This is a genomic window from Pseudomonas kitaguniensis, from assembly GCF_049199985.1.
GTDB lineage: Bacteria > Pseudomonadota > Gammaproteobacteria > Pseudomonadales > Pseudomonadaceae > Aquipseudomonas > Aquipseudomonas kitaguniensis.
In genome coordinates, this window is record NZ_JBLZPT010000003.1 from 78,826 (window position 1) to 135,106 (window position 56,281).

The 56,281-nt window shown below is 57.2% G+C and carries 52 protein-coding genes, 4 tRNA genes and 1 riboswitch (1 of these 57 cut by a window edge); of the genes, 41 read left to right on the forward strand and 15 right to left on the reverse strand.

What is annotated here, in order from left to right; all coding sequences use genetic code 11:
• Positions 1-117: 117 nt before the first annotated feature.
• Positions 118-627, reverse strand: coding sequence for a 6,7-dimethyl-8-ribityllumazine synthase (locus ACOZK9_RS05770; protein WP_058415840.1), 510 nt, complete (start codon positions 625-627; stop codon positions 118-120).
• Positions 628-740: 113 nt separating this feature from the next.
• Positions 741-910: riboswitch (FMN riboswitch) on the reverse strand.
• Positions 911-1,098: 188 nt separating this feature from the next.
• On the opposite strand from ACOZK9_RS05770, the gene ltaE reads away from it, so the two are divergent.
• The 8 genes from ltaE (at position 1,099) to mgtE (ending at position 8,849) form a co-directional block, all read left to right on the forward strand.
• Positions 1,099-2,103: a low-specificity L-threonine aldolase gene (ltaE, locus tag ACOZK9_RS05775; protein WP_421555440.1), complete on the forward strand. Its 1,005-nt coding sequence runs from the start codon at positions 1,099-1,101 to the stop codon at positions 2,101-2,103.
• 146 nt (positions 2,104-2,249) lie between these two features.
• Positions 2,250-4,868 carry an alanine--tRNA ligase gene (alaS, locus tag ACOZK9_RS05780; RefSeq protein WP_058415838.1) on the forward strand — a complete coding sequence of 873 codons (2,619 nt, stop codon included), beginning with the start codon at positions 2,250-2,252 and terminating at the stop codon, positions 4,866-4,868.
• 97 nt (positions 4,869-4,965) lie between these two features.
• Entirely contained in the window at positions 4,966-6,207 is a 1,242-nt protein-coding gene (locus tag ACOZK9_RS05785; protein ID WP_058415837.1) for an aspartate kinase, read from the forward strand.
• Between the two features lie 174 nt (positions 6,208-6,381).
• Positions 6,382-6,570: a carbon storage regulator CsrA gene (csrA, locus tag ACOZK9_RS05790; RefSeq protein WP_003175645.1), complete on the forward strand. Its 189-nt coding sequence runs from the start codon at positions 6,382-6,384 to the stop codon at positions 6,568-6,570.
• 62 nt (positions 6,571-6,632) lie between these two features.
• Positions 6,633-6,723: transfer RNA gene (locus ACOZK9_RS05795), tRNA-Ser, on the forward strand.
• Positions 6,724-6,831: 108 nt separating this feature from the next.
• Positions 6,832-6,908: transfer RNA gene (locus ACOZK9_RS05800), tRNA-Arg, on the forward strand.
• Positions 6,909-6,980: 72 nt separating this feature from the next.
• A tRNA-Arg gene (locus ACOZK9_RS05805) sits at positions 6,981-7,057 on the forward strand.
• A gap of 349 nt (positions 7,058-7,406) precedes the next feature.
• A complete protein-coding gene (gene mgtE / locus ACOZK9_RS05810; RefSeq protein ID WP_058414117.1) occupies positions 7,407-8,849 on the forward strand; it encodes a magnesium transporter in 1,443 nt (480 codons plus the stop codon).
• A 179-nt stretch (positions 8,850-9,028) separates the two neighbouring features.
• On the opposite strand, the gene ACOZK9_RS05815 is transcribed toward mgtE, so the two are convergent.
• From ACOZK9_RS05815 to ACOZK9_RS05825, 3 genes are all read right to left on the reverse strand, one after another.
• The gene (locus ACOZK9_RS05815; protein WP_003193592.1) at positions 9,029-9,355 is read right to left on the reverse strand and encodes an Arc family DNA-binding protein; all 327 of its coding nucleotides are present in this window, start codon (positions 9,353-9,355) and stop codon (positions 9,029-9,031) included.
• A 392-nt stretch (positions 9,356-9,747) separates the two neighbouring features.
• On the reverse strand, positions 9,748-9,927 hold the full coding sequence (locus tag ACOZK9_RS05820) for a PA3371 family protein (protein WP_122251879.1): 180 nt from the start codon (positions 9,925-9,927) through the stop codon (positions 9,748-9,750).
• A gap of 9 nt (positions 9,928-9,936) precedes the next feature.
• Positions 9,937-10,161, reverse strand: a complete 225-nt coding sequence (locus ACOZK9_RS05825; protein ID WP_058414115.1) for a hypothetical protein — start codon at positions 10,159-10,161, stop codon at positions 9,937-9,939.
• A 323-nt stretch (positions 10,162-10,484) separates the two neighbouring features.
• Between ACOZK9_RS05825 and ACOZK9_RS05830 the strand changes: the two genes are divergently transcribed.
• The 10 genes from ACOZK9_RS05830 (at position 10,485) to ACOZK9_RS05875 (ending at position 19,816) form a co-directional block, all read left to right on the forward strand.
• Positions 10,485-10,561: transfer RNA gene (locus tag ACOZK9_RS05830), tRNA-Arg, on the forward strand.
• A gap of 387 nt (positions 10,562-10,948) precedes the next feature.
• Positions 10,949-12,154, forward strand: coding sequence for a phenylacetate--CoA ligase (locus ACOZK9_RS05835; RefSeq protein ID WP_161936711.1), 1,206 nt, complete (start codon positions 10,949-10,951; stop codon positions 12,152-12,154).
• 11 nt (positions 12,155-12,165) lie between these two features.
• Positions 12,166-12,879, forward strand: coding sequence for a hypothetical protein (locus tag ACOZK9_RS05840; protein WP_183141152.1), 714 nt, complete (start codon positions 12,166-12,168; stop codon positions 12,877-12,879).
• Between the two features lie 13 nt (positions 12,880-12,892).
• Positions 12,893-13,690, forward strand: a complete 798-nt coding sequence (locus ACOZK9_RS05845) for a DUF3050 domain-containing protein (RefSeq protein ID WP_152750757.1) — start codon at positions 12,893-12,895, stop codon at positions 13,688-13,690.
• A gap of 27 nt (positions 13,691-13,717) precedes the next feature.
• Positions 13,718-14,497: a HalD/BesD family halogenase gene (locus ACOZK9_RS05850; protein ID WP_058414111.1), complete on the forward strand. Its 780-nt coding sequence runs from the start codon at positions 13,718-13,720 to the stop codon at positions 14,495-14,497.
• Entirely contained in the window at positions 14,481-15,248 is a 768-nt protein-coding gene (locus ACOZK9_RS05855; RefSeq protein ID WP_058414110.1) for an SDR family NAD(P)-dependent oxidoreductase, read from the forward strand. The genes ACOZK9_RS05850 and ACOZK9_RS05855 overlap by 17 nt, the downstream gene beginning before the upstream one ends.
• 9 nt (positions 15,249-15,257) lie before the next feature.
• Positions 15,258-16,448 (forward strand): MFS transporter, encoded by a 1,191-nt coding sequence (locus ACOZK9_RS05860; RefSeq protein ID WP_152750752.1) that lies wholly within the window; start codon positions 15,258-15,260, stop codon positions 16,446-16,448.
• Positions 16,414-17,625 carry an ATP-grasp domain-containing protein gene (locus tag ACOZK9_RS05865; RefSeq protein ID WP_082649069.1) on the forward strand — a complete coding sequence of 404 codons (1,212 nt, stop codon included), beginning with the start codon at positions 16,414-16,416 and terminating at the stop codon, positions 17,623-17,625. The genes ACOZK9_RS05860 and ACOZK9_RS05865 overlap by 35 nt, the downstream gene beginning before the upstream one ends.
• The gene (locus ACOZK9_RS05870; RefSeq protein ID WP_152750750.1) at positions 17,618-18,082 is read left to right on the forward strand and encodes an OsmC family protein; all 465 of its coding nucleotides are present in this window, start codon (positions 17,618-17,620) and stop codon (positions 18,080-18,082) included. Before ACOZK9_RS05865 ends, ACOZK9_RS05870 begins: the two co-directional genes overlap by 8 nt.
• A gap of 18 nt (positions 18,083-18,100) precedes the next feature.
• Positions 18,101-19,816: a DUF885 domain-containing protein gene (locus ACOZK9_RS05875; protein ID WP_152750748.1), complete on the forward strand. Its 1,716-nt coding sequence runs from the start codon at positions 18,101-18,103 to the stop codon at positions 19,814-19,816.
• A 54-nt stretch (positions 19,817-19,870) separates the two neighbouring features.
• Here the strand turns inward: ACOZK9_RS05875 and ACOZK9_RS05880 are convergent, their stop codons facing one another.
• Both ACOZK9_RS05880 and ACOZK9_RS05885 read right to left on the reverse strand, forming a co-directional pair.
• Complete coding sequence (locus ACOZK9_RS05880; protein ID WP_241678226.1) at positions 19,871-20,494, reverse strand: acyl-homoserine-lactone synthase; 624 nt, start codon at positions 20,492-20,494, stop codon at positions 19,871-19,873.
• A gap of 93 nt (positions 20,495-20,587) precedes the next feature.
• Positions 20,588-21,325: a helix-turn-helix transcriptional regulator gene (locus ACOZK9_RS05885; protein ID WP_058414105.1), complete on the reverse strand. Its 738-nt coding sequence runs from the start codon at positions 21,323-21,325 to the stop codon at positions 20,588-20,590.
• A 950-nt stretch (positions 21,326-22,275) separates the two neighbouring features.
• Between ACOZK9_RS05885 and ACOZK9_RS05890 the strand changes: the two genes are divergently transcribed.
• On the forward strand, positions 22,276-23,658 hold the full coding sequence (locus tag ACOZK9_RS05890; RefSeq protein ID WP_058414104.1) for an MFS transporter: 1,383 nt from the start codon (positions 22,276-22,278) through the stop codon (positions 23,656-23,658).
• A 60-nt stretch (positions 23,659-23,718) separates the two neighbouring features.
• Here the strand turns inward: ACOZK9_RS05890 and ACOZK9_RS05895 are convergent, their stop codons facing one another.
• The 4 genes from ACOZK9_RS05895 to flgA form a co-directional block, all read right to left on the reverse strand.
• Positions 23,719-24,462, reverse strand: a complete 744-nt coding sequence (locus ACOZK9_RS05895) for a flagellar regulator YcgR PilZN domain-containing protein (RefSeq protein WP_172979898.1) — start codon at positions 24,460-24,462, stop codon at positions 23,719-23,721.
• 96 nt (positions 24,463-24,558) lie between these two features.
• Positions 24,559-25,029 (reverse strand): flagella synthesis protein FlgN, encoded by a 471-nt coding sequence (locus ACOZK9_RS05900; RefSeq protein ID WP_152746631.1) that lies wholly within the window; start codon positions 25,027-25,029, stop codon positions 24,559-24,561.
• Between the two features lie 48 nt (positions 25,030-25,077).
• Complete coding sequence (gene flgM / locus ACOZK9_RS05905; RefSeq protein ID WP_058414101.1) at positions 25,078-25,404, reverse strand: flagellar biosynthesis anti-sigma factor FlgM; 327 nt, start codon at positions 25,402-25,404, stop codon at positions 25,078-25,080.
• A 140-nt stretch (positions 25,405-25,544) separates the two neighbouring features.
• A complete protein-coding gene (gene flgA, locus ACOZK9_RS05910) occupies positions 25,545-26,309 on the reverse strand; it encodes a flagellar basal body P-ring formation chaperone FlgA (RefSeq protein WP_058414100.1) in 765 nt (254 codons plus the stop codon).
• Positions 26,310-26,410: 101 nt separating this feature from the next.
• Between flgA and ACOZK9_RS05915 the strand changes: the two genes are divergently transcribed.
• Together ACOZK9_RS05915 and cheR are read left to right on the forward strand one after the other, a co-directional pair.
• Entirely contained in the window at positions 26,411-27,343 is a 933-nt protein-coding gene (locus tag ACOZK9_RS05915; protein WP_058414099.1) for a chemotaxis protein CheV, read from the forward strand.
• A gap of 43 nt (positions 27,344-27,386) precedes the next feature.
• Complete coding sequence (gene cheR / locus ACOZK9_RS05920; RefSeq protein WP_058414098.1) at positions 27,387-28,214, forward strand: protein-glutamate O-methyltransferase CheR; 828 nt, start codon at positions 27,387-27,389, stop codon at positions 28,212-28,214.
• A 72-nt stretch (positions 28,215-28,286) separates the two neighbouring features.
• Here the strand turns inward: cheR and ACOZK9_RS05925 are convergent, their stop codons facing one another.
• Positions 28,287-29,063, reverse strand: coding sequence for a carbohydrate binding domain-containing protein (locus tag ACOZK9_RS05925; RefSeq protein ID WP_421555441.1), 777 nt, complete (start codon positions 29,061-29,063; stop codon positions 28,287-28,289).
• 334 nt (positions 29,064-29,397) lie between these two features.
• On the opposite strand from ACOZK9_RS05925, the gene flgB reads away from it, so the two are divergent.
• From flgB to ACOZK9_RS05950, 5 genes are all read left to right on the forward strand, one after another.
• On the forward strand, positions 29,398-29,805 hold the full coding sequence (gene flgB, locus ACOZK9_RS05930; protein ID WP_010208346.1) for a flagellar basal body rod protein FlgB: 408 nt from the start codon (positions 29,398-29,400) through the stop codon (positions 29,803-29,805).
• A 3-nt stretch (positions 29,806-29,808) separates the two neighbouring features.
• Positions 29,809-30,252, forward strand: coding sequence for a flagellar basal body rod protein FlgC (flgC, locus tag ACOZK9_RS05935; RefSeq protein ID WP_058414097.1), 444 nt, complete (start codon positions 29,809-29,811; stop codon positions 30,250-30,252).
• A gap of 16 nt (positions 30,253-30,268) precedes the next feature.
• A complete protein-coding gene (gene flgD, locus ACOZK9_RS05940; RefSeq protein ID WP_058414096.1) occupies positions 30,269-30,991 on the forward strand; it encodes a flagellar hook assembly protein FlgD in 723 nt (240 codons plus the stop codon).
• Positions 30,992-31,022: 31 nt separating this feature from the next.
• Positions 31,023-32,333, forward strand: coding sequence for a flagellar hook protein FlgE (gene flgE, locus ACOZK9_RS05945; RefSeq protein WP_058414095.1), 1,311 nt, complete (start codon positions 31,023-31,025; stop codon positions 32,331-32,333).
• A gap of 193 nt (positions 32,334-32,526) precedes the next feature.
• Positions 32,527-33,615: a hypothetical protein gene (locus ACOZK9_RS05950; protein ID WP_421555442.1), complete on the forward strand. Its 1,089-nt coding sequence runs from the start codon at positions 32,527-32,529 to the stop codon at positions 33,613-33,615.
• A gap of 108 nt (positions 33,616-33,723) precedes the next feature.
• Here the strand turns inward: ACOZK9_RS05950 and ACOZK9_RS05955 are convergent, their stop codons facing one another.
• Positions 33,724-36,615, reverse strand: a complete 2,892-nt coding sequence (locus tag ACOZK9_RS05955) for a ribonucleoside-diphosphate reductase subunit alpha (RefSeq protein WP_122251036.1) — start codon at positions 36,613-36,615, stop codon at positions 33,724-33,726.
• Positions 36,616-37,211: 596 nt separating this feature from the next.
• Here ACOZK9_RS05955 and ACOZK9_RS05960 point away from each other — a divergent pair.
• The gene (locus ACOZK9_RS05960) at positions 37,212-37,937 is read left to right on the forward strand and encodes a response regulator (RefSeq protein WP_421555443.1); all 726 of its coding nucleotides are present in this window, start codon (positions 37,212-37,214) and stop codon (positions 37,935-37,937) included.
• Positions 37,934-39,544: an ATP-binding protein gene (locus ACOZK9_RS05965; RefSeq protein ID WP_421555444.1), complete on the forward strand. Its 1,611-nt coding sequence runs from the start codon at positions 37,934-37,936 to the stop codon at positions 39,542-39,544. Before ACOZK9_RS05960 ends, ACOZK9_RS05965 begins: the two co-directional genes overlap by 4 nt.
• 177 nt (positions 39,545-39,721) lie before the next feature.
• Here the strand turns inward: ACOZK9_RS05965 and ACOZK9_RS05970 are convergent, their stop codons facing one another.
• Complete coding sequence (locus ACOZK9_RS05970; protein ID WP_152749546.1) at positions 39,722-40,438, reverse strand: 4'-phosphopantetheinyl transferase family protein; 717 nt, start codon at positions 40,436-40,438, stop codon at positions 39,722-39,724.
• Positions 40,439-40,574: 136 nt separating this feature from the next.
• Between ACOZK9_RS05970 and ACOZK9_RS05975 the strand changes: the two genes are divergently transcribed.
• The 6 genes from ACOZK9_RS05975 (at position 40,575) to ACOZK9_RS06000 (ending at position 46,437) form a co-directional block, all read left to right on the forward strand.
• Positions 40,575-40,883, forward strand: coding sequence for a hypothetical protein (locus ACOZK9_RS05975; protein WP_122251034.1), 309 nt, complete (start codon positions 40,575-40,577; stop codon positions 40,881-40,883).
• An 18-nt stretch (positions 40,884-40,901) separates the two neighbouring features.
• Positions 40,902-41,579, forward strand: a complete 678-nt coding sequence (locus tag ACOZK9_RS05980; protein ID WP_003214228.1) for a response regulator transcription factor — start codon at positions 40,902-40,904, stop codon at positions 41,577-41,579.
• Positions 41,576-42,922, forward strand: coding sequence for an ATP-binding protein (locus tag ACOZK9_RS05985; RefSeq protein WP_058414090.1), 1,347 nt, complete (start codon positions 41,576-41,578; stop codon positions 42,920-42,922). Before ACOZK9_RS05980 ends, ACOZK9_RS05985 begins: the two co-directional genes overlap by 4 nt.
• Before the next feature lie 406 nt (positions 42,923-43,328).
• Positions 43,329-44,660: a dicarboxylate/amino acid:cation symporter gene (locus ACOZK9_RS05990; RefSeq protein ID WP_058414089.1), complete on the forward strand. Its 1,332-nt coding sequence runs from the start codon at positions 43,329-43,331 to the stop codon at positions 44,658-44,660.
• Between the two features lie 209 nt (positions 44,661-44,869).
• The gene (locus tag ACOZK9_RS05995) at positions 44,870-45,856 is read left to right on the forward strand and encodes an XdhC family protein (protein ID WP_058414088.1); all 987 of its coding nucleotides are present in this window, start codon (positions 44,870-44,872) and stop codon (positions 45,854-45,856) included.
• Entirely contained in the window at positions 45,853-46,437 is a 585-nt protein-coding gene (locus ACOZK9_RS06000; protein ID WP_122251033.1) for a nucleotidyltransferase family protein, read from the forward strand. The genes ACOZK9_RS05995 and ACOZK9_RS06000 overlap by 4 nt, the downstream gene beginning before the upstream one ends.
• 64 nt (positions 46,438-46,501) lie before the next feature.
• Here the strand turns inward: ACOZK9_RS06000 and rne are convergent, their stop codons facing one another.
• Positions 46,502-49,732 (reverse strand): ribonuclease E, encoded by a 3,231-nt coding sequence (gene rne, locus ACOZK9_RS06005; RefSeq protein ID WP_421555445.1) that lies wholly within the window; start codon positions 49,730-49,732, stop codon positions 46,502-46,504.
• Between the two features lie 759 nt (positions 49,733-50,491).
• Between rne and rluC the strand changes: the two genes are divergently transcribed.
• The 3 genes from rluC to ACOZK9_RS06020 are packed head-to-tail and all read left to right on the forward strand — an operon-like array spanning position 50,492 to position 53,105.
• Positions 50,492-51,451 carry a 23S rRNA pseudouridine(955/2504/2580) synthase RluC gene (gene rluC, locus ACOZK9_RS06010; RefSeq protein WP_058414085.1) on the forward strand — a complete coding sequence of 320 codons (960 nt, stop codon included), beginning with the start codon at positions 50,492-50,494 and terminating at the stop codon, positions 51,449-51,451.
• A complete protein-coding gene (locus ACOZK9_RS06015) occupies positions 51,438-52,100 on the forward strand; it encodes an HAD-IA family hydrolase (protein ID WP_421555446.1) in 663 nt (220 codons plus the stop codon). Before rluC ends, ACOZK9_RS06015 begins: the two co-directional genes overlap by 14 nt.
• Before the next feature lie 21 nt (positions 52,101-52,121).
• Complete coding sequence (locus ACOZK9_RS06020) at positions 52,122-53,105, forward strand: S49 family peptidase (RefSeq protein ID WP_058414083.1); 984 nt, start codon at positions 52,122-52,124, stop codon at positions 53,103-53,105.
• Positions 53,106-53,436: 331 nt separating this feature from the next.
• Here the strand turns inward: ACOZK9_RS06020 and ACOZK9_RS06025 are convergent, their stop codons facing one another.
• A complete protein-coding gene (locus ACOZK9_RS06025; protein ID WP_421555447.1) occupies positions 53,437-54,015 on the reverse strand; it encodes a Maf family protein in 579 nt (192 codons plus the stop codon).
• 105 nt (positions 54,016-54,120) lie between these two features.
• Between ACOZK9_RS06025 and ACOZK9_RS06030 the strand changes: the two genes are divergently transcribed.
• The 4 genes from ACOZK9_RS06030 to fabD all read left to right on the forward strand — a co-directional run.
• Positions 54,121-54,651, forward strand: a complete 531-nt coding sequence (locus ACOZK9_RS06030) for a YceD family protein (RefSeq protein ID WP_015885435.1) — start codon at positions 54,121-54,123, stop codon at positions 54,649-54,651.
• Between the two features lie 13 nt (positions 54,652-54,664).
• On the forward strand, positions 54,665-54,847 hold the full coding sequence (gene rpmF / locus ACOZK9_RS06035; RefSeq protein WP_008152339.1) for a 50S ribosomal protein L32: 183 nt from the start codon (positions 54,665-54,667) through the stop codon (positions 54,845-54,847).
• A 4-nt stretch (positions 54,848-54,851) separates the two neighbouring features.
• Positions 54,852-55,862 carry a phosphate acyltransferase PlsX gene (gene plsX, locus ACOZK9_RS06040; RefSeq protein WP_099236189.1) on the forward strand — a complete coding sequence of 337 codons (1,011 nt, stop codon included), beginning with the start codon at positions 54,852-54,854 and terminating at the stop codon, positions 55,860-55,862.
• 126 nt (positions 55,863-55,988) lie between these two features.
• Positions 55,989-56,281: the start of an ACP S-malonyltransferase gene (fabD, locus tag ACOZK9_RS06045; protein WP_058412351.1), read on the forward strand. It continues 646 nt past the right edge of the window; only the first 293 of its 939 coding nucleotides appear in the window; it begins with the start codon at positions 55,989-55,991; its stop codon lies off the right edge, out of view.

Consider the following 56,281-nt stretch of genomic DNA (forward strand, 5'->3'; position numbering starts at 1 on the left):
GGCGGCCGGGGCGGCTGGTTATTTTTTTTTTCCCCCCCTCCCCCCCCCCCCCACCCCCCCCCCCCCCCCCCCCCCCCCCCCCCCCCCCCCCCTCCCACATTGGTTTTGTGCTGTTGCTTAGACCGCTACGGCACGCGGCTCGCTGCGGCGGATTGCGCGAATCTTGTGCAGGGTGTCGGCGCAGGTACGCGCGGCTTCCTGGCCCTTGTGCACGAAGTGCTCGTAGAAAAACGTGTGGTGCTCGGTGCCGGCGTGGAAGTGATGCGGGGTCAGTGACACCGAGAACACCGGCACTTCGGTTTCCAGCTGTACCTGCATCAGGCCGCTGACCACCGATTGGGCGACGAATTCGTGACGGTAGATGCCACCGTCCACCACCAGCGCTGCAGCAACGATGCCGGCGTAACGGCCGGTCTTGGCCAGCAGCTTGGCGTGCAGGGGCATTTCAAAGGCGCCGCCGACTTCAAAGAAATCGATGTCCGATTCCTGGTAGCCCTGAGCGATCATTTCGGCGAGGAAGCCTTTGCGCGATTGGTCGACAATATCCTTGTGCCAGCAGGCCTGGATAAACGCGACACGCTCGCCGTGATGGTTTTTGCTTTTGCTGTCGATTGCGGTAGGTTGCATGTTCTGACTCCTGTTTAAGAAAAAAACAGGGCGTTATGAATCGAATGGGATTTAAGGGTATGCACAGCCTGGTCATGCAAACATGACGTCAGCGTGCGGCCCTTAGGTGCCAATCCCGTTCTCTCTTCATCCGGACTATGACCGTCGGCCCCGGGATCACACCGGGTCTGCTGACCTTGTCGCCGAACCGCATGAGCGGTTCGAGGCGCCAAGCGCTCGCGGGCTATGCACATTGCGTGCAATTACCGCCGGTGGGGAATTACACCCCGCCCTGAGAACGTTGCCACCAGAACCCTGGCGGCGGAGAGTTTTTAACATGGTTTTTCAAAAACTGCACGACCGTCGTTTCGATAAGCTATATCGGTTTGTTTGGTTGGTATTCGATTAATCATCAAGAGTCTTTATATTCTATGGCGATGCCCGCAGTCATTATTCACGCAGGGCTAACCTAATCTGCTAGAGGCGACTTTCATGACTGTGATTGACCTGCGCAGCGACACCGTGACCCAACCCACCCCCGGTATGCTCGATGCCATGGCCAACGCGGTCAGCGGCGATGACGTGTATGGCGAAGACCCCAGCGTCAACCATTTAGAGGCTGAACTGGCCAAGCGCCTGGGGTTTCAGGCCGCGTTGTTCGTGCCCACGGGCACCATGAGCAACTTGTTGGCGTTGATGGCGCATTGTGAGCGCGGCGAGGAATACATCGTCGGGCAGCAGGCCCACACCTATAAATACGAAGGCGGTGGTGCGGCGGTGCTGGGTTCGATCCAGCCACAGCCGCTGGAGGTGCAGCCGGACGGCAGCCTCGACCTGAACCACGTGCTGGCGGCGATCAAGCCCGACGACTTTCACTTTGCCCGCACGCGCCTGTTGGCGCTCGAAAACACTATGCAGGGCAAAGTGTTGCCGCTGGACTACCTGGCAAAAGCCCGCGCGTTTACGCGTGAGCATGGCCTGGCGCTGCACTTGGACGGCGCGCGAATCTACAACGCGGCGGTCAAGCTTGGGGTGGATGCGCGTGAAATTGCCCAGCACTTCGACTCGGTCTCGGTGTGCCTGTCCAAGGGCCTCGGCGCGCCGGTGGGCTCGGTATTGTGCGGCGCCACGGCGCTGACCGCCAAGGCGCGGCGCCTGCGCAAGATGCTCGGTGGCGGGATGCGTCAGGCTGGCAGCCTGGCGGCGGCGGGGCTGTATGCGCTGGATCACCAGGTGCAGCGCCTGGCTGATGACCATGCCAACGCGCACTGGCTGGGCGAAGAACTGCGCAAGGCCGGTTACACGATTGAGCCGGTACAGACCAATATGGTGTATGTGCAGGTGGGTGATCAGGCGCAGGCCTTGAAGGTATTTGCCGCCGAGCGCGGGATCAAATTGACCGCCGCGCCGCGTCTGCGCATGGTCACGCATCTGGATGTGAGCCGGGCGCAGATTGAACGCGTGCTGCAGACATTCATCGAATTTTCGCGGCAATGACCCTGCAGGCTGTCTAATTGAGCGTTTCTATCACATAAACACGCTGTACCACCGGCAAAGGGCCGATATAATGCGGCCCTTTGCCGTCGCTCCGTCTGATGATGTTGCGCACTGGCCTTTGGCCGCAGACTCCGTGGAAGAACCTAATGAAAAGCGCAGAAATCCGTGAAGCCTTCCTTCGCTTCTTCGAAGAGCAAGGTCACACCCGTGTCGCCTCCAGCTCCTTGATCCCAGGCAATGACCCAACCCTGCTGTTCACTAACGCGGGCATGAACCAGTTCAAAGACTGCTTTTTGGGTCAAGAAAAACGCGCGTACACCCGCGCCACCAGCAGTCAGAAGTGCGTGCGCGCCGGCGGCAAGAACAGTGACCTGGAAAACGTCGGTTACACCGCTCGCCACCACACCTTCTTCGAAATGCTGGGCAACTTCAGCTTCGGTGATTATTTCAAAAAAGATGCGATCACGTTTGCCTGGACCTTCCTGACCGGCGTGTTGAAGCTGCCTAAAGACAAGCTGTGGGTCACCGTCTACGCAACCGACGATGAAGCGTATGACATCTGGACCAAAGAAGTCGGTGTGCCGGTTGAGCGCATGATCCGCATCGGCGACAACAAGGGCGCGCCGTACGCGTCCGATAACTTCTGGACCATGGGCGACACAGGCCCGTGCGGCCCGTGCACCGAGATTTTCTACGATCACGGCGCCGACATCTGGGGTGGCCCGCCGGGCTCGCCGGAAGAAGACGGCGACCGTTACATCGAGATCTGGAACAACGTGTTCATGCAGTTCAACCGCACCGCCGATGGCGTGTTGCATCCGCTGCCGGCGCCGTCGGTCGACACCGGCATGGGCCTGGAGCGGATCAGTGCGGTGATGCAGCACGTGCACTCCAACTACGAAATCGACCTGTTCACCAACCTGTTGAGCGCTTCGGCTGCGGCGATTGGCTGCGCCAACGAAAGCCAGTCTTCGCTCAAGGTGGTGTCGGACCACATTCGTTCCTGCGGTTTCCTGATCGCCGATGGCGTGCTGCCGTCGAACGAAGGCCGTGGTTACGTGTTGCGCCGTATCATCCGTCGCGCCTGCCGTCACGGTAACAAGCTGGGCGCCAGCGGCAGTTTCTTCTACAAAATCGTCGCCGCGCTGGTGGCCGAGATGGGCGACGCCTTCCCGGAACTCAAGCAGCAGCAAGACAACATCGAGCGCGTGCTCAAGGCCGAAGAAGAGCAGTTTTCCAAGACCCTGGAACATGGCCTGAAAATTCTGGAACAGGACCTGGCTGATCTCAAAGGCACTGTGGTGCCAGGCGACGTGGTGTTCAAACTCTACGACACCTACGGTTTCCCGATGGACCTGACTGCCGACATCGCCCGTGAGCGCGAGCTGACCATCGATGAGGCCGGTTTTGAGCGCGAGATGCAGGCCCAGCGCGTGCGTGCCCGCTCTGCCAGCTCTTTTGGCCTGGACTACAACACGCTGGTCAAGGTTGACGTGCCGACCGAGTTCATCGGCTACAAGGCCACGGTTGGCTCGGCCAAAATTGTTGCCATTTACAAAGACGGCAAGTCGGTCGACGTGTTGAACGAAGGCGAAGAGGCGGTCGTAGTTCTGGACCAGACGCCGTTCTACGCCGAGTCCGGTGGTCAAATTGGCGACTGTGGTTTCCTCAGCTCGACGTCCGGCCGTTTTGAAGTGCGCGACACCACCAAGACCGGCGGTGCATTCCTGCATCACGGCGTATTGGTGCTGGGTAACTTGACCGTCGGTGCGCCGGTGGACACTCAGGTAGATGCCGACGTACGGCATGCAACTGCCTTGAACCACTCGGCCACTCACTTGCTGCACGCCGCATTGCGCCAGGTGTTGGGCGAGCATGTTCAGCAGAAAGGTTCGCTGGTCGACAGTCAGCGCCTGCGCTTTGACTTCAGCCACTTCGAGGCGATCAAGCCTGAGCAGTTGAAGGCACTGGAAGACATCGTCAACGCCGAGATTCGCAAGAACTCCCCGGTAGAGATGGAAGAAACCGACATCGAAAGCGCGCGTAAAAGAGGCGCCATGGCGCTGTTTGGCGAGAAGTACGGCGACCAGGTGCGCGTACTGAGCATGGGCGGCAGCTTTTCGGTAGAGCTGTGTGGCGGTATTCACGCCAACCGTACCGGCGACATCGGCCTGCTCAAAATCATCAGCGAAGGCGGTGTGGCCTCTGGTGTGCGACGTATCGAGGCGATCACTGGCGCTGCGGCGCTGGCCTACCTGAATGCTGGCGAAGAACAACTCAAGGAAGTGGCGGGCCTGGTCAAGGGCAGCCGCGACAACCTGATCGACAAACTGTCTGCCGTGCTGGAGCGCAACCGCGCGCTGGAGAAGCAACTGGAGCAGTTGCAGGCCAAGGCAGCCAGTGCAGCGGGCGACGATTTGTCGGCTTCCGCGCTGGACGTCAAGGGTGTAAAAGTGCTGGTTGCGCGCCTGGACGGGCAAGACGGCAAGGCGCTGTTGGCCTTGGTCGATCAGTTGAAGAACAAGCTCGGCCGCGCAGTGATCCTGCTCGGCGGTGTCCATGAGGAAAAGGTCGTGCTGGTTGCCGGTGTAACCAAGGACCTGACTGGCCAACTCAAGGCTGGTGATTTGATGAAGCAAGCTGCCGCGGCAGTGGGCGGGAAGGGCGGTGGTCGTCCTGACATGGCGCAAGGCGGTGGTGTAGACGCCGGTGCCCTGGACGCTGCCCTGGCCCTGACCGTGCCGTTTGTCGAGGCCGGCATTTAAGGCGCTGTTAATACGCCCATGGTCTAGTCATGGGCGTTTTCGGTTGCTGCAAGATTTGTTTATCAGGCGCCCCTTTACGGGCTAAGGCGGCTTAGAAATGGCTTTGATCGTACAGAAATTTGGAGGCACCTCGGTCGGCTCTGTCGAAAGAATCGAGCAGGTCGCCGACAAGGTTAAGAAGTTCCACGATGCCGGCGACGACCTGGTGGTGGTGCTGTCGGCCATGAGCGGCGAGACCAATCGCCTGATCGATCTGGCCAAGGCCATCAGCGGTGATCAACAGCCGCTGGCGCGTGAGCTGGATGTGATCGTGTCCACCGGCGAGCAGGTGACTATCGCGCTGTTGGCCATGGCGCTGAACAAGCGGGGTGTACCGGCAGTTTCCTACACGGGCAGCCAAGTGCGCATCCTCACAGACAGCGCACATACCAAGGCGCGCATCCTGCAAATCGATGATCAGAAGATTCGTACAGATCTGAAAGCAGGGCGCGTGGTAGTTGTAGCGGGCTTTCAGGGTGTAGACGAGCTGGGCAACATCACCACCCTCGGGCGTGGCGGTTCGGACACCACCGGCGTAGCACTGGCAGCGGCGCTCAAGGCCGATGAATGCCAGATCTATACTGATGTGGACGGTGTGTACACCACCGACCCGCGTGTGGTGTCCGTGGCCCAGCGCCTGGACAAGATCACCTTTGAAGAGATGCTGGAAATGGCCAGCCTCGGTTCCAAGGTGTTGCAGATTCGCGCGGTGGAATTCGCCGGCAAATACAACGTGCCGCTGCGCGTATTGCACAGCTTCAAAGAGGGTCCGGGCACCCTCATTACTATTGATGAAGAGGAATCCATGGAACAGCCGATCATTTCCGGCATCGCTTTCAACCGCGATGAAGCCAAGCTGACGATCCGTGGCGTGCCAGATACTCCTGGCGTGGCCTTCAAGATCCTCGGCCCTATCAGCGGCGCGAACATTGAAGTCGACATGATCGTGCAGAACGTTTCACACGACAACACCACCGATTTCACCTTCACCGTGCACCGTAACGAGTACGATGCCGCGGAGCGAATCCTGCAGAACACGGCGAGCGGAATTGGCGCCCGTGAAGTGATCGGCGACATCAAGATTGCCAAGGTGTCGATCGTGGGTGTGGGCATGCGTTCGCATGCCGGCGTTGCCAGCCGCATGTTCGAGGCCCTGGCGAAAGAAAGCATCAACATCCAGATGATCTCAACCTCCGAAATCAAGGTTTCGGTGGTGATCGAAGAGAAGTACCTGGAGCTGGCTGTACGCGCGCTGCATACCGCTTTTGAGCTGGATGCACCGGCCCGACAGGGCGAGTGATGCGATGCCAGAGAGGCGCGGTTTACCGCGCCTTTGATTTTTTGTAGAGCGCATGGCGTTTTGCCTGCGCTCGACAATACTTAGGCCGTCAGGGCTATGGCCTTTGGGTTGTAGGTCGAACGCCTTTTTTTTGCAGACTGTTGTTCCTGAAATGAAATGCGTGAGGAGAAAGGTATGCTGATTCTGACTCGTCGTTGCGCAGAAAGCCTGATTATCGGTGATGGCGAAATCACCGTGACCGTGCTCGGCGTCAAAGGCAATCAAGTACGTATCGGGGTTAACGCTCCGAAAGAGGTAGCGGTACACCGCGAAGAAATTTACCTGCGGATCAAGAAAGAGAAGGACGAAGAACCAAGCCTTTAATTTTTATCGTTTTTTATGTTTGCAAACGGGGATGAACGTGGTTAATATACGCCCCGTGTTGCGGAGAGCTGGCCGAGTGGCCGAAGGCGCTCCCCTGCTAAGGGAGTACACCTCAAAAGGGTGTCGGGGGTTCGAATCCCCCGTTCTCCGCCATTATTTGCTTAGTACGTTGCAATCTGGTTTTTTCGGTAAGTTGTTGAAATTGCTCGAAAAAATAGCTTTACATAGAGATTGAACGGCCTATAATGCGCGGCAACAAATGCACTCGTAGCTCAGCTGGATAGAGTACTCGGCTACGAACCGAGCGGTCACAGGTTCGAATCCTGTCGAGTGCACCATTTAAGAGTCATGTGCAGCAATGCAGGTGGTTCGGCTTCAGCCAGTTGTGATCTGGTCTAAAAACACAATCTGCACTCGTAGCTCAGCTGGATAGAGTACTCGGCTACGAACCGAGCGGTCACAGGTTCGAATCCTGTCGAGTGCACCATACAAACAAAAAGCCCGCCTAGTGCGGGCTTTTTGCCGTCTGGGGTTTGTGTAGGGTTTATCCTCAGATTCAGTTTTTCGCCCCGACCATGTGTTTTCCCGTGGTGTCGTGGCGTCGCAGTTAGTAGATGCAGTCAGTGCTTAGCTTTGTCTCGCAAGCGCTTGTTCTTTCCAGTTTTTTAACGTTAAAAATGGCCGGGCGGTGTATCATTGCGCCCGTCAGCCCCGCCGGGGCTTGTGGAATACCTCCATGGACTTACCCAGTAGTAACTCAGTACCCCGTTTTACCAATCATGAATTGACTGATTGATCCTTCCGGCGTGCCCCGCTGCTGGGAGTGGAGTTCGCCTATGACCGAAGTAGAAGTAAAGAAAACACAAGACAGCCTGCAGGATCGTTTGGCTCAAGTCATCGAGCTGCTGCAGCGTCAGCGTGTGGTGGAAGACCTCACGCACCGCCAGGAAGGTCCGAACCTCGACCGTGTCGAAAACCTGGTTCACCGGCAAAACCTCGTCGAGTTGCAGCGCAAACTCGATGACCTGCACTCCGCCGACGTCGCCTACATTCTTGAAGCCTTGCCGCTCGATGATCGACTGACCCTGTGGCAATTGGTCAAGGCTGATCGCGACGGCGATATTCTCCTTGAAGTGTCTGACTCGGTGCGGGAAACCCTGATCGCCGACATGGACGATCATGAACTCTTGGCGGCCGCCAAGGAGATGGACGCCGACGAGCTGGCTGACCTCGCTCCTGAATTGCCGCGTGATGTTGTGCATGAGCTGATGGAGGCCCTCGACACCCAGCAGCGTGAGCGTGTTCGCTCCGCGCTGTCCTATGACGAGGACCAGGTCGGTGCGTTGATGGACTTCGAGATGGTCACCATCCGTGAAGACGTCAGCCTCGAAGTGGTATTGCGTTACCTGCGCCGCCTCAAAGAACTGCCAGGGCATACCGACAAACTGTTCGTCGTCGACAATGACGGCATTCTCAAAGGTGTGCTGCCGATCAAGCGCCTGCTGGTCAATGACCCGGAAAAGCGCGTCGTAGACTTGATGGCCAGTGACACGGTGAGTTTTCACCCGGATGAAGATGCGTACGACGCAGCGCAGGCATTCGAGCGTTACGACTTGATTTCGGCCCCGGTGGTCGACAAGAACGGCAAGTTGATTGGTCGTTTGACCATCGATGAAATCGTCGACCTGATTCGTGAGGAGAGTGAGACCGAAGTCCTCAACATGGCCGGTCTGCGCGAAGAGGAAGATATTTTTGCTTCGGTGTGGCGCTCACTGCGTAACCGTTGGGCGTGGTTGGCGGTCAACCTGATTACCGCGTTTATTGCCTCTCGCGTGATCGGGTTGTTCGAAGGCTCGATCGAGAAGCTGGTGGCGCTGGCGGCCTTGATGCCCATTGTGGCGGGTATCGGTGGCAACTCCGGCAACCAAACCATTACCATGATTGTGCGCGCGATGGCGCTCGACCAAGTCAGTACCGGCAATACCTCGCGCCTGATGCGCAAGGAACTGGCGGTTGGCTTGATCAATGGCTTGGTGTGGGGTGGCGTGATCGGTGTGGTGGCCTACTTGCTGTATGGCAGTTGGTCGCTGGGTGTGGTGATGACGGCTGCCATGACCCTCAACCTGCTGCTGGCTGCGCTGATGGGCGTGTTGATACCGATGACGCTGGCGCGCCTCGGTCGCGACCCTGCCATGGGGGCCAGCGTGATGATTACGGCCATGACCGACAGCGGTGGTTTCTTCATCTTCCTCGGCCTGGCGACCATCTTCCTGTTGTGATCCCTTGTGGGAACGGGCTTGCCCGCGAATGCGCTCTGTCAATCAGCAATAAATTGACTGATCCACCGCACTCGCGAGCAAGTCGCAACGCTGCTCCCGCACAGCCCTGTTCCGGGCGACCCTCAAACCTCAGGCAAAAAAAAGCCAGCACATGGCTGGCTCTGGCTTGCAGTTTTGGATCAGTTGGCTTCTGCGGCCGCCTCAACGTCGTGCGCGATAAGCGAGACGAGGGCATTTTGCTGGCGGTGGGAGAGCTGACGAAAACGCTGCAGCAGTTCGCGTTCGTGCAGTGACAGCTCCGGGCTGTCCAGGCGCATGCTCAACTCTTCGCCCAACGCACCTTCCTGAATAAGGCTCTGTTCCAGGCGCGCGATGATTTCAGAGTTCATGCTGCGGTGATGATTGCGAGCCACCTCGGCAATGCGTTCCCGCATTCCGTCTGGCAGACGTACGACGAATTTGTCAGCCGTACGGCTGGAATAAATTGCCTGTTTCAATGGGCGCATATATTTAACCGGTTAGTTCAGGGGAGCGGTTTTTGGAATTGGCCGCAAGGATGAGTGTTAAGACAAGACTCACGACCAAAGTTCAACCCGAATTGCAAAGAGGCCGCATCATGCCTCAGATTTGACAGTTCCTTGGCGTCAATTCTGTGACAAATATTGAACTGCCTAAAGGCTTTATGCCAGCACTGATTTGCAATTTTGCGGACTGGTTAGAAGTTTTGGCTACGAATGATTCCAAACCGGAACGCTTGAGCAAACCTCGTCCGCAAAGGGGGTAGGCGCGCAAAGTGCTCAAAGGTGTGGCCTTTTGCCCTATTGTTTAAGGATAGTGGCGATCTGCCAATTTGCTAGTGAAAGGCGACATAAGGTAGGGGGTCAAGCGAGTCGACCGATCAGCGCAGTACCGGGTCGAACTTGATGCGCCGGCCCACGATCAGCGTGATAACCAGCAAGCCGGCAAACACGCCGGTGGCAATAAAGGCAGGCGTTTGCGCGTGTTGCGAGGCAATGCTTAAACCCGTCACACCGCTTGTAACGGTCAAAAACAGGAACAGCCAGGCGGACTTGCTCATATGGCTTCCTCAGAACACCCAGTGTTCGGATACAGGCGCGGTCTGAGTGTCCTGAGTCACACGAATCGGCGATTGCATAGCAGGTGTCATCACCGCCAGTTGCGGGCGCTGCTGCAGGTGATGCGGCACGGCCTGAGTGATTTGAGCGGCATCATCATTGCTGGAGTGAAAATGGAACATAACCAGTGCAGCCAAAGCCACAGCGTTGAGGGTTAACAGAAGGGCGCTGTTCATGTTCTTGATCTCCGCAGTGGCTGGGTCGAATGGTTTTGTAGGATAAGTATTGCAGGTGTCGTGCCAATATTTTAATTCAATAAAAACAATGGGTTAGATATGTTTTTAGGTGCTTGTGCGTTGCAATTTGCAAGACTGGCATTTTGAGGGCGTGCAATTTGCACGACGCCGGCAAGTGCCCGTATTTACGGGGCGAAACGGCGGTGCCTCATTCAAGGAACGGCCTACACTCAAAAAGCCCACGGACGACATGACAAAACCGACCTCGGCCGTTAACATGCACGCCGTCCGCCGCTGCGCGTTTGGCCCGGCAGCTGTCATTTGTCCCAGTAGCTCAATTGGATAGAGCATCCCCCTCCTAAGGGGAAGGCTGGCAGTTCGAACCTGCCCTGGGACACCATATAATCAAAGGGTTAGCGAATTTTTGTCTAACCCTCCGCTGTCGTTGTATTCCCCTGCGACGGCTGGCCGCCAATTACCTAAACTTCGCCGTGCTCTGAAGCAATCAATGCTCACTCCTTTTTGTGTGATTGATTCCCTTGCTCCGTGCACCTGCGACGATTTGTGGCTAAAGGCCATTGACCGTTGCACGCCCCTCTAGAATTCCCTCTTGAATCGTCTTCACGCCACTGCGCCAAACTCTGCGTGCCAGCTGGCCATGCAGTCCCGAACGAGACCTATACAGGGCGGGGGGCTGACGGAAAACTAATAGTTTTGATAGTTGCGATTAAAATTACGAAATGACATCTTTTGATCCAGAACACGGATAATCAAGTAAGGGATGTTCATGCATTTAGTCATCACGGCAAACAGAAGGAAGGCCGCTGAATACTTGGCCTCAACGGCAGAGGAAGGGCAAGACTATCCTCAAAATCATTTTGATGAAATTGACCTGGAGAATATGCTCCAACATATTCCTGTTCAGAATAAGACTGATTTGATTGATTATGCGGAAGAGCATCGCGACTCTTTTTTGGAAAATGCGGTGTTGTTCAGCGAAACTTCCGGAACAACCGGTAAGCCGCTGCAAACGCCACGCGGTAATATCGAGCTGAATTGGAATACGCAAAACCAGATGTACGCGTACTCCAGGCTGCTAAAAAAAAAGCAGGACAGAGTTGCGATCATACACCCGGGCATGCTGAGTCCGTTTATTGAGGCCACGACATTTGCCTTGAGAAAACTCGAAGTCGGTTACGTCAAAGTTTTCCCTATTGAGGGTATCTGTGATTACCGTAGAATCCGTGATGTATTGGTCAGGTATCAAATTACCACCCTCATGACCACGCCATCGCTGGCGTTGAAAATATTGTACGAGATCAAGAAACTTGGCGAGGGTGCGGAGCTTAAGCTGGACAAGGTGTTGTTGACCGGGGAACTGATCACAGAAGCCTGTGAAGCAAACTTTAAAAAAATCCTGGGGGAAGCGTGTGAGGTCGTTGCTTTTGTATACGGCGGCAGCGAAACAGCCAGCCTGATGTACGGGATTGGTAACGGCCAATATCTGCCGTTTCAAGAGGATTTCATCTTTGAGATCGTCGATGGCGAGGTCACGATTGCCAACGCTGATGAGTACAGGGTCAAAGGTGAGTTGCACGTGACCTGGCTTAAAGGCGGGTTACTGCCGATAAAACGCTATAACACCAATGATGTGTTCGAAGTGACGGTCAAGAAGAATCACCCGTTCAAGTTCAAGCCCTTGGGACGTATTGCAAATCTGCAGGCGGGCTACCCGAGCTCCGCTCGACTCGAAGAGCTGATTTACAGTGTGCAACAACCCATTTTCAACTACGTGGCGAACTGCTCCAGCACCCAACGAAGCATTGATGTTGATCTGGTTGCGTTGGGCAGTGATCAGGTGGTCGAAGAAGTGCGTTCGACGTTAAGAAAAGAATTTCCGCAGTATGAAGTAACGGTGCGTTTGAACGTGGCGCAAGACCCGTTTTTGCAGTTTGCACCGAAGCCTAAACTCGCTCGTTATATGATCAATTAAGGATAGACACGATGACTTGGTGGATGGTTGATTTTCTAATTATGCTTGCCTACGGGTTACAGCATACCGTATTGACAACAAAAGCGCTGGTGCGTGGGTATAACGCGATATTGCCCGCGTGGAGCTGGAATATAAGTTACAGCATCATGTCGGTGATTACACTGCTGCTGGCTTTTCATTTTTGGGCGCCGTCGGGCGTTTATATCTTTTATCTGGCGCCCGGCAGCATTCCATTTCACTTGATGACTATTTCGCTGGCCGCGTCGCTGTTTTTCTTCTTTTTCTGCTTTAAGTACACCACCTCGTTCTGGCAATGGCTGGGGGTTCGCCAAGTCGCGGCAAGGCTTAAAAACGAAAAGATGCCTGCGTATTACCGTGTCCGTCAGCAGGGTATAAAAAAATACATCCGGTTTCCGCACCACACGTGCCTGATTCTGTTGTTCTGGACTCACCCGGTGATGACGCTGGACACCTTGTTCCTGGCAATCGGCGCCACTATTTACCTCTACTTGGGTACTTATCATCAAGATTTGCGCGGGCTGGCAATGATTGGCGAATCCTGGCAGCAGTATCGAAATGACACGGCGCTTTTAATTCCGACACCGAAAGTGTTGAAGCGTATGTACCGTGATTTGACCGGTAAAGGTGAAAGCGAAACGCAAGTCGAAACCGCACCCGCCCATAGGGCGCATGCCGATCAACCGATCGCCGTCGAAAATAATTAAGAAGGATCTTTACATGTTCAATCAACAATTGCGGCACTTGCAAACCACACTCGAAAACCACGAGATCTACAACTATATCAACTCTCCAGCTCATCTGAAAATTTTCATGGAGTCCCACGTATTCGCTGTGTGGGATTTCATGAGCCTGGCGAAACGCCTGCAAATTGAACTCACCTGCACCCGCTTGCCGTGGTTCACACCAACCGATGCCAAAAAAGCGCGGTTTATCAACGAAATTATTTTGGGTGAGGAAAGTGATCTGGGCGATGACGGCCTGCCCGCCAGCCACTTTGATATGTATCTGGCCGCCATGGCCGACATGGGGTGCTCCAGGCATAAATTTGACCTGTTTGAACAACATTACCGCAGCGGAGTTGAGCTTGAGCGGGCTCTGGAGTTGGCAGACGCACCGAGCCACGTCATCAACTTCGTTCGTCAGACGATTGACACCGCACTTAATGGGCGCGCCGAAGAAGCCGCCAGCAGCTTCTTCTACGGTCGTGAAGATGCCATTCCGCAGATGTTCCAGGCGCTGCTTGATCAATGGGGCCTGAAAAAGGAATCGGCACCTAGGTTTGTTCATTACCTGCAACGGCATATTGATCTGGACGGCGACGAGCATGGGCCGGCGGCCATGAAGATTCTGTCTGACCTGATCATCGACGAGAACGCCGAGGCCGCCGCGTTGCGGGCAGCCCAACAAGCAATCAGTGCGCGTATCACCCTGTGGGACGGCATCCTGGCCGACATGAAAAAACATGACGCCGCAGCCCATCATCAAGAAGCCAGTACGAAGCTTGAATTAGCTTGAACCTACGACGCGAACAGGGACTGATCGATGATGGAATCACTAGTGCTCGCCGATGTGGTAGAGCCGATGTACCTTGATAAGAGCTATCTGCAAAAGCTCAGTACGCAGTTTAAGCAAGACGGTTATCTGACCCTACGCAGTTTTTTATCCAAAGAAGTATTCAGTCGTCTGAACGAAGAAACCTTCAAGTTACATGATCTGAGTGCCAAGCGTGATTTCGTCATGGCAGGCTATGAAACGCCACGGATTTTATCAGTGGCGGGCGGCAAGAAAATTCTGAAGAACACAGTCTTCATCCCGAGTTTGTATGTGCATCACCAGTTGCAGACGGTATTGTCACTGCTCACGCAAAATAAACTCTATACCGTAAAACATCAGGAGGAGTGCATTGTTGCCAACTATCTTGATGGGCGGGGGCAGACGCATGGATGGCATCTGGACGACCCGACCTATGCGCTGATTATCGTTCTGGATGCGCCCGCTGCAGGAAGCGGAGGGTGTGTTGAATATGTAGCAAAGTGGAAGGCGTTGTGCGCGCAGCTGGCCATCGACCCCTACAAGCAAGTCGACGCCGGATTGAATTTTGCCAAACGCCACGGCCTTATCAATAGCGTGCATCTGGAAGCCGGTGATTGTTACATATTGAATGCCGGTGAAAATTTGCACAGGGTCACGCCTATTTCTGATAACTCCTCGCGTCGGCGGGTCATTAATATGGCGTTCGATCATCGTGAGTCGTTCACCTTCGGGAATACTGCCGATATTTTATATGCAGAAGAAGAGGTAGAGCATGCGTTCGCGATTTGACGACCGTGTTGTAGTGATCACGGGTGGTAATGGTGGTATCGGCGCGGCCACCGCACGTGCCTTTGCTGCTGAGCGCGCACAGGTCGTGTTGGTTGACAAAGTTATTGATGAAACGCTTTTACAAGCGCTCATTGATGCAGGTACGAATTCCTCGGCGTATGCCGTGGATGTCACGGATGCCGAGCAGTGCCGCGTACTGATTGAAACAGTTATCCAGAAATACGATCGCATCGACGTCCTGTTTAATAACGCGGGCATTACTCGGCGCGCTTCAGTGGTGGATACGACGATAGAAGAATGGGACCAGGTCATCAGTGTCAACTTGAGATCGATCTTCCTGATGTCGAAATTTGCGATCCCTCATATGAAACGTCGCGGCGCGGGCAACATTGTTAACACTGCGTCCGGCTGGGGCCTGGTGGGTGGGGGCAATGCGGCCAGTTACTGTGCTTCAAAAGGCGGCGTGGTCTTACTGACCAAAGCAATGGCGATTGATCATGGTCCCGACAATATCCGCGTCAACTGCATCTGCCCTGGCGATACGTTGACCCCTATGCTCTTCAACGAAGCCGAGCAACTGGGGCTTGAAAGAAATGCCTTGGTCGATGCAGCGGCGACCCGCCCGTTAGGTCGAGCCGGTCAACCCAGTGAAATAGCCAGTGCCGTTTTGTTTCTGGCGTCCAGTGATTCGTCGTTTATTACCGGAGAAGGCTTGGTCGTCGATGGCGGCGGACTGGCTGGCTCCGCCTGAGGAAAGACCATGACCAACGCCTTGCGAATATGTATTGTCAAACTGCTGTTTACCGCGAGTAACTTTGTCATTCCGTTTTCAGCACTGTTCATTAGCAAACGGTATGACTTCGACGCCAGCGCGCTGGCGACGATGGTCACGGTGTTATCTGTCAGTTACCTCGTAGGTAATCTAGCGGGTGGGTACTTGGGTGACAAGTTTCAATCGCGCTCGTTGTTGCTGCTGTTCTCTTTTTGCTCGTTGCTGAGCATGATTGTCGGCTCGATGGCACTTGCGGCGACTATTACGTTTACCGCTATCTCGGTATTTGCTGTCATGGCCGGGGCTGCAAATCCGGTACTCAGCAACTATTTGTCGAACAGCGTCGATGAATCGAATCGCGAGAGTTCGTTCGGTAATTTGTACTTGGCGAACAATATCGGGATTGCGATTGTTTTCATTGTCGGCGGTTTCCTGCTGGCACGTGGAGCACAGTATCCGTTGTATTTTTTTACAGTGCTGAGCGCGTTGAGCTTTTTGTGCACTGCGTTGTTGCTCAAGCCGGTTGCAGCATCGTCGACGTCGGGCAGTCCCACGCCCAAGTCGGCGGATGTTGGTACGCTGTCCGCAATAATTGTGTGCAGTTTTATCCTGTTTTTCGGTTTGGCGTTCCTCGATGCTCAGCGTGAGTATCAGTTGCCGGTCTGGTTGGACAGTTTAAACAAAGACTCCAGTTCGGTGCTGTTTGGCACGATCGGCATCGTCAACGCGGCGATTGTATTGTTGCTGACCAAATACGTCGTTAAGGTCACTTCAGCCATTGACCCCATCAGGAATATGGGAATTGCTGCGCTGTTTTACGGGTTTGGCTTTGGCATTCATTATTTTTTTGGCAGCGTGTACCCGGTGTTGGCGTTGGTAGTGTTGTGGAGTATTGGGGAGATTCTTGGCGCTACTTACATGAGCGTGTTCATTTCCAAAAATGCGCCTGTGCGGTACCGGGCTAAATTGTTCTCGTTGATCCCTGTGGTACTCACGCTTGGCAAAATCCTCTCGATCACCACCACTACGGGACTGGCAGTTATCTATGGGATCAATTCAGGCTGGGTCCTGGCGTTTGGCGTGGGAGTTTTGGCGTTCATATTTTCGATTTCACTTTTAGCGTTCACTAAAAAGGCAGGCGCAGATGACACGGCTCGGTATCCTTCAGCTACCTTATAATTTGGACATTTTGAAGCAGATTACGACGCAGCTTTCGCATTTCAATGGGCACGTTTTTCTTATCGATACGGATGCCCGCATTTCGACTGTGAAAGCGTTCGAGCTGCCTTCCAATCTGCATTTCGTCGCGTGCGACTCCTACGCGGTCGAGTGTATTCAAGCGCTTTCAACCGATCTGCGATTGGATAACCTGATTTCATTGGCTGAGCTGGGGTTGATGCCCGCGTCTCAGGTCAGGGATCAATTGGCGATGCGCGGGCATAGCGCCGAGGTGGAAAAGCAATCGGTCGATAAACATGCAATGCGAGTTGCATTGGCCGCGGCGAGCTTGACGGGGGTAAAGTTTGAAAAAAGCACCCTTGATCAACTGCCCGAGGTACTGGGTCGATTCGATCTCCCTGCCATCGTCAAACCGATCAGCCTGACGGGCAGCATCGGCGTACAGCTGATAAAGCATATTTCGGAGATCGCGGATTATTCGAACAGGCTACAAAACAACGCCTATGCCAATGGCTGTGAACTGATCGTTGAAAGCTTTTTGCCTGGCGCGGAATTCAGTGTCGAAGGGCTGCTGCTTGACGGTGAGCTTCACATTTACGGCGTGACTGAAAAAGAGACAACCGAACAGCCATATTTCGTCGAAACCGGCCATCGTTTCGACACCAACCATCGCTTGTTGCCTTGGCTGCATCCCGCCTTGAAAGAAGTTTTCGAAGCACTTGGTATGAGCATCTGCCCCTTCCATGTCGAGTTCAAGATCATTGATGGCCGCTTGGAGATCATCGAACTCCATAGCCGGTTTGGCGGTGACTTCATCACCAAGCTAATTGAATATTCGTCGGGTAACAAAGTCTTTCTTGAGTACGCTGAATTTTTGTGTTTCGGCAACCTGCCACGTATCAACCGTGCGGAAGCCCAAGTGACGGCCGTTAAGTTCTCGACGGTGTCAGCAGGGCGTATTGCCTCAGTCTCTCCATTAAGTGAGGCGTTTATTGAAACGTTGTTGGAGCATAAGGTCGGCGTCAAGGAGGGTGATGTGATAAACCCGGCGACCGGTTACTATGATCGCCCGGCCTATTTTATTTCAAAATTTAAAAGTCCGGACGACGAGGCGATTTTTCAAACGGCCTTCAGCCAATTCAAAATTCTGACCAACGAGAATGCCCTGCATGAGTGAACATTACTACGAAGTTGAAATTTCCTGGACCGGCAATCGTGGAACAGGCACCTCTGATTACAAGGCTTATGGTCGCGATTTTACGGCCACCTCCCAGGGTAAACCTGTTCTTCAAGGCTCTTCTGATCCTGCGTTCCTCGGTGACCCTGCCAAGTGGAACCCTGAAGACATGCTGGTCGCGTCAATTTCCGCGTGTCATAAGTTGTGGTATCTGCATTTATGCGCCGTTAACAAAATTATCGTCACCCGCTATGTTGATAACGCAGTGGGCTACATGGTGGACGAACACCCTACGCGCAAAGGACATTTCACCAAGGTGATACTGCGCCCGGAGGTTGAGGTGACGTCGGGTTCAGATAAGGAACTCGCGATTAAATTGCACGAAGATGCGCATCACGAATGCTTTTTGGCCAATTCGGTGAATTTCGACATTCAATGTGAACCCACGCTAACATAACTGGTTGCAGGTGCTTGGATGAACGGTTTTGTACAAGGTAGTTTGTTGCACGAAGTTGGCCAGCAAGCGTTGGATAAATATCTTGAGCAGCGGCCAAGCACCGCTTTATTTTACGATCTGTACGCGGTGGGTGAGCGCGCGGCGTCAGCCCCGAAGATCGAAGACTATAGCGTTGCATGCGAGACCGTGTTGCGTTCCCAGATGCACAGCATCGCCACGGCTATCCGAGGGCAGATCGAGCCGGGAATAGAAGCCGATTTGAAAATCCGCTTGCAGGCATTGGCGTCGCAGGTGGCTATCTTCGCCGGATACACAGACGCGCCGGTTGGATACATCGATACCTGGGCAGGCCACATACCCTTTATTATCAATCAGATCAACGGGCCACTCATTGATATACCTGAGGCGTTGGCGAATAGTTTTGCCGTGACGTGCGAAGCGGATGCAGTTTTCTACGTACAACGACTGGCATCACTGAACTATATGATAGCGAGCGTGGTGGAGAAATTTGAACACGATATGAAACAGGGATGGTATGCGCCTGATTCCATCCTGGTCAGAGCGGTTGCTACATTACGATCTTATATTGGCGTACCGCTGGACGTGCACCCGTTGTACGGTTCGTTCGCGCACACACTCAGCCTCTGTGAAAAGATTACGGCCGACAGTCGATTGTTTTTTTTGGACCGTGCTAAATCCATTCTGGAATCATCGATTTACCCGGCATATTCAGCAGCTATTGAGGCAGTGGAGCGTTTTCTTTCCTCGGATCATGCGCCGGTCCATTCGGTTCTGGATCTTCCGGGCGGCACCCAGTATTACCAGAAGGCTTTGCGGTATCAGGCCAATAGCCTGGATGGCGAGTTGCTTCACCAATTCGGGTTGGAGCAAATGGAGGCAGTCAACCAACGGTTGGCACGCTCTGCAGCCAATGTTGTGAGCACTGAAACGACCGAAAGCTACTTGCTGCAGCGCTCTGGGCAAAGCCTGGATTCATTTGATTTTACGCACGCCCTGCTGACTTACCTGGAAGAACTCAACGAGCGGGCCTGTGCTCTGGCGGATGAGTGTGTTGAGGGCGCGTACCTTGAGGCTCTGTCATTCAAGGCAATACCACCGGCGCTGGAGGCATCCGCACCGTTTGCCAAATACACCCCGGCAGGGCGGCATTCCCCGGCGATCTTTTGGGTGAATGCGGCGAAGGTTCGACAAATGCCGTTCAGTTTCCTTGAAGTGGTGGCTTTTCACGAGACGGTGCCCGGGCATCACTTGCAATTCTGCGTCGCGAGGCAGAATCCGGCGCTGCCGGTGTTATTGCAACTGAGTCTGTTCAACACCTTTATCGAGGGTTGGGCAACTTATGCTGAAGGGCTCGCGTCGACGCTTCAGCTGTATACAGACGCGGCCAGCGGCGAGAATTCGCACCTCAGAACCGAACAGTTGCGAGCCGCGCGTGTTGTCGCGGACACAGGGCTGCATGCCAAGGGCTGGACGCGCACTCAAGGTATAACTTTTCTTGAGAAGTGTGCCGGGCTCGACGCGGAGGACGCGGCGGCCGAAATCGATCGTTATCTTGCGGTTCCCGCTCAAGCGGCCGGGTATCAAGTAGGGCTGGCTACGATTCGCCAGCGTCGTTGCGATGAGTATGCAAAGTACGGTGACGACTTTGATTTGAGCCGCTTCAATGCGGGTCTTTTAAGAAACGGCGCGGTCCCGTTTAATTATCCGGGCTGATAACCGAGAGCGTGCACACTTTATGCACGCGCTCTCTTCGGGAGGTGGGTCGTCTTATTGCAATATGGCTTTTCTGGTGTGCTCCGACAGCAGAATTTTCAGCGCCACGGCACGTTCCACGCCAATTTGCTGAGCGGGGCCGAGTCGCTGCAGGTGAATACCCGAACGAATGAGCATTCGCTCTACACCGACAGTTGTCACGGTGACATAGCTGTCCAGTTGTTGTTCGAAACCAAACGCTATGATGGTTTTTATCGCTTCGGCGGTGATGTCTGAAAAGCTCATCACTCGTTTTTCTTCAGCGTTAATGGCGAATCGGCTGAGCTCCCATATTTTTTCCGAGCAGGGCGCCTCTTCTCCGTTAAGCAACTCGCTGAAGGTGTGCTTGAGCATATAAGGGCCCGAGGTAGGCAAAAGCCGCCAGCAACCCTGTACATCATTATCTTCAAAGGTTTTCTTGATCAGCATATAGATAGGGTCTAAGGCATCGTAACCATCAATGTCCATACCATCGATAGTGTCGATCGCCCAGCCTTTACGTGTCTTGAATACATCGGCACGTAATTTGTACATGGAGATAATAGCTTGCTTGTTAAATTCGTTTTTATAACCCAGTGAATAATGCATTTTTTTCCCCTCACCGAAAATGTGAGAGGAGAATAATTCAAAATATTTCATTGATCAGCTATCAAAAATGATAGTGTCGATCGCAGCGTATTAGCGATATATTGTCTAGTAATGTACTGAGCGGCAGTCGATTAAAGCAGTGGCTTAGATATCAATAATGCCCAAGGAATAAGCTTTCACCACAGCAGCCTTGCGGCTATTAACGCCGAGAATATGGCGAGCCTTATTCAAGTGGAAATTAATATTGGCTTCTGTGCACACGCAAATTCGAGCGATCTCCCAAGAGGTTTTTCCTATGGCGCACCACTTTAAAATTTCTATCGCCTTTTTTGACAGGGGATACAGCTCTGACGTTGTTTTGATGAGCGGGTTCGGTGTGTGCAAGTAAGGCAAATAGCTGCCCAGTGCCAGCTCTTTGATTAACATAAGCTGTGGGAGGGTATCAGAGATATGACGGATCGTTTGGGGAGTGCTCTGGATATTATCCAGGCTCAAGCTGAATGTACCAATTTCTCCGCCAGGACCATGCAAGGGAAGCGTAATGCCGCTGCGAAGTCCGTGAGCACTCGCTTCTTCGAAGAAGTCTTTTTGCTGAACCGTTTGGTAAATGTCTTCGCGCCAGACGATGGGAAATACTTTGGTAAAACTATGCTCTACTACCGGGTCGATGAAAGCGTAACCCGATTCATCATATTTTTTTCTCCACGTCTCATCGTAGTTGGAGTATATGATGGCGGATTCCAAGGGGGCGTTAGCTGTTTTTTTCAGACCGAACAAAAAGTCTGTATAGCCCAGCCTTTGCGTGCAATGGGTTAACTCTTCAAACCATTGCTTTTCAGAATTCGTTTGTAAAATCCCATTAAACTCTTCTAAAGCCAGCAATTTTTATTCCCTCTGAATGTATATCCTGGTCGTCCTAATGCCAGACTTTCATCAACGCTCATCAATGGTGCAGATAAGCGCTTGCTGCTTTTTACGCACCCAAATGGGGCGCGAAGATACGACTGCGAAAAGTGGCTGGGGAATGATAATTATTATTGATTGAGTTTTTTTATTTTTGGCTGCGTCGCAGAAAATAGAGGCTTTAAGGGGGGGATGTCAACCGTTCGTGAAGTCCACCACCTTCTACCGTCAAGGCCTATACATTCCTCATTCGGTCCGGCCCTAAGTTTTCGGTTTGCAGTCTGATTTGTTGTTGTAACATTCAGGATATACACGCGGGGTTTAAAACTTTAAAACAGTTGCCCGTGCCTACTGAATAATATGCTCAGCGCTCAGCAAAACGTTCATTACGATCTGTTTTTAGGGCAATCAATGTATCATTCCGGTTATTTAAGCGGGACGTCGCCTTACGTGTTATAGCGGGCTGGCTCTTTCGAACGCATTGAAAAATCTTTGTTATCGCCTGGCGGGTTGTCGATAGTCCCTTTAGACAGTTGTTTGCGGTGTTGAGGACCCGAGCAGAACCAGGCGGATTGATCAACGCATCTGCGTGCTTACGGGAAGGTTGGCCGTTCGAACCGGCCCTGGGATACCCTCTTTGTGGCGCCCCTGAAGCGCTCTCATAAAAAGCCCCGTACAGATTTCTCTGGCGGGGCTTTTTTGCGCGCGCCCTCAAACACCGGTCGAACCTTGCCCGCGATCCGGGTTCTCAGCAGGTGCGCGATGTATTTATCGCAACCCATGTACCTCGCACGCCGCCATGCAGCGTCTGAGCTAGTAAGCAAAATTTTCCCCCGGAAACAGCCCCTATTGCCTGTCCGTTCCCGGCCACCCCGGACTATCATGCCGATAGCCCTGTCCCTCACTGCAAGGAGCCGCTCGGAACGCCGATGCGCCAAATCTGGAAATCTTTTCGAGCCCTTTATTTCGCCTCCTTGATGATGCTGATCGGCTCCGGCCTGCTCAGTACTTACCTGGCCTTGCGCCTGGCGGCCGACCATGTCGACAGCCTGTGGGTAGGTGCGTTGATGGCGGCCAACTATTTTGGCCTGGTGCTGGGCGGCAAAATCGGGCATCGCCTGATCGCCCGGGTCGGGCATATTCGTGCGTATGCCACCTGCGCCGGGATCGTCGGTGCGGCGGTATTGGGCCATGGCCTGATCAATTGGCTGCCGGCGTGGATCGTGCTGCGGATGATTGTGGGCCTGGGGATGATGTGCCAGTACATGGTCATCGAAAGCTGGCTGAATGAGCAGGCCGATGCCAAGCAGCGTGGCGTGGTGTTCAGCGGCTATATGATCGCGTCGTACCTGGGGTTGGTATTGGGTCAGTTGATCCTGGTGATGCACCCAGAGCTGGGCCTTGAATTGCTGATGCTGGTCGCGCTGTGTTTTGCCCTGTGCCTGGTGCCCGTGGCCATGACGCGGCGCATTCACCCGGCGCCGCTGCACCCGGCGCCGATGGAGCCGCGGTTTTTTATCAAGCGTGTGCCGCAGTCGCTGAGTACCGTGCTGGGTGCGGGGTTGATCGTGGGTTCGTTCTACGGTTTGGCGCCGCTCTATGCGTCTCAGCAAGGCCTGACCACCGAGCAGGTCGGTCTGTTCATGGGTAGCTGTATTTTTGCAGGCTTGCTGGTGCAGTGGCCGTTGGGCTGGTTGTCGGACCGCTATGATCGCGCCTTGCTGATTCGTTGCTTTGCGTTGTGCCTGGCGGTGACGGCGTTGCCGTTGGCCGTGCTGACCAAGGTGCCGCTGGAAGTGTTGTTCGTGGCCGGGTTCTTGTGTTCGCTGGTGCAGTTCTGCCTGTACCCGCTGGCGGTGGCGTTCTCCAACGACCATGTTGAGGGTGATCGCCGGGTGTCGCTGACGGCCATGTTGCTGGTGACGTACGGCGTGGGTGCGAGTATCGGGCCGCTGTTGGCCGGCGTTGCCATGAAGCTGTTTGGCAGCCACATGCTGTATGTGTTTTTCAGCCTGTGCGGGTTGGTGCTGGTGTGGCGTATTCGGCCGAAGGCGGTGACCAACCTGCATCAGGTTGATGATGCGCCGCTGCACCACGTTGCGATGCCCGACAGCATGTCCAGCTCGCCGCTGGTGGTGTGCCTTGACCCGCGCGTGGACGAGGCGATCGTGCAGGAGCAAATGCAGGGTCCAGTCGAACCCGAGCCTGAAGCCGAACCTGAGCCACCGGCCGATGAGCCGCTGTTCGAAGGGCCGCCGGAGCCGCTGGGCCCGGACGAGCATCCGCATGACTTGAGCAGGGCGCGCCCCTGAACGCAAAAACGGGCAGATCCCATCAGGATCCGCCCGTTTTTTTTGCCGCGATTTTAAACGTTAAAAATCGTCGTCTTTGTCGAAACGTCGCGCTTCACGCTGCAACTGGTACACAAACCGCTCTACCTGGCGCTGCACCAAACCACTCATGTTGTGGAAGCGCACGCCGGCGAACGTGATGTTGATACGGTCTTCGAAGTGCAGGTGACGCAGTTCGACAGAGGTGGTCATGCTGCCGAAGGGCAGGGCGGCGATAAACCGGTCGTAGACCTGGCCCAGTTGCAGGCGATCGGAAATGTCGCCTTCAAAGCGCAATTTGCAGCCGGTGGCAGAGATGTCGAGCAGTTTGCCGCTGACCGGTGCCTTGATCTTTTCGCCGCCCATCTCGATGTTGACCAGTTGGGCCAGCTTCAGTGCAGCGCGAAAGGCATTGCGACGCTGATGGTAGACCACTTCATCGGGCAGGCTGCCGGTGTAGACGCGTTGGCCATCTTTTTCTTTGATGGCCAGCTTGCCGTTGCTTTCCCAGGCCACACGCACGCCGTCGTGAAAGCCTTCGATGCGGAACGGTTCGCCATTTTCGAGATGGCGTTCGCCGTCACGCGGGATCATCTCGTCCAGGGTCAGCGTTTTGCTGTCAACGTCCACCAAATAGCTTTGAAAGCGCTGGCTGCGTTCGTGGAACGTGATGATCAGTGGGTCATGGCTTTCTTGCAGCATCCGCAAGGTGCTGGCGATTTCCAGAGGCGTGGTGAGCACCTTGGGTGGCTGCGGGGCATCTTCCGCATTAAGGGCGTTGAACACGGTTCTTCCATCTCCAGACAAAATACGACTACACGCAAGAACCGGCATTTTGCCAGCATGTAGCGCGCTTTGGATAGGGCGCGCTGTAAACCGGTGTCAGGCTTGGCTACGGGTGCTTGGTTTGACCAGCCGCGAGGTGGAACCCTGGGCGTTGTAAAGGGCCGGGGGCTCTCCGCCGTGAAGGATTCGCAACTGGTTGGCGGTCGTGGCTTGCTGCAGCTGGATAGACTGACCGTTGAGCAGGTTGGCTTCCTGGCACTGGGCGAGCAACTGATTGAGTGCGGTGCTTTGCGCCAGCAGCTGGTCGCCGACCGAGGAATGGCTGGCCAGCTGTGCAAGCCCATCGTGATCGGGCGGCAGGCCGAGGCTGACGAGAATCTGGCTGCGCTTTTTGCCATGCTGCTCGAGCAGCACAATCAGCGACTGCTTGTGCGCCAGAATATCTTCCAGCAAGCGCATGTCCCGGCCATGCAGGGCCAGGGACTCTTCTTTCAGCAGCTCGAGCAAATGTTGCGTCGGCGCCAGATCATCAATGATCAGTTGAAGCAAATGTTCGTCGTGGTGCATGGCTGGCCTTGGGTTTTAAGCGTCCAAAAGCCCTGCGCAGGCATTTGCCTAGCGCGTGGCTTCGAAGTTAAGCAGCTTGCTGGCTACACGGTTGCTGTCGACTTTATAGCTGCCATCGGCGATGGCCTGCTTCAACTCGGCCACACGGGCTTTATTGACGACAGGTTGATCGCGCAGCGAGTCAGTGACCTTCTGCAACTGTTGAGCCTCATTGCTCAGGTGAACCGATTCCCCGCTTTGGCTGGCGCTGGCCTGTTCTGCCTTGGCGGCAGGCGCTGGCTGCGACTTGGCTTCTACGCTGTCCTTGGCACCGCTGGTACGCGTATTGCCGGGCAAAGCCGGGGCGTTATTTAAACGACTGAAATCAATGACCATGATAAAAAACCTCTGGGTATTTGGACGCTTGCCATGTTTTCGGCCATACCCGGACAAACTTTAGGCTCGATTGACAATAAACCTGCACGTACGCATCTATGGCGCACAGTGTAGGAAAAGCAGGCGTCCTGCGCCAGTGACTATAACGCTACCTCGACTTGCCCTGGCGCGGTAACTTGCGCCTTGATCACCCGGTTGGAGTTGAGGTTTTTAACCCTGATCTGTTCGCTCATGCCGCCGTTGGACAGCGCTTCCCCCGGCATTTTTACGGTAAGCCCGCCACTGCTGGCGGAAATCACCACCTGGTCGCCCTTACGAATCACTTCGGCCTGTTCCAGGTGGACCAGCGTGATGACTTGATCGGCCACCATTGGTCGGGTCAATCTCTGCCCCACGGCCTGGTCAACCGACGTCAGGTAGCCTTGGTTGATCAGGCTGATATCGCGTTCGCGCAAGCCTATGTCGTCGAAGCCGATGATGCCCAAGCGTTTTAACGGCCGCGTCACCACCACCACGTCGCGGAACAGTTTGACCTGCGCCGGCACAAACACGGTCCACGGCGAGGCGCCCTCGCAGCGCACTTTTACCGTGACCCGACCGATGGGCTGGGCGGGGCTTTCGAGCGAGGCTGTCAATTCTTTGTCGCACAGCGGCATGCGCAAACGCGGGTCCAACTGGTTCACTTGAATCTCATAACGCCCCGGCGTCTGGGTGGTTGCCAGATAATCTTCTACAGTGAACTCAAGAAAGCCTTGAGTGACGCCGATAAGAAGATCAGGCAAGGTGGCGTTATCTGCGCGGGCCGTGATGCCCGAGCCCAAGGCGAGCAACGCCAGCGAGACGCAGAGCAGTCTGCGGAACGTTGGAAGGCGAGGGCGTCGAGAAACTGTCATTTTAAGGTTCATGGCCAACTAAATATCAAAACAACAGCAAAGCTCGTGCCGTTTAGTGGTGGGTACGCGCTTCACTTTAGGTCTAGCCTAAGTTTTAGCGTAGGAGTCATGGCATGGCAGGTGTAATGGATTCAGTAAACCAGCGCACACAGCTGGTGGGGCAGAATCGCCTGGAGTTGTTGCTTTTTCGCCTGGATGGCAAACAGTTATATGGCATCAACGTGTTTAAAGTGCGGGAAGTGCTGCAATGTCCCAAGCTGACGATCATGCCCAAATCCAGCCCCGTGGTGTGTGGCGTGGCGAACATCCGTGGCGCGACCATCCCGATTCTTGACCTGGCCCTGGCCACAAGTTCGGCGGGTTTGCAGGATCGCGAAAACCCGTTCGTGATCATCACGGAGTACAACACCAAGACCCAGGGTTTTCTGGTGCGCTCGGTGGAACGCATCGTCAACATGAACTGGGAAGAGATCCATCCGCCGCCCAAGGGCACCGGGCGTGACCACTACCTCACGGCGGTGACACGGGTGGATAACCAGTTGGTCGAAATTATCGACGTGGAGAAGATCCTCGCCGAAGTCGCGCCCACCTCTGAAACCATCTCGGTAGGCGTGGTGGATGCCGAAACGGCGCACAAGGCGGTATCGCTGCGTGTGCTGACGGTGGATGACTCCTCGGTGGCGCGCAAGCAGGTGACCCGTTGCCTGCAAACCGTTGGCGTCGAAGTGGTGGCGCTTAATGATGGCCGCCAGGCGCTGGATTATTTGCGCAAGCTGGTGGATGAAGGCAAGAAGCCGGAAGATGAGTTCTTGATGATGATCTCTGACATCGAGATGCCGGAAATGGACGGCTACACGCTGACGGCCGAGATACGCAACGATCCACGCATGCAAAAGTTGCACATCATCCTGCATACTTCGTTGTCAGGTGTATTCAATCAGGCGATGGTCAAGAAAGTCGGTGCCGATGACTTCCTGGCCAAATTTCGCCCTGATGACCTGGCATCCCGGGTAGTCGACCGGATCAAGGCAGCAGATCACGGCTAAGGGGAATTCCCCTGGCGGTCACACGATTTAAGAGGCGGTATCATTGTCTACGGGTAATTTGGATTTCGAACAATTCCGGGTCTTCCTGGAAAAAGCCTGTGGCATATTGCTCGGTGAAAACAAGCAGTATCTGGTATCCAGCCGCCTCAACAAACTCATGGAGCAGCAGGGCATCAAGTCCCTGGGCGAGTTGGTGCAGCGCATCCAGAGCCAGCCGCGCAGCGGGCTCAAGGAAATGGTGGTCGATGCCATGACCACCAACGAAACCCTGTGGTTTCGCGATACCTACCCTTTCGAGGTGCTCAAGAGCAAAGTGCTGCCGGAGGCCATCAAGGCCAGCCCGGGCCAGCGTCTGCGTATCTGGTCGGCCGCCTGCTCTTCGGGGCAGGAACCGTACTCGATTTCGATGTCCATCGATGAGTTCGAGCGAACCAACATGGGCCAGTTGAAGGCGGGTGCGCAAATTGTCGCCACTGACTTGTCCGGCACCATGCTGACCAACTGCAAGACCGGCGAGTACGACAGCCTGGCGCTCGGTCGTGGTTTGTCACAGGAGCGCCTTCAGCGTTTCTTCGACCCTAAAGGGGCGGGGCGTTGGGCGGTCAAGGCGCCGATCAAGAGCCGGGTGGAGTTTCGCTCGTTCAACTTGCTCGACAGCTACGCCAGTCTGGGCAAGTTTGACATGGTGTTTTGCCGCAACGTGCTGATCTACTTCTCGGCAGAGGTCAAGAAAGACATCCTGTTGCGTATCCATGGCACGCTCAAGCGCGGTGGTTATTTGTTCCTCGGTGCTTCTGAAGCATTGAACGGGTTGCCGGATCATTACCAGATGGTGCAGTGCAGCCCGGGTATCATTTACCAGGCCAAGTAATAGCACTGAATAAAAACGGGAGGCCCCTTGAAGGCCTCCCGTTTTTTTTGGCGAAACTCTAGCAGCGTGTACTCAGGGCCTTTGTGTCATGCTGATATTGCCCAGCGACAGGCGATGTCGGCCTAGCGGAACGGCATCGTTGAACAGGCCGAGTGTGACGTTGCCGGTCATTGTGGCGACAAACGACCCGCTCCCGGACTGCTGGGTCAGGTTGATGTTCTGAACAGTCGCGCCGATTCGGCTGCCGTTGAGGGTCAGGAAAACCATTGAGCCATCGGCGGGGTCGCCTGCGCTTGCATCAAAGGCGAAATCGTACGTGCGGCCCGCGGTCACCAAAATGGTTCGGGTAATGATGTGGGACTTGGCAAGCTGGCTGTCGGGTACGTCAGCGACTACCCGTCCACCCACAATACGCAACACGCCGCCCGTGTAACTGCCCTGGGCCACCCAGCCCTGGAAAGTACCGTCTTTGAAATCCCACACAACGCCTGGCGTTGGCGGTATGACTATCGGGCGCCGGTTGATGGTCACGGTGGCGTCCGGTGCACTAAGGGAAACCCCGCTACGCCTGATGCTCACCCGCAGCCGCACGCTGTTGCCCTCGTTGGCTTCAACACGTTCTCTGGGTATCTGGGCAATGAGTGAGGGCACGCCTTGGGCAATTGAAAAGCTTTGGTTATGGTCGCCACCCAGAACGTTGCTGATCATGTTGATATTGACAAAGTCCATGGGCAGTAAGGGGAAGCTGCACATGACTTCTGCAGAGTTGCCCGTCAGCAGACTGGTGTTCAGGTTTGGAATGGGCAGTGCCGAGTCTTGTAATGTGAAGCCGAGGGCTGGGACATTCATCGTGGTAAGCCTCTTCCTTGCGAATTAAGGGATGTCCGCCCAATAGGGCATCCGATGCGGCAGGCACCACAACTGTCATAAATACCAGTGCAGACGGACGGTACGACAGCGCGCGGCGTTTTCAGTGACTGCGTCGCCCCGGTTGCCGCCCGGTGTGAAAGCGGCAAGCGTTATTGCCGCTTTAATGGCGCAACGCGGAAAGCGATTGCCGCTTTTCTGGCATTGCCGCCGGCAAACGCCGCGCAACCCCTTGAGTTACGGGCTTTGCTGACATTGGCATGCGCCTTGCTATGATGCTTGTTACGAAAAGCAGGTCAGCCTAAAGGTTTCCGCCATGAGCATCAGCTTCGATAAAGCGCTCGGTATCCACGAACAAGCCTTGGGCTTCCGCGCCCAGCGTGCCGAAGTCCTGGCCAACAACATTGCCAACGCCGACACCCCGAACTACAAGGCTCGGGATTTGGACTTCTCTGCTGTGCTCGCCGCCCAGCAAGACAAGACCAAGAACGGCACCTTCGCCTTGAACATGACCAACAGCCGTCATATCGAAGCGCAAGGCCTGAGCAATGGTGACGAGTCGCTGCTGTATCGCACGCCGATGCAGCCATCGATCGACCAGAACACCGTAGATGCCCAGTTGGAGCAATCGGCCTATGCCGAGAACTCGGTGAACTTCCAGGCCAGCTTTACCCTGCTCAACAGCAAATTCAAAGGGCTGATGTCAGCCCTGCGTGGAGAATAAGCCATGTCCTTAGCCAGTGTTTTTAATATTGCCGGCAGTGGCATGAGCGCGCAGACCACGCGCCTGAACACCGTCGCCAGTAACATCGCCAACGCCGAAACCGTGTCTTCGAGCATTGACCAGACCTACCGCGCACGTCACCCGGTGTTTGCCACCATGTTTCAGGGCGGCCAGAGCGGCGGCAGCGATTCGCTGTTCCAGAGCCAGGACGCCGCAGGCCAGGGCGTGCAAGTACTCGGCGTGGTTGAAGACCAGAGCAATCTGGAAGCGCGCTACGAGCCTAACCACCCCGCTGCGAACGAAAAGGGTTACGTCTACTACCCCAACGTCAACGTGGTCGAGGAAATGGCAGACATGATCTCCGCCAGCCGTTCGTTCCAGACCAACGCGGAAATGATGAACACCGCCAAAACCATGATGCAGAAGGTCCTGACCCTGGGTCAGTGATAAGGGGTGCCAAATAATGGCCATTGTTGATAGCACTTCTACGAACACGGCGGTTCAGGACCTTTTCAACACGAAGGTCAGCACCGCAACAAACAATGTCGCAAGCGTTGCCTCGGCAGCCACCGGCAGCCAGTCGCTGGGCAAAGACGCGTTTCTGCAATTGCTGGTTACCCAGTTGAAAAACCAGAACCCGCTGTCGCCTCAAGACAACGGCGCATTTGTCGCACAACTGGCGCAGTTCAGCAGCCTGGAAGGGATTAACACCCTGAACGACTCGGTGAATTCGATCTCCAGCAACTTCAGCTCGTCGCAAGCGCTGCAAGCGTCGTCGCTGGTGGGGCGTTCGATCATCACCCAAACCGACAAGGCTACGGTCGACACCAGCAAGAGCATGACCGGCTCGGTGGCCGTGACTGCGGCGACGGGCAACGTTTCCGTGAAGATCACCGACGCAACCGGCAGTGTGGTGCGCACCCTCGATTTGGGCGCCCAAAGCGCCGGCGATGTGAGCTTTGTATGGGATGGCAAGAATGACAGTGGTGAGGTCGCGACTCCCGGGACCTACACCTTTGCCGCCACCACCAAGAGTGACGCGGGCGATGCCGTTGCGCTTAGCACCTCATTGCCGGCAACGGTTACTAGCGTGACGCTGAGCAAGACCGGCGGCGAAATGCTGCTGAACCTTGCTGGCGGCATGGGCAGCGTCAAGCTGTCGCAAATTCAGACTATCGGTACATAGAGCCGGCTAACGACGGCAGAAGGAGAGAAACATGTCTTTTAACATCGGCCTTAGCGGCCTCTATGCGGCCAACAAACAACTGGACGTTACCGGCAACAACATTGCCAACGTTGCGACCACTGGCTTTAAGTCGTCCCGTGCGGAGTTCGCCGATATTTACGCGGCGTCCAAGCTGGGCACTGGCCAGAACAGCATCGGCAACGGTGTGAACCTGGCGGCTGTGTCCCAGCAATTCACCCAGGGTGACGTCAATAACAGCGGCGGTACGCTGGACATGGCGATCCAGGGCGGTGGCTTCTTCGTACAGAAGGGCAGCGACGGCTCGCTGGAGTACACCCGTAGCGGCGCGTTCCGCTCCGACAAAGACGGCTACATCACCAACAATACCGGCACCTCGCGCCTGCAAGGCTACGCGGCAGACGACGAAGGCACTATCACCAAGGGCGGCCTGACCGACCTGAAACTGAACTTGTCGAACCTGCCGCCCAAAGCGTCCACTAAAGTGGATTCCAGCAGTAACCTGAACTCTTCGGAGCCGGTGATCGACCAAACGGCCAAGCCGTTTGACCCAACCGACACCAGCACCTTTACCACTCAATACAGCACCACGCTGTATGACAGCCAAGGTAATGCCCACCCGATGGTGCAATACCTGGTGAAAACCGATGCCAACAAGTGGAACGCCTACACCCTGATCGATGGGCGTAACCTGGATGGCAGCGCACCGACCACCACCGGTACGACTGCACCTGTGCCGTCCACGTTGAGTTTTGATGGCTCCGGCAAGCTCACCGGTATAGTCACCGGTACCACCTCGAGCACTACCTTGAACCTTACCGGTTGGGTTCCGGGCACTGTGACCGATGGCGTATGGAAGGCAAACGGCGCGAACGCCAACCCGACCGGTGTTGCTATCAACATGGCCAACATCACCCAGTACAACTCGGCGACCTACCGCAACCCGCCGACTACCGACGGTTACGCCACCGGCCAGATCACCGGCCTTAAAATCGACGGCAACGGTGTACTGTTCGCGACGTTCAGCAACCAGCAAAGCAAGGCTGTCGGCCAGATCTCGCTGGCCAGCTTCAACAACGAGCAGGGCTTGCAACCCGCCGGCAGCACCTCGTGGAGAGAGACCTTCGCCTCGGGCCAGCCGGGTTACGATACCCCGCAATCAGGCACCTTGGGTTCGATCGTGGCCAACTCGCTGGAGAACTCCAACGTCAACCTGACCAACGAGTTGGTGGACCTGATCAAGGCCCAGAGCAACTATCAGGCGAACGCCAAAACCATCTCCACCCAGAGCACCATCATGCAGACCATCATTCAAATGACTTGATGCGCATGGCCTGACGCGTCACAAAACAAGCCCCTCAACCGAGGGGCTTTTTTTTTGCCTGTCATTTGGCCTCAAGACTTTTCCGACTGCCTGCCCGGTTACCAGACGACACGCCTGTACTGGAACCGACCACAACGTTCTTTCCACATATCAAGCACGAGGCATTCGATCCGTCATTACAAGGGGGCACAGTATGTGGAGTTCGTCGGTGTCCAGCCATGGGGCTGGAGGCGTGAATTATGGCGTGGGTGGGGCAGGCCAGTATCGGGGGGGAATCCTTTCAGACGGTAAAAAGGAGGATGTGGATTCTGACAAAACCGCGATTTCCAATCTTCTAAAAGAGCTGACGGACGCCGAGAAAACCTCGAAAAACCAGACCGTTCAAGAGGTGCGTGACAAGCTCAATGCAAAACGAAAAGAGCTGGGGGAGGAGAAGTTCAAAGAGATCCTGGAAGCGCTGAAAAAAGACGCGTCTGAGGGTTTACTCGCGCAACTGAAGCGGATGTTTCCGGACCTGTTTTCAGACGATTCGGCTCCAACCCCCTCTCCAGCACCCTCGCCAGGTGGCGGTGGCGGTGGGGGCGGCGGCGGCGGTGGGGGCAGGGTTAATCCGAGTGATTTTGGCCCCAAAGAGTCGATGAGTAACAAGCCTTTTACCCAAGGGGCTAATCACGCTAACTACACGCCTGACAAGAGTGATCCCGGTAAAAAACCCGGCATGGGCAAGGAGGCCGGCAATATTTGGACGGGTTTCAAACAGGGGCCGGATGGAAACTGCACCACGGTTTCGGCAATCAAGGCCGCCATGATGAAGTTTGGTCAGAAGCCCACCGATGTGTTCAAGGATGTAAAAACAGCAGGTGATGGCTATGACGTGCAGATGCGCGATGGGTTCCAGCTTCATTTGAGCAAGGGCGAATTGCAGGTGGCGGCGCAGCAGGCGCGATTTTTGGGCGATGATCCGGCCATGATGACCGACGCCAACTTCCTGTATGCGGCGAGCGCCAAGCGCGCGCAAATGGAAAACAATGATGGCAGCGCAAGCGCCAGCTTCCTGCAGGCGACGGTTACGTTGAACGACGGCGAGTATGGTCGTGAATCGCTGGAACGCCTGGGGCTTAAAAATCACTACAGGGTCTCCTCCAGCAGCGAGTTGGCAAATGGCGCGTTGGGTGTTGTGGACTTCGGCGGCCATTCAATGGCCGTGGTCGGTGGGCGTTTAGAGCTTTGGGGGAATCGAGGTGGCAGGCCTCAAGAGGGTAATGCTTATGCGCTCATCTAAAGCGTGAGAGCTACTTACCTGTAATCAAAAAAAACCGACAACCCCTGAATGCTCCAAGGTTGTCGGCTTTTTTGAATCACGGGCGATTAAGCCCGCAACGGGCTCAGCTTATTGGCAAGCTTCGCAATCGGGCTCATCAATCGCGCAAGCCTTTGGCACTGGGGCCGGGCCGGCAGGCGCGGCGAGCACCGAATCATCACCGTGGTTACCGCTGGAAACAGCGTTCAGCTTACCGGTGTTGATGGTCGATTTCTCGGTGCTGGTCGCGGCCAGGGCACGGAGGTAGTAAGTGGTTTTCAGGCCACGGTACCACGCCATGCGGTAGGTCACGTCGAGCTTCTTGCCCGAAGCGCCGGCGATGTACAGGTTCAGCGATTGCGCCTGGTCGATCCACTTCTGACGACGGCTGGCAGCGTCAACGATCCACTTGGTGTCCACTTCGAAGGCGGTCGCGTAGAGCTCTTTGAGTTCTTGCGGGATGCGCTCGATCTGTTGCACGGAACCGTCGTAGTACTTCAGGTCGTTGATCATCACCGAGTCCCACAGGCCGCGGGCTTTCAGGTCGCGAACCAGGTACGGGTTGATCACGGTGAATTCGCCCGACAGGTTCGATTTCACATACAGGTTCTGGTAGGTCGGTTCGATCGACTGCGATACGCCGGTGATGTTGGCGATGGTTGCGGTCGGTGCGATGGCCATGATGTTGGAGTTACGAATGCCTTTCTGCACACGGGCACGTACCGGCGCCCAGTCCAGGGATTCGTTGAGGTCAACGTCGATGTACTTCTGGCCACGCTGCTCGATCAGGATCTGTTGCGAGTCCAGCGGCAGAATGCCTTTGGACCACAGCGAACCTTCGAACGTCTGGTAGGCGCCGCGCTCGTCGGCCAGGTCGCAGGAAGCCTGGATCGCGTAGTAGCTGACCGCCTCCATCGACTTGTCGGCGAACTCGACCGCAGCATCCGAACCGTAAGGAATGTGCTGCAGGTACAAAGCATCCTGGAAGCCCATGATGCCCAAGCCAACCGGGCGGTGCTTGAAGTTGGAGTTCTGCGCCTGTGGCACCGAGTAGTAGTTGATGTCGATAACGTTATCGAGCATGCGTACGGCGGTGTTGACGGTGCGTTCCAGCTTGGCGGTGTCCAGCTTGCCGTTGACGATGTGGTTCGGCAGGTTGATCGAGCCCAGGTTGCAAACGGCGATCTCGTCCTTGTTGGTGTTCAAGGTGATCTCGGTGCACAGGTTCGAGCTGTGGACCACGCCCACGTGCTGCTGCGGGCTGCGCAGGTTGCACGGGTCTTTGAAGGTCAACCATGGGTGGCCGGTTTCGAACAGCATCGAGAGCATTTTGCGCCACAGGTCTTTGGCCTGAATGGTCTTGAACAGCTTGATCTTGCCAGGGTACTGGGACAGCGCTTCGTAGTACTCGTAACGCTCTTCGAAGGCCTTGCCGGTCAGGTCGTGCAGGTCCGGCACTTCGGATGGCGAGAACAGGGTCCACTGGCCATCATCGAAGACGCGCTTCATGAACAGGTCAGGGATCCAGTTGGCGGTGTTCATGTCGTGGGTACGACGACGGTCATCACCGGTGTTCTTGCGCAGCTCGATGAACTCTTCAATGTCCATGTGCCAGGTTTCCAGGTAGGCACACACAGCGCCTTTGCGCTTGCCACCCTGGTTCACGGCCACAGCGGTGTCGTTCACGACTTTCAGGAACGGTACAACGCCCTGAGACTTGCCGTTGGTGCCCTTGATGTACGAACCGAGTGCACGCACCGGGGTCCAGTCGTTGCCCAGGCCGCCGGCGAATTTGGACAACATGGCGTTGTCGTGGATCGCGTGGTAGATGCCCGACAGGTCATCCGGCACGGTGGTCAGGTAGCAGCTCGACAACTGCGGGCGCAGGGTGCCGGCGTTGAACAGGGTCGGGGTCGACGACATGTAGTCAAAAGACGACAACAGGTTGTAGAACTCGATGGCACGGTCTTCTTTGTGCTTCTCTTCGATTGCCAGGCCCATGGCCACGCGCATGAAGAACACTTGCGGCAGTTCGAAGCGGATACCGTCCTTGTGGATGAAGTAACGGTCGTACAGGGTTTGCAGGCCCAGGTACGTGAACTGCTGGTCGCGCTCGTGGTTGATTGCCTTGCCGAGTTTTTCCAGGTCAAAGGTGGCCAGGATCGGGTTCAGCAATTCAAATTCGATACCCTTGGCGATGTAGGCAGGCAGAGCCTTGGCGTACAGGTCGGCCATCTCGTGGTGGGTGGCGCTGTCGGCCACGCCGAGGAAGCCCAGGCCTTCGGCACGCAGGGTGTCCATCAACAGGCGCGCAGTCACGAACGAGTAGTTCGGCTCACGTTCAACCAGGGTGCGGGCGGTCATCACCAGGGCGGTGTTAACGTCGGTCAGGGCCACGCCGTCGTAGAGGTTTTTCAGGGTTTCGCGCTGAATCAGCTCACCGTCGACTTCTGCCAGGCCTTCGCAGGCCTCGGTGATGATGGTGTTCAGGCGGCCCAGGTCCAGCGGCGCAAACGTGCCATCGGCGCGGGTGATGCGGATCGACGGGTGAGCGTTGACCGTTTCTTCTGCCGGGGCGTGGGCGGCGCGTTGCTTGGAGCGACCGTCACGGTAGATCACGTAATCGCGCGCCACTTTCTGCTCGCCGGCACGCATCAGGGCCAATTCAACCTGGTCCTGGATTTCTTCGATGTGGATGGTGCCGCCCGATGGCATGCGACGCTTGAACGTTGCCGTGACTTGTTCGGTCAGGCGGGCAACGGTGTCGTGGATGCGCGACGAGGCAGCAGCGGTGCCGCCTTCAACTGCAAGAAACGCTTTGGTGATGGCGACGGTGATTTTGTCATCGGTGTAAGGAACGACAGTGCCGTTACGCTTGATCACGCGCAGTTGGCCAGGTGCGGTGGCGGACAGATCCATATTCGAATCAGCGGCCTGCGGCACGGAGCCCTGCGGGTTCTCGCGAGTTGTGTCGGTTTGCATGGGGGGGTTGTCTCCACGTTCTATATTTGATTGCGAGTGCGAGGTTGTCCCTGCAACACCCGTACCGTTTTCCATGTCGGGTATGGAGAACAGTTGCCATCCGCGTGAGCGATTTGGACTACAAGAAATCTGTTGGTTGCACGCTGCGTTAGCAATAAAGCGCTTGAGTTTCGGGCCACTTGTGTGGTTGGTCGAATGGGTCGAAAACCCCACATGTGGGGTCTGGCGTGCCGCCGAGGTACAAGATAATGCGTTTTTATGGTGTTAGCAACGCAGTAACCTGTGGATAAGGCTGTGAGTAAAATGTGAAAGAAAGCTGCAATACCCGTGTAGGCCACGTCGCGACTGCGTTGAACCGTTTGTCATTAAATATTTCGGGCTTGAAACGCCATCTCAATTTTTGAGGGCGCGAACCCTACCATAAAAAAATGTGATCACCGAATGGATTTCCGCGCTTGTGCCGCAGGGCTGGCCCATGGCTACAATCTGGCTACTCACAGGCGCTGTTATGCCCTCAAAACATTACAAACAGGGTATGACGGTCGAAGATCAGCATGTGCGTCCTGAACCATCTCTAATAACAACGAGGGTCACCCGTGGAGCAAGAAGCCTGGCACCTGTTGATTGTCGAGGACGACGAGCGGCTGGCCGAGTTGACCCGCGACTACCTGCAAAGCAACGGCCTGCACGTGTCCGTGGAAAGCAACGGCGCCCTTGCGGCGGCGCGCATCATCGCTGAACAGCCGGACCTGGTGATTCTCGACCTGATGCTGCCCGGCGAAGACGGCCTGAGCATCTGCCGCACAGTACGCGAGCGTTATGACGGCGTGATCCTGATGTTGACCGCGCGTACCGATGACATGGACCAAGTGATGGGCCTGGACATCGGCGCCGACGACTATGTGTGCAAACCCGTGCGCCCGCGCTTGTTGCTCGCGCGTATCCAGGCCTTGCTACGGCGCAGCGAAACGCCTTTACCGCCTTCCGGCGAACACCAACGCCGCCTGCAATTTGGCCCGTTGCTGGTCGACAATGCGCTGCGCGAAGCCTGGCTGCACGGCGGCGGGATCGAACTGACCAGCGCCGAGTTCGACCTGCTTTGGTTGCTGGTGGCGAATGCCGGGCGCATTTTGTCCCGCGAAGAAATCTTCATCGCCCTGCGCGGCATCGGCTACGACGGCCAGGATCGCTCCATTGATGTGCGCATTTCGCGCATTCGCCCAAAAATCGGTGACGACCCGATTCACCCGCGCTTGATCAAGACCGTCCGCAGCAAAGGCTACTTGTTCGTCCCTGAAGCCGCTGCCGATATGCCGCTGTGAACTCGATCTTCCTGCGTATTTACGGCGGCATGTGCGCCGCGCTGATTCTGGTCGCGCTGTTGGGGGTACTGGCCCTGCACCTGCTCAACGAGGTGCGCAGCGACCAATACCGCGAACGCCTGGCCCACGGCACCTTCGCGCTGATGGGCGACAACTTGCAACCCATGAGCCCCATCGAGCGCCAACGTGCCCTGGCGATGTGGGAGCGTTTGCTCGGCATGCCCTTGGCATTGCGCACGCTGAGCGATGCTCAGCTCGACTTGGGCCAGCGCAGCCGCCTGCAACGCGGCCAAGTGCTGGTTGAGCAGACCGGGCCACATTCGGCGCGCGTGCTGCGCCAAGTCAGCGAGCAGGAGCCGTGGGTGCTCACAGGCGAAGTGCAGCAGATCAGCGAACAACTGGCCCGCGCGACTATTTACTTGTTGGCCGACGAACTGGTGCGTTTTCCGGTCGCCGAGCAAGCGCAAAAGCTTGCCGACATCAAGCAAGCCAAGGGTTTTGGTTTTGACATGCACCTCATGACGCTGGCCCAGGCCGACATGGACGACGACCAGCGCCGCCGTGTAGCGGAAGGCGATACCGTCATGGCCTTGGGCAAGGGCGGCGATTCGATCCGGGTATTTGCTGGCATGGCCGGTACGCCTTGGGTGTTGGAAATCGGCCCGCTGTATCAAATGAACCCGTACCCGCCGCAATGGCTGATTTTGATCGCGCTGATCAGCCTGACCTTGATCGGCCTGATCGTGTATTTGCTGGTGCGCCAACTTGAGCGGCGCCTTAAAGGCCTGGAAGCGGCGGCCACGCGCATTGCCAAAGGCAGCCTGGATGTTCGCGTGCCTGCGCGCGGCGCCGATTCGGTGGGGCGTTTGGCAGCCGCCTTTAATGGCATGGCCGAGCACTTGCAGCAATTATTGGCGATCCAGCGCGAACTGGTGCGCGCGGTTTCCCACGAGCTGCGCACGCCGGTGGCCCGCCTGCGCTTTGGTCTGGAGATGATCGGCGACGCCGCCACCCCGCAGGCACGGGCCAAATATATGCAGGGCATGGACAGCGATATCGAAGATCTCGATGGCCTGGTGGACGAAATGCTCACCTACGCACGTTTGGAGCAGGGCGCGCCGGCGCTGAATTTTCAGCGCGTAGACCTCAGTGCGTTGCTCGACCAAGTGATTGGCGAGTTGTCGCCACTGCGCCCGCACGTCACGGTGACTCGCGGTATATGCCTGTCATCGGCGCATTGGGACGACGCGTGGGTGGATGCCGAGCCGCGCTATTTGCACCGCGCGTTGCAAAACCTGGTGAGCAATGCGATGCGTCACGCCCAAGGCCAGGTGCTGATCAGCTATCAGGTGGGCCAAGTGCGTTGCCGCATCGATGTGGAGGACGACGGCCCCGGCGTGCCGCAAAGCGCCTGGGAACGCATTTTTACCCCGTTCCTGCGCCTGGACGACAGCCGCACCCGTGCATCAGGCGGGCATGGCCTGGGTTTATCGATTGTGCGGCGGATTATCCATTGGCATGGCGGGCGGGCGTTGATCAGCAAAAGCAACAACCTCGGCGGCGCGTGCTTCAGCTTGAGTTGGCCGCGCGATCAGCAAAAAGCATAAAGTCATCGCCCCCACACGCTGAAGCGCGTTTTTGTGGGAGCGGGCTTGCTCGCGATAGCGGCGTATCAGTTGAAAAATACGTGTCTGACACACCGCAATCGCGAGCAAGCCCGCTCCCACAGGTGAGTGCTTTCGGCTTGGTTTGATCAGCGCGGGCTTGTTCGCGATAGCGGTGTATCAGGCGCCAATAGCCACCAGGCTCAACAACTGCTCCCCATTCACCGCAAATTGTGCGGCCAGCTCTGTGCCGGGGCACCACTCGGCAGACAGGTCCGTGAGCAACCGCAGCCGCACATGGCCGCTGTGTGACCACTCCACCACCTCGGCATGCTCAAAGTAGAAGCGCTTCTGCACAATCGGGTAAAGCGCCTTGAACAGGCTTTCCTTGGCCGAAAACGTCAGCGTCACCAGCAAGGCAATCTGCTCGCGCGGCACGCTCGCCATGCGTTGCAGTTCGTCTGTGGTAAGAATTTCCCCGGCCAGGCGCTCCGCCCGTTCCAGCGGCAGCACATTTTCCAGGTCCATTCCCAGCCCGCGCCATTGCGCTTTATGCCCGACAATCGCCGCCGCATGCCCGGTGCTGTGGGTGATGGAGCCACTGATGTGCGCAGGCCACACCGGCGCACGGTCTTCGCCGATGGCCGGTATGCAATTGAGCTGATCCAACTGTTGCAGCGCCGCGCGGGCGCACACGCGGCCCGCCAGGAACTCGGCCTGACGCTTGGCCACCGAGCGCTGGATGCTGGCCGGTGGCGGCACGGCGCTGCGCTGAAAGTCATCGGCGACCAGTAAGGCCGGGTCGAATCGAGTGCTCACAAACACCGTGCCAGGTAGCGGGACGGGCAGTGGCCAACGGGTATCGAGTGGGGTGCAGCAAGCGGGTAGAGGCGTCATGCGCGGTATTTTGCCGAGTTGGCGTGCCGCTGGATAGCCCATTACGGTTCAGGTGCGGTTCAGAGCCCGTTCAGGGGGAGTTCAGGGGCATCTGCGTAGTCTGGCTGCAACCGGCAAAGGCACAGAGGTAAGCACCATGACTGCGATCAAAAAGCTGATGTTGGCGTTAACCATGCTCAGCGCCACGGCGGGCGTGCAGGCTTCGGACGCCACGTTTTCGGGCTTTGGCAGCGAGAGAAGCAAAAAAACCAGCACCCTGATCCAGCGTGTCAGCTTCGAAGATGCGGGCAGTCAAGCCGCGCCGTGGGGGCAGTCCCTGGGGCAAACCAGCCCACAACCAGACTACCGCACCGGCTACGAACACCTGACGGGCCAATACAATGGCATTAAACTGCGCCCGCAAGACTTGCAGGGCCGCTATGATACCCCTCAGTCGGACAGTTGAATTGCCTTGGAGAGCCTTATGAAATTGCTGGTGGTGGAAGATGAGGCGCTGTTGCGTCATCACCTGTTGACCCGCCTTACCGACAGTGGGCACGTGGTCGAAGCCGTGGCCAATGCCGAGGAAGCCTTGTACCAGACCGGGCAATTCAACCACGACCTCGCCATCATCGACTTGGGCTTGCCCGGCATGGGCGGCCTGGACCTGATCCGGCAACTGCGCGCCCAGGCCAAGACCTTTCCGATTCTGATCCTTACCGCGCGCGGCAACTGGCAGGACAAGGTCGAAGGCCTGGCCGCCGGTGCCGACGACTACGTGGTCAAGCCATTCCAGTTCGAAGAACTGGAAGCGCGGATGAACGCCCTGCTGCGCCGCTCCAGCGGTTTCACCCAGTCGACCATCGTCGCCGGGCCGTTGCTGCTGGACCTCAACCGCAAGCAAGCGTCGCTGGATGAGCAGCCGTTGGCGCTGACCGCTTACGAGTACCGAATTCTCGAGTATTTAATGCGCCACCATCAACAGGTGGTCGCCAAGGACCGCTTGATGGAGCAGCTCTACCCCGATGACGACGAGCGTGACCCGAACGTCATTGAAGTGCTGGTCGGTCGCCTGCGCCGCAAGCTGGAAGGCCCGGCCGGGTTCAAGCCGATCGACACCGTGCGCGGCTTGGGTTACCTGTTCAATGAGCGCTGCCGTTGATTCGCTCGTTACGTGTGCGCTTGATGCTCGCGGCTGCCACCTTGGCCGTGCTGTTTATGCTGGGCTTGCTGCCCGCCATGCAAGGTGCGTTCAGCCTGGCGCTGCAGGATTCCATCGAGCAGCGCCTGGCGTCAGACGTGACCACCCTGATTTCTGCCGCGCGGGTTGAAAACAACCGCCTGGTGATGCCGGCGCAGTTGCCCGACGAACGCTTCAACCTCGCCGATAGCCGGCTGCTCGGCTACATCTACGACCGTGAAGGCCATCTGGTATGGCGTTCGCGCGCGACCCGCGAAGAGAACATCAACTACAAACCGCGCTACGACGGACGCGGCAACGAGTTCGCACGCATTCGCGAGGCCAGCGGCCAGGAGTTCTTCGCCTATGACGTAGAGGTCAAGCTGCTGGGCGGCAAGAGCGCGGCGTTCAGTATCGTCGCCCTGCAACCGGTGCGCGAATACCTGACGACCCTCGAAGGCCTGCGCGAAAACCTCTACCTGGGGTTCGGCGCCGCCTTGCTCGTGTTGTTGACGCTGTTGTGGCTGGGTTTGACCTGGGGCCTGCAAGCCCTGCGACGCTTGAGCCAGGAGCTTGACCAAATCGAAGGCGGCACCCGCGAAAGCCTTACCGAAGAACACCCTCGTGAACTGTTGCGGCTTACCGGTTCCCTCAACCGCCTGTTGCACAGCGAGCGCGAGCAACGCGCGCGCTACCGAGACTCCCTCGACGACTTGGCCCACAGCCTGAAAACTCCGCTGGCGGTGTTGCAGGGCGTGAGCGAAGACATGGCCCAGCGCCCGCAAGAGCGCAGCCAAGCCTGGGTGTTGCAGTCGCAGATCGAACGCATGAGCCAGCAGATCGGTTACCAGTTGCAGCGCGCCAGCTTGCGCAAAAGCGGCCTGGTGCGCCACCAGGTGCGTCTGGAGCCCGTGCTGCAAAGCCTGTGCGACACGCTGGACAAGGTCTACCGCGACAAGCGCGTGACCATCAACGTCGAGCTGCCGCCGGAGTGTTATGTGCCCATCGAGAAGGGCGCCTTGCTGGAAATGCTCGGCAACTTGCTCGAAAACGCCTACCGCCTGTGCTTGAGCGAAGTGCGCATCAGCGTGGTGGAAGACCTCGAAGGCACGGATTTGTATATCGAGGATGACGGCCCTGGCGTGCCGCCTGACCAGCGCGCCCGGATTCTGCAACGCGGCGAGCGACTGGACCGCCAGCATCCGGGGCAGGGGATTGGTTTGGCGGTGGTCAAAGACATCATCGAAAGCTACGGCGCAACGTTGACCCTCGGCGATTCGCCGTTGGGTGGCGCTGCGTTCAAGATTCACTTCCCCGCCGCCTGACCGCATTCTTTTTGTGGCGAGCGGGCTCGCCACAACAACCCCACTGCCACAAGTCAGCTACCGGCGCAGACCCTGTGGGAATACGCTATAAAATAGTAAGCCGCGCCCCAGAGCCTTCTTTAAGGCGGATATCCGCCAAATTATTGGACACGATCGGTTCGCCTGGCGGAATTCCGCCACTTTGTTATGTGCGATCAAGCGGCCTTGGAAGCCTCTAGCCCTGATGTCTAAAGGCCTTCAGCCATTTTCAGTGAAGTGGCACGGCGTTTGCGATAAAGATTACAGCGCAGGCTCTATCCTACAGGTCTCGCAAACAACAAATCCCTCCAGTGCAGGAGGGTTCGCAATTCAAGTGCCGTGGGCAATGGCGGATATTTGCCACACGGGACGATTGAGGAAACTTGCAATGACGACTCGTCAGCCAATCTACAAATCCCTGTATTTCCAGGTGATCGTCGCAATCGTAATCGGTATTTTGCTCGGTCACTTCTACCCGCAAACCGGCGTGGCCCTCAAGCCACTGGGTGACGGGTTTATCAAACTGATCAAAATGGTCATTGCCCCGATCATCTTCTGCACCGTTGTCAGCGGCATCGCCGGCATGCAAAGCATGAAGTCGGTTGGCAAAACCGGCGGCTACGCGCTGCTGTACTTCGAAGTGGTGTCCACCATCGCACTACTGATTGGCCTGATCGTCGTCAACGTTGTGCAACCGGGCGCCGGCATGCACATCGACGTGGCGACCCTGGACGCTTCGAAAGTCGCTGCCTATGTGACTGCCGGTGCAGACCAGAGCATTGTTGGCTTCCTGCTTAACGTGATCCCGAACACCATCGTGGGCGCATTCGCTACCGGCGATATTCTGCAAGTGCTGATGTTCTCGGTGATCTTCGGTTTTGCCCTGCACCGCCTGGGTGCCTACGGCAAGCCGGTACTGGACTTCATCGATCGTTTTGCACACGTGATGTTCAACATCATCAACATGATCATGAAACTGGCGCCAATCGGTGCCCTGGGCGCCATGGCGTTCACCATCGGCGCCTACGGCGTAGGTTCGTTGGTGCAGTTGGGCCAGTTGATGATTTGCTTCTACATCACCTGCGTGCTGTTCGTGGTCGTGGTGCTGGGCGCCATCTGCCGCGCGCACGGTTTCAGCGTGTTGAAACTGATCCGCTACATCCGTGAAGAATTGTTGATCGTACTGGGTACTTCCTCGTCCGAATCCGCACTGCCACGCATGCTGATCAAAATGGAGCGTCTGGGCGCGAAGAAATCCGTAGTAGGCCTGGTGATACCGACCGGCTACTCCTTCAACCTCGACGGTACGTCGATCTACCTGACCATGGCTGCCGTGTTCATCGCCCAAGCGACTGACACGCACATGGACATCACCCACCAGATCACCCTGTTGCTGGTGTTGCTGCTGTCCTCCAAAGGCGCGGCGGGCGTGACCGGTAGTGGCTTCATCGTGCTGGCTGCGACCCTGTCGGCTGTTGGCCACCTGCCGGTTGCCGGCCTGGCGCTGATCCTGGGTATCGACCGCTTTATGTCCGAAGCCCGCGCGCTGACCAACCTGGTGGGTAACGCTGTTGCTACCCTGGTTGTGGCCAAGTGGGTCAAGGAGCTGGACGAAGACAAGCTGCAGGTAGAGCTGGCTTCCGGTGGTCGCGGTATCTCCGATACCCGTGAAGAAGATGACCTGGGCGTGGCCGAAGGCCCTGCACCTGTCAGCAAGTAATACGCTGATGGTGTGAATAGCACCTGAAACGCTGCAAGCGCCCCGACCTGTTCGGGGCGTTTGCGTTTCTGGTCGGTCACTTTTGAGCGTTTTGATTTACATTGAGTCATGTCTTCAAGCGTTTCCATTAGATGAAACTCACAGCGGCTAGCTCGTTCCAAGACTGATTAGCCCGCCGTATTGACGCGGCATCGCCTGCAGGAGTGTTGATGGACAGTGTGGATTTGAATGTCCTGCGCAGCGTGCTCGAATGGCGCCGCGCCGGAGAACGAGTGGTGTTGTACAGCGTGGTTCAGACGTGGGGCAGCGCGCCGCGCCCGCCGGGTGCGATGCTGGCCTTGCGCGGCGACGGGGTGGTGATCGGCTCGGTGTCGGGCGGTTGCATCGAAGATGACTTGATCGCGCGGTTGCAGGACGGTCGCTTGCCTGCTGATGGGCCACCTGTGCAACTGGTGACCTACGGCGTCACCCGCGATGAGGCCGCGCGTTTTGGTCTGCCTTGCGGCGGCACGTTGCGCCTCACAGAAGAGCGGGTGGGCGACTGGCGCTGGGTCGAAGAGCTGTTGCAGCGTTGTGAAGCGCATCAAATCGTCGCGCGCGAATTGGACTTGGGCACCGGTGACGTCAGCCTGAGTGTTGCGAGCAAGACCGATGTTGTGACTTTCGATGGCGAACGCCTGCGCGCCATTTACGGCCCGCGCTGGCGCCTGTTGTTGATCGGCGCCGGGCAGTTATCACGCTACGTGGCTGAAATGGCACGGTTGCTGGATTTCGAAGTGCTGATCTGTGACCCGCGTGAAGAGTTCGTCTATGGCTGGGAAGAGCAGCACGGCCGCTTCGTGCCGGGCATGCCGGATGAGGCGGTGTTGAATATCCAGACCGACGAGCGCACGGCCATTGTCTGCCTCACCCATGACCCGCGACTCGACGATATGGCGCTGCTGACGGCGCTGAACTCCACGGCGTTCTACATCGGCGCCCTCGGCTCGCGGGTCAATAGCCAAAAGCGCCGGGAGAACCTCGCCGAGCTGGGTTTATCGGCCGAGGCGATTGCACGTTTGCATGGCCCGATCGGTTTGCACATCGGCAGCCACACCCCAGCGGAAATTGCGCTGTCGCTGATGGCCGAAATCGTCGCGATCAAGAATGGCGTGGCACCCACGCAGAAAAAACCGCAGCCGGTGCTGGCGCAATGAGCGTCACCGCAATTGTGCTGGCGGCAGGGCAGGGCAGTCGTTTCAGGGCTGAGGCGGGAGCGGATGCAGACAAGCTGCTGGCCGATTGTGTAGGGCGCGATGGCGTCACGCGGCCGGTCATCGAGCAGGTGTTGTTGAACCTGCCGGCGCAGGTCGTAAAGCGCTGGGTGGTTACCTCACCGCACCGGCATGAAGTGATTCGCTTGGCACAGGCTTACGGCTGCGAAGTGTTGCTGCTGCAATCGCATGGCATGGGCGACAGCATTGCGGCCGCCGTTGCGGCCAGTGGCTCAAGTGATGGCTGGCTGGTGGTGCTGGGGGACATGCCGTTTATTTTGCCGGCGAGCATTGAGCGAGTGTTGGTGAACCTGGAAGGCATCAACGTGCCGGTGCACGCTGGCCACTATGGGCACCCGGTTGCGTTTGGTCGTGCGTTCGGGCCAGCGTTAATGGCGTTGACGGGAGATCGTGGGGCCAGGCCGTTGTTTGCGCAGACGACGGTGCATGAAGTGCGGGTGGAAGATCCCGGCGTGCTTTGGGATGTGGATGTGCCGCACTTATTGGATTTCGCGCCAATCTGAAACGTCCGGCTATAAAAAAGCCCCGCCTGATCACTCAGGCGGGGCTTTTTAGTAGCGTCTGGAATCAGACGAGCGGTTTAGGCTCGTGCTCTGCTTCCTCAGCCTTATGCTCAGCCGTTGTTTCAGCAACCGGGGCTGGCGCCTCGATCACTTCGGCAGCAGCCGGTGCAGAAGCAGCGGCAGCAGCGGCTGCTTCAGCTTCCTTGCGACGGCGACGCACTTCACGTGGGTCATTCGGCGCACGACCGTTTTCGGTCAGGGCACTGGCAGGCGCGGCTTCAACCACTGGCGCGGCGACTTCAGCAACCACCGGCGCCTCGACCACTGGCGCTGGCTCGGCAACCACAGCCGGAGCGGCTTCAATCACTTCGGCAACCGGTGCAGGCGCTTCCTCTGCCACTGGGGCAGGGGCTGGTGCTTCAACCGGAGCGGTTGGCTCGGCAGTCCATTGGAAGGCGGTCTGTTCTTCGCGAACTTCACGCACTGCCGGGGCTGCTTCTTCGACAACCGGCGCTTCAACCACTGGCTGAGGTTCAACCACCGGTGCAGGCTCAACAGCTACCACTTCCACTTCGGGTTGGGCATCGCGAACCGGTGCAACTTCCACTTCCGGAGCCGCTGGGGCTTCGATCGGGGTAGTCGCTTCAACAACGGGGGCTTCAACAGCCGCTGCTTCAAACACTGGGGCTTCAAACGCAGGTGCTTCAACCGCTGGGGCTTCAAGCACAGGCGCTTCAACCACTGGCGTTTGCGCGACTGGCGCTTCTACCGCAGCCGTTTCTTCAACAGACGCAGTAGCACGTTCAGCTTGCTCGTGAGCTTGGGCTTCAGCGGGTGCACTGATCACCGAGCTGGCAACGGCAGCAGTAACGGCCAGGCCAGCAGCCAGTTCGGCGCCAGTCGGTTCGGCTTCTGTGTGCTCGCCGGACTCTTCCGAGCCTTCGATCACATTGCCATTGGCATCACGCTGACGCTCACGACGGTTGCTGCGACGACGCTGGCCACGGGAGCGGCGGCGTGGACGATCGCCTTCGGCGTTGTCCTGGCCGTCATCCTGCAGTTGCTCTTCGCCAGTCAGTACTTCTTCTTCGTCGCTGGTGGCAGCAGCTTGCTCTGCGCGTGGTTGACGCTCTTCACGCGGTGCACGCGGTTGGCGTTCTTCACGTGGGGCGCGTTCTTCGCGCGGCTGGCGAGCCGGGCGTTCTTCGGTGGTGGTGGCTTCGGCAGCGACGGCCGGTGCGGCGTCCAGCGGCTCGCGCAGCTCACGTACACGTTCTTCACGCTCGCCACGCGGCTTGCGATCTTCACGTGGGGCACGTGGGGTGCGGGGAGCGCGCTCTTCACGCGGTGCACGTTCTTCACGCGCTACAACCGGCGTTTCTTCACGGGCTTCGCGCGGTGCACGTTCTTCACGTGGCGCGCGTTCTTCACGCGGTGCACGTTCTTCGCGAGGCTTGCGCTCTTCGTCACGGCGGCCGTTGCGGTTACGGCTTTGCTGGCGACCGTTGCGACGCTCCTCGTTGCGCGCTGGGCGCTCGGATGCCGGTTTTTCGACCACAACCGGAGCAACAGGCTCCTCTTTGGTGGCGAACAGGCTGACCAGCGACTTCACCAGGCCTTTGAACAGGCTTGGCTCAGGCAGGGCGGCCGGTGCGGCAACCGGCGCTGCTACTTCAGCAGGCACAGGTGCATTGGCGCGAGCCGGGGCAGTCTTCACGGCTGCTTCCTGGCGAACCAGGGTGCGGGTCGCGGCGGCTGGCTGAACTTCTTCGACTTCGGCAGCGGCAGCCGCGATTTCGTAGCTGGACTGGTTAGTGTGCGCTTCCGGGCTGTCATCACGCAGGCGCTGCACTTCGAAGTGCGGCGTTTCGAGGTGATCGTTCGGCAGAATGACGATGCGGGCACGCGTGCGCAGTTCGATCTTGGTGATCGAGTTGCGTTTTTCGTTGAGCAGGAAAGCTGCAACCGGGATCGGCACTTGCGCGCGGACTTCGGCGGTGCGGTCTTTCAGCGCTTCTTCTTCGATCAGGCGCAGGATCGCCAGGGACAGCGATTCAACGTCACGGATGATGCCGGTGCCGTTGCAACGCGGGCAGACGATGCCGCTGCTCTCGCCCAAGGATGGACGCAGGCGCTGACGCGACATTTCCAGCAGGCCGAAGCGCGAGATGCGCCCGACTTGTACGCGGGCACGGTCGGCTTCGAGGCATTCGCGGACTTTTTCTTCCACGGCGCGCTGGTTCTTGGCCGGGGTCATGTCGATGAAGTCGATCACGATCAGGCCGCCGATGTCGCGCAGGCGCAGCTGGCGGGCGATTTCTTCAGCCGCTTCCAGGTTGGTCTGCAGGGCGGTTTCTTCGATGTCGCTGCCTTTGGTGGCGCGCGCCGAGTTGATGTCGATGGACACCAGGGCTTCGGTCGGGTCGATAACAATGGAGCCGCCGGAAGGCAGTTCGACCACGCGCTGGAAGGCGGTCTCGATCTGGCTTTCGATCTGGAAACGGTTGAACAGCGGAACGCTGTCTTCGTACAGCTTGATCTTGCTGGCGTACTGCGGCATCACCTGGCGGATAAAGGTCAGGGCTTCGTCCTGCGCTTCAACGCTGTCGATCAACACTTCGCCGATGTCCTGGCGCAGGTAATCGCGGATGGCGCGGATGATCACGTTGCTTTCCTGGTAGATCAGGAATGGCGCGGAACGGTCCAGGGACGCTTCTTTAATAGCGGTCCACAGTTGCAGCAGGTAGTCGAGGTCCCACTGCATTTCTTCGCTGCTGCGGCCAAGGCCTGCAGTGCGCACGATCAGGCCCATGTCGGCCGGTGCGATCAAACCGTTCAGCGCTTCACGCAGTTCGTTGCGCTCTTCGCCTTCGATGCGACGGGAAATACCGCCTGCACGCGGGTTGTTCGGCATCAGCACCAGGTAGCGACCAGCCAGGCTGATGAAGGTGGTCAGGGCAGCGCCCTTGTTGCCACGTTCTTCTTTTTCGACCTGAACGATAACTTCCTGGCCTTCAGTCAGGACGTCCTTGATGTTCACGCGGCCTTCAGGGGCTTTCTTGAAGTATTCGCGCGAGATTTCTTTGAGGGGCAGGAAGCCGTGGCGCTCGGAGCCGAAATCGACAAAGGCAGCCTCAAGGCTTGGTTCGATGCGAGTAATACGGCCTTTATAGATATTGGCCTTCTTTTGCTCGCGTGCACCGGATTCAATGTCCAGGTCGTAGAGGCGTTGGCCATCTACCAGTGCAACACGCAACTCTTCGGGTTGGGTTGCGTTAATCAGCATTCTTTTCATGTTGTACCGTCGGTTTCCGGGCTGCCGGAAACGGCGTTCGGCACACACGACTTCTCACGGTCGGTGTCAGGTGCGTCAAGAGTGGTTGGCCACTCCAGTGTCCAGCAAAACCCGCCAATAGGGGCCGGTATCGCGACGGACGCGTCCTGCTTGTTAGCGGTGGTGACAAAGGCACCACTTCAACAAAAGCTAAGGTCAGGAGGAGGAATCAACCGGCGACTGTGGACGAGATGAAGCGTCTAAATATAAGCCTAGTGCTACACAGTCCGACGGTTGTGCATCTCCACCCTACACGTATCCCTGATAATTCGGGTGCTGCCGCGCGCAGAATCCGCAGCGGGTTGGCATTTACCGTGTTCTCCAATGGGGAGTTCACGCTCATGGCTAAACAAGACTGAATGTGGGCGACTGCGCTCGCACTCAGCTCTTAACAGGCGTTGTTTCCGAAGCATTCGCCATGGTCTGGCTCAAGACTGACTGCACTTTGTGAACTGGCCGTAAATATCGGCGCAAAAGGCGAGTATTTACTCTGCTTTTTGCACTCGCTTCAGGCCTCATGTCACCTGCGCTCGTTACAATCCCGAGCCTCCCAAGGTGGCGAAAGCCCCGTAGGACGGCCTCGCGTCCTGATGAATTGCGATGGTCAGGGCCGGCGTTTTGCCGCAAGTCCTCTGTCCAGGCCGCTTTTGACGGCGTTCGCGACTATAGCAGCAATGATTAAGTGCTTCAATTCCATAAAAAATTGTTATCATCGCCGCCATGACGACTACCGCCCCCCAGACCCCCAGCGTCCAGCTGCTTGAGGTCTCGCCGGAATATGCCGGCCAACGCATCGATAATTTTCTATTGGCCAGGCTCAAAGGCGTGCCCAAGACCTTGATTTACCGCATTTTGCGTAAAGGCGAAGTGCGCGTGAACAAGGGGCGCATCAAGCCCGAGTACAAGCTGCAGGCGGGCGATATCGTCCGTGTGCCGCCGGTTCGCGTGCCTGAACGTGACGAGCCGGTGCCACTCGCCCAAGGCTTGTTGCAGCGCCTTGAGGCGTCGATTGTGTTCGAAGACAACAAACTGATCGTGATCAACAAGCCCTGCGGCATTGCGGTTCACGGCGGCAGCGGCCTGACGTTCGGGGTGATTGAAGCCTTCCGTCAGTTGCGCCCGGATGCCAAAGAGCTGGAGCTGGTGCATCGCCTGGACCGTGACACGTCCGGCCTGTTGATGATTGCCAAAAAACGCAGCATGTTGCGCCACCTGCACACCGCGCTGCGTGGCGATGGTGTCGACAAGCGCTACATGGCGCTGGTGCGTGGCAATTGGGCAAGTTCGATCAAGAGCGTTCGCGCGCCGTTGCAAAAGAGCAACCTGCGCTCCGGCGAGCGTATGGTCGAAGTGGACGAGGAGGGCAAAGAAGCCCTGACCCTGTTCAAAGTGCTGCGCCGCTTTGGCGACTTCGCCACGATGGTTGAGGCCAAGCCGGTTACCGGGCGTACTCACCAGATTCGCGTACACACCCTGCACGCAGGCCACTGCATTGCAGGCGACACCAAGTACGGCGACGAGGATTTCTCCAAAGAGATTCGCGACCTCGGCGGCAAGCGCCTGTTTTTGCACGCTTACATGCTGACGGTGCCGCTGCCCGACGGCGGTGAGCTGAAGCTGCAGGCCCCGGTCGATGATATGTGGGCCAAGACCGTGGAGCGTTTGAGTGTCGCACCGTGAATACAAGCTGCTGATTTTTGATTGGGACGGTACGCTGGCAAACTCCATTGGTCGGATCGTCGAGTCGATGCACATGGCCTCGACCCGTTCCGGCTTTGCGTTGTGCAGCGACCTGGCGGTCAAGGGCATCATCGGCTTGGGTTTGCCCGAGGCGATCCGCACCTTGTACCCGGCAATCGACGAGCCAGCGCTGATAGCGTTTCGTCAGCATTACGCCGATCACTACATCGCGCTGGAAGCTGAGCCTTCGCCGCTGTTTGACGGCGTAAGGCAATCTCTGGAGGCGTTTCGCGCCGACGGTTATTACTTGGCTGTGGCCACCGGCAAGGCCCGTCGCGGGCTTGACCGGGTACTCAAGGCCCATGGCTTTGAAGATTATTTCGACATCACCCGCGCGGCGGATGAAGCCGCCAGCAAGCCTCATCCTCTGATGCTTGAGCAGATCATGGCGCACTGTGGCGTAGCGCCGAGCGAGGCGCTGATGGTGGGTGACGCGTCCTTCGACCTGATGATGGCGCGCAACGCCGGTATGCACAGTGTGGCGGTCAGCTACGGTGCCCAGGCTGCCGAGGCCTTGCAGCAATACGAGCCCCGGCTGACGATTGATCATTTTTCCGAACTGCAGGCCTGGCTCAACCAGGCCCAATAAGTCTTTGCTGGGGTTAATGGCATGAGTGATGAGTGGAAAGCGCCTGAAACGGCCGACCGTGGCGATGATAAAAGCTGGAAGCTGCTGGAGAAGACGCTCTTGGCCAGCGTGCAGGAGCAGCGCCGTTCGCGGCGGTGGGGGATTTTCTTCAAGTTGCTGACGTTCGTGTACCTGCTCGGCATGCTGGCGTTGTTCAGCCCACTGATGGACATGGAAAAAAGTGCTACCCGTGGCAACAACTACACGGCCTTGATCGAAGTGCGCGGGGTGATTGCCGACAAGGAATCCGCCAGCGCCGACAACATCGTCACCAGCCTGCGTGCTGCGTTTGAAGACCCCAAGGTCAAAGGCGTGATTCTGCGTATCAACAGCCCTGGCGGCAGCCCTGTGCAGTCGGGTTATGTGTACGACGAAATTCGCCGCCTGCGCGCGTTGCACCCGGATACCAAGCTCTACGCGGTGATCGCCGACCTGGGCGCCTCGGGTGCCTATTACATCGCCAGCGCGGCTGATCAGATCTATGCCGACAAGGCCAGCCTGGTGGGCTCGATTGGTGTGACCGCGGCCGGTTACGGGTTTGTCGGCGCCATGGAGAAGCTGGGTGTGGAGCGCCGCACTTACACCTCCGGTGAACACAAGTCGTTCCTTGACCCGTTCCAGCCGCAAAAGGCCGATGAAACCCAGTTCTGGCAGGGCGTGCTGGACACGACCCATCGTCAGTTCATTGCCAGCGTAAAGCAGGGCCGTGGCGATCGTCTGAAGGATAAGGACCACCCGGAGCTGTTCTCCGGGCTGGTGTGGTCGGGCGAGCAGGCGTTGCCGCTGGGCTTGATCGACGGTCTTGGCAGTGCCAGTTCGGTGGCGCGCGACGTGATCGGCGAGAAAGAGCTGGTCGACTTCACCGTTGAGGAGTCGCCGTTTGATCGCTTCTCGAAGAAGCTCGGCGCCAGCGTGGCCGAGAAGTTGGCCATGTACATGGGCTTCCAGGGCCCGACCTTGCGCTGATCTATCAAGGCTGTCATAGCTCAACATGTGGAAGCTGAGCATGTGGGAGGGGGCTTGCTCCCGATGGCGGTGGGTCAGTGGCAGATAAACTGGCTGATATACCGCTATCGGGAGCAAGCCCCCTCCCACATTGGTTTTGCAGTGTATTTTTAAGGGGGTTGCTCGCCTTCCGCCATTCCAAAAGCCGAAATTGCGCTGAGTTTCCGAGGCTGGCATAGCTCAACATGTGGGAGGGGGCTTGCTCCCGATGGCGGTGGGTCAGTGACAGCTAAGCTGGCTGATATACCGCTATCGGGAGCAAGCCCCCTCCCACATTGGTTTTGCAGTGTATTTAAGGAATTTGCACGCCTTCGGTCAGCAACATGTCTATCAGGCGAATCAGCGGCAAGCCGATAAGGCTGGTGGCATCTGCGCCTTCGGTGCTTTGGAACAGGCTCACACCCAACCCCTCTGCCTTGAAGCTGCCCGCGCAGTCATACGGTTGCTCAATACGCAGGTAGCGCTCGACACGCTCAGCGTCCAGCACGCGCATCTGTACGGTGAAGGGCACGCAATCGACTTGGCAGTGCCCGGTCTGGCTATTGAACAGCGCCAGGCCGGTGAGGAAGCTCACCCGCTTGCCGCTGGCCGTCAGCAACTGCTCACGGGCGTTTTCGAAGGTGTGGGGTTTGCCGATGATCCGGCCGTCGAGCGCCGCTACCTGATCCGAGCCGATAATCAGATGCCCTGGGTAGCTCGCTGCAAGGGCGCGGGCTTTTTCTTCGGCGAGGCGCTTGACCAGCTCGATGGCAGACTCATTTTCACGATGGCTTTCGTCGATGTCCGGCGAGCTGCAGATGAACGGTAGATGCAGCCGGCTGAGTAATTCCCGGCGATAAACCGAGCTGGATGCGAGTAATAAAGGCAGCATGGGCGTCTCCTCAGGGCGGTTGCGAATTCTAGCGGCGTGACCCGCTGACGCACAGGGCTGAATTTCCTTTGACATGGCTGGGTGCATCCCTATAATGCTGCGCCTATGTTGAATGACCCGATTCCACCTCACGTTGACCCGCGCAAATTGGCTGATCGTGGCACTTCCCTTCAAGGTGAATTGCTGCTGGCCGATTTGGAGAGACTCTGCGACCCGCTTTCCGACACTGTCGGTACGGTGCAGGCTAAATTCGTTTTTGAACGAGATGAACGTAAATCTGTGGTAATTCACAGTTTTATCGACACCGAAGTCAAAATGGTTTGCCAGCGTTGTCTTGAGCTGGTCACCCTGCCGATTCACAGCGAGTGCAGTTATGCTGTGGTGAAGGAGGGTGCGAATACCCAGTCGTTGCCGAAAGGTTATGACGTGCTGGAACTGGGCGAAGATCCTTTGGATCTGCATGCACTGATCGAGGAGGAGCTTTTGCTCGCCTTGCCCATTGTGCCTGCTCATCATCCGGAAGAATGCCAGCAGCCGGAGGGGCTCGATGATGAGTCCGAACCGAGCGAGGACGAGGTAACGCGGTCCAACCCGTTCAGTGTATTGGCGCAGTTAAAGCGTGACCCAAACGTTTAGGAGTTAATCAATTATGGCTGTTCAGCAGAACAAAAAATCCCGCTCTGCCCGTGACATGCGTCGTTCGCACGACGCCCTGACGGCAAGCACTTTGTCTGTAGAAAAAACCACCGGTGAAATTCACCTGCGTCACCACGTATCGCCAGAAGGCGTATACCGTGGCCGTAAAGTGATCGACAAGGGCGCTGACGAGTAATCACTTGTCTGCTCAAGTCATCGCGATTGACGCAATGGGCGGGGACTTCGGTCCCCGCAGCATTGTTCAGGCTTGCATTGCCAGCCTGTCTGCAACGCCCTCGCTGCACCTGACCCTCGTTGGTCAACCCTCCCTGATTGAAGAACTGATTGCCAGCCATCCGGCGGTGGATCGCGCGCGCCTGACGATTACGCCCGCCAGCGAAACCATCAGCATGGATGAAAAGCCGGCGACGGCCCTGCGTGGTAAACCCGACTCTTCGATGCGCGTGGCCCTGGAGTTATTGCGAGACGGCAAGGTGCAAGCCTGTGTCAGTGCCGGCAATACCGGTGCCTTGATGGCATTGTCGCGGCACGTCCTCAAGACGCTGCCGGGTATTGACCGGCCGGCGATGGTGGCGGCCATTCCGACGCAGAAGGGCTATTGCCAGCTGCTCGACCTGGGCGCAAACGTCGATTGCACTGCCGAGCACCTGTTCCAGTTTGCGCTAATGGGCTCGGTGGCCGCTGAGGCGCTCGGTGTGGCGCGGCCGCGGGTCGCGTTGCTGAATATCGGCACTGAAGACATCAAGGGTAACCAGCAGGTCAAGCGAGCCGCCAGCCTGTTACAGGGCGCGCGGGGTTTGAACTACATCGGCTTCGTCGAGGGTGACGGCCTGTACCGTGGCGAGGCGGATGTGGTGGTGTGCGACGGGTTTGTTGGTAATATCCTGCTCAAGTCCAGCGAAGGCCTGGCAACCATGATCGCCACGCGTATCGAGGCGTTGTTCAAGCAGAACCTGGCGTCACGTATGGTGGGCGCTTTGGCGCTGCCATTGATGCGCCGCTTGCAGGCTGACTTGGCACCGGCGCGGCACAATGGTGCGAGCTTTTTAGGGCTGCAGGGCATCGTGGTGAAAAGCCATGGCTCGGCGGGCGTGCAAGGCTTTCAAAGTGCTATAGCGCGGGCGTTGATCGAGATCCAGGAAAACCTGCCGCAACGCCTGCACGGCCGTCTAGAGGATCTGTTGCCTTAGGCGAATTGGCCCGGGAATGCTTAAATGTGACCGGCCAGTTCAATTGACCATCCAATCTGTCAGTTTCGTGCGCTCCCACTGTAGGAGTGTGCATTTTTGACGACCAGATTATTAGGGGCTTGTTACATGTCTACATCCCTCGCATTCGTCTTTCCAGGGCAAGGTTCGCAGTCCCTCGGCATGTTGGCCGAGCTGGGCGCGCAATACCCGCTGATCCTGGAAACCTTCAAAGAAGCTTCCGATGCTCTGGGCTACGACCTGTGGGCATTGACCCAGCAGGGGCCGGAAGAGCAACTCAACCAAACCGATAAAACCCAGCCGGCCATCCTGACCGCCTCGATCGCCTTGTGGCGTGTGTGGCTGGCGGAAGGCGGCGCGCGCCCGGCTTATGTGGCCGGTCACAGCCTGGGCGAATACAG

What these genes read in the sequence shown, in the direction of transcription:
- ACOZK9_RS05770 (WP_058415840.1), bottom strand. Translation starts at nt 627, where the DNA reads ATGCAACCTACCGCAATCGACAGCAAAAGCAAAAACCATCACGGCGAG.
- ltaE (WP_421555440.1), top strand. Translation starts at nt 1,099, where the DNA reads ATGACTGTGATTGACCTGCGCAGCGACACCGTGACCCAACCCACCCCC.
- alaS (WP_058415838.1), top strand. Translation starts at nt 2,250, where the DNA reads ATGAAAAGCGCAGAAATCCGTGAAGCCTTCCTTCGCTTCTTCGAAGAG.
- ACOZK9_RS05785 (WP_058415837.1), top strand. Translation starts at nt 4,966, where the DNA reads ATGGCTTTGATCGTACAGAAATTTGGAGGCACCTCGGTCGGCTCTGTC.
- csrA (WP_003175645.1), top strand. Translation starts at nt 6,382, where the DNA reads ATGCTGATTCTGACTCGTCGTTGCGCAGAAAGCCTGATTATCGGTGAT.
- mgtE (WP_058414117.1), top strand. Translation starts at nt 7,407, where the DNA reads ATGACCGAAGTAGAAGTAAAGAAAACACAAGACAGCCTGCAGGATCGT.
- ACOZK9_RS05815 (WP_003193592.1), bottom strand. Translation starts at nt 9,355, where the DNA reads ATGCGCCCATTGAAACAGGCAATTTATTCCAGCCGTACGGCTGACAAA.
- ACOZK9_RS05820 (WP_122251879.1), bottom strand. Translation starts at nt 9,927, where the DNA reads ATGAGCAAGTCCGCCTGGCTGTTCCTGTTTTTGACCGTTACAAGCGGT.
- ACOZK9_RS05825 (WP_058414115.1), bottom strand. Translation starts at nt 10,161, where the DNA reads ATGAACAGCGCCCTTCTGTTAACCCTCAACGCTGTGGCTTTGGCTGCA.
- ACOZK9_RS05835 (WP_161936711.1), top strand. Translation starts at nt 10,949, where the DNA reads ATGCATTTAGTCATCACGGCAAACAGAAGGAAGGCCGCTGAATACTTG.
- ACOZK9_RS05840 (WP_183141152.1), top strand. Translation starts at nt 12,166, where the DNA reads ATGACTTGGTGGATGGTTGATTTTCTAATTATGCTTGCCTACGGGTTA.
- ACOZK9_RS05845 (WP_152750757.1), top strand. Translation starts at nt 12,893, where the DNA reads ATGTTCAATCAACAATTGCGGCACTTGCAAACCACACTCGAAAACCAC.
- ACOZK9_RS05850 (WP_058414111.1), top strand. Translation starts at nt 13,718, where the DNA reads ATGATGGAATCACTAGTGCTCGCCGATGTGGTAGAGCCGATGTACCTT.
- ACOZK9_RS05855 (WP_058414110.1), top strand. Translation starts at nt 14,481, where the DNA reads ATGCGTTCGCGATTTGACGACCGTGTTGTAGTGATCACGGGTGGTAAT.
- ACOZK9_RS05860 (WP_152750752.1), top strand. Translation starts at nt 15,258, where the DNA reads ATGACCAACGCCTTGCGAATATGTATTGTCAAACTGCTGTTTACCGCG.
- ACOZK9_RS05865 (WP_082649069.1), top strand. Translation starts at nt 16,414, where the DNA reads ATGACACGGCTCGGTATCCTTCAGCTACCTTATAATTTGGACATTTTG.
- ACOZK9_RS05870 (WP_152750750.1), top strand. Translation starts at nt 17,618, where the DNA reads ATGAGTGAACATTACTACGAAGTTGAAATTTCCTGGACCGGCAATCGT.
- ACOZK9_RS05875 (WP_152750748.1), top strand. Translation starts at nt 18,101, where the DNA reads ATGAACGGTTTTGTACAAGGTAGTTTGTTGCACGAAGTTGGCCAGCAA.
- ACOZK9_RS05880 (WP_241678226.1), bottom strand. Translation starts at nt 20,494, where the DNA reads ATGAAATATTTTGAATTATTCTCCTCTCACATTTTCGGTGAGGGGAAA.
- ACOZK9_RS05890 (WP_058414104.1), top strand. Translation starts at nt 22,276, where the DNA reads ATGCGCCAAATCTGGAAATCTTTTCGAGCCCTTTATTTCGCCTCCTTG.
- ACOZK9_RS05900 (WP_152746631.1), bottom strand. Translation starts at nt 25,029, where the DNA reads ATGCACCACGACGAACATTTGCTTCAACTGATCATTGATGATCTGGCG.
- flgM (WP_058414101.1), bottom strand. Translation starts at nt 25,404, where the DNA reads ATGGTCATTGATTTCAGTCGTTTAAATAACGCCCCGGCTTTGCCCGGC.
- flgA (WP_058414100.1), bottom strand. Translation starts at nt 26,309, where the DNA reads ATGAACCTTAAAATGACAGTTTCTCGACGCCCTCGCCTTCCAACGTTC.
- ACOZK9_RS05915 (WP_058414099.1), top strand. Translation starts at nt 26,411, where the DNA reads ATGGCAGGTGTAATGGATTCAGTAAACCAGCGCACACAGCTGGTGGGG.
- ACOZK9_RS05925 (WP_421555441.1), bottom strand. Translation starts at nt 29,063, where the DNA reads ATGAATGTCCCAGCCCTCGGCTTCACATTACAAGACTCGGCACTGCCC.
- flgB (WP_010208346.1), top strand. Translation starts at nt 29,398, where the DNA reads ATGAGCATCAGCTTCGATAAAGCGCTCGGTATCCACGAACAAGCCTTG.
- flgC (WP_058414097.1), top strand. Translation starts at nt 29,809, where the DNA reads ATGTCCTTAGCCAGTGTTTTTAATATTGCCGGCAGTGGCATGAGCGCG.
- flgD (WP_058414096.1), top strand. Translation starts at nt 30,269, where the DNA reads ATGGCCATTGTTGATAGCACTTCTACGAACACGGCGGTTCAGGACCTT.
- flgE (WP_058414095.1), top strand. Translation starts at nt 31,023, where the DNA reads ATGTCTTTTAACATCGGCCTTAGCGGCCTCTATGCGGCCAACAAACAA.
- ACOZK9_RS05950 (WP_421555442.1), top strand. Translation starts at nt 32,527, where the DNA reads ATGTGGAGTTCGTCGGTGTCCAGCCATGGGGCTGGAGGCGTGAATTAT.
- ACOZK9_RS05955 (WP_122251036.1), bottom strand. Translation starts at nt 36,615, where the DNA reads ATGCAAACCGACACAACTCGCGAGAACCCGCAGGGCTCCGTGCCGCAG.
- ACOZK9_RS05970 (WP_152749546.1), bottom strand. Translation starts at nt 40,438, where the DNA reads ATGACGCCTCTACCCGCTTGCTGCACCCCACTCGATACCCGTTGGCCA.
- ACOZK9_RS05975 (WP_122251034.1), top strand. Translation starts at nt 40,575, where the DNA reads ATGACTGCGATCAAAAAGCTGATGTTGGCGTTAACCATGCTCAGCGCC.
- ACOZK9_RS05980 (WP_003214228.1), top strand. Translation starts at nt 40,902, where the DNA reads ATGAAATTGCTGGTGGTGGAAGATGAGGCGCTGTTGCGTCATCACCTG.
- ACOZK9_RS05990 (WP_058414089.1), top strand. Translation starts at nt 43,329, where the DNA reads ATGACGACTCGTCAGCCAATCTACAAATCCCTGTATTTCCAGGTGATC.
- ACOZK9_RS05995 (WP_058414088.1), top strand. Translation starts at nt 44,870, where the DNA reads ATGGACAGTGTGGATTTGAATGTCCTGCGCAGCGTGCTCGAATGGCGC.
- ACOZK9_RS06000 (WP_122251033.1), top strand. Translation starts at nt 45,853, where the DNA reads ATGAGCGTCACCGCAATTGTGCTGGCGGCAGGGCAGGGCAGTCGTTTC.
- rne (WP_421555445.1), bottom strand. Translation starts at nt 49,732, where the DNA reads ATGAAAAGAATGCTGATTAACGCAACCCAACCCGAAGAGTTGCGTGTT.
- rluC (WP_058414085.1), top strand. Translation starts at nt 50,492, where the DNA reads ATGACGACTACCGCCCCCCAGACCCCCAGCGTCCAGCTGCTTGAGGTC.
- ACOZK9_RS06020 (WP_058414083.1), top strand. Translation starts at nt 52,122, where the DNA reads ATGAGTGATGAGTGGAAAGCGCCTGAAACGGCCGACCGTGGCGATGAT.
- ACOZK9_RS06025 (WP_421555447.1), bottom strand. Translation starts at nt 54,015, where the DNA reads ATGCTGCCTTTATTACTCGCATCCAGCTCGGTTTATCGCCGGGAATTA.
- ACOZK9_RS06030 (WP_015885435.1), top strand. Translation starts at nt 54,121, where the DNA reads ATGTTGAATGACCCGATTCCACCTCACGTTGACCCGCGCAAATTGGCT.
- rpmF (WP_008152339.1), top strand. Translation starts at nt 54,665, where the DNA reads ATGGCTGTTCAGCAGAACAAAAAATCCCGCTCTGCCCGTGACATGCGT.